The organism is Alteromonas sp. ASW11-130 (assembly GCF_026183735.1).
Lineage (GTDB): Bacteria > Pseudomonadota > Gammaproteobacteria > Enterobacterales > Alteromonadaceae > Alteromonas.
Map to the genome: position 1 here is coordinate 1 of NZ_JAPFRE010000044.1, position 52,669 is coordinate 52,669.

General features: G+C 43.0%; 40 protein-coding genes and 1 tRNA gene. 26 read left to right on the forward strand and 15 right to left on the reverse strand.

Annotated features, from left to right (window positions below; translation table 11 throughout):
* Nucleotides 1-459, forward strand: a 459-nt coding sequence (locus OPS28_RS14635; protein ID WP_265610210.1) for a flagellin, incomplete at its 5' end; no start/stop codon positions are given.
* Between the two features lie 328 nt (nt 460-787).
* Here the strand turns inward: OPS28_RS14635 and OPS28_RS14640 are convergent.
* Both OPS28_RS14640 and ffh read right to left on the reverse strand, forming a co-directional pair.
* Nucleotides 788-1,594, reverse strand: a complete 807-nt coding sequence (locus tag OPS28_RS14640) for a hypothetical protein (protein ID WP_265610211.1) — start codon at nt 1,592-1,594, stop codon at nt 788-790.
* A gap of 112 nt (nt 1,595-1,706) precedes the next feature.
* Complete coding sequence (ffh, locus tag OPS28_RS14645) at nt 1,707-3,086, reverse strand: signal recognition particle protein (RefSeq protein ID WP_265610212.1); 1,380 nt, start codon at nt 3,084-3,086, stop codon at nt 1,707-1,709.
* A gap of 247 nt (nt 3,087-3,333) precedes the next feature.
* Here ffh and OPS28_RS14650 point away from each other — a divergent pair, with 247 nt between their 5' ends.
* Together OPS28_RS14650 and OPS28_RS14655 are read left to right on the forward strand one after the other, a co-directional pair.
* Nucleotides 3,334-4,125 carry a cytochrome C assembly family protein gene (locus tag OPS28_RS14650; RefSeq protein ID WP_265610213.1) on the forward strand — a complete coding sequence of 264 codons (792 nt, stop codon included), beginning with the start codon at nt 3,334-3,336 and terminating at the stop codon, nt 4,123-4,125.
* A gap of 83 nt (nt 4,126-4,208) precedes the next feature.
* On the forward strand, nt 4,209-5,498 hold the full coding sequence (locus OPS28_RS14655) for an HlyC/CorC family transporter (protein WP_265610214.1): 1,290 nt from the start codon (nt 4,209-4,211) through the stop codon (nt 5,496-5,498).
* 4 nt (nt 5,499-5,502) lie between these two features.
* Here the strand turns inward: OPS28_RS14655 and OPS28_RS14660 are convergent, their stop codons facing one another.
* Nucleotides 5,503-5,682 (reverse strand): hypothetical protein, encoded by a 180-nt coding sequence (locus tag OPS28_RS14660; RefSeq protein ID WP_265610215.1) that lies wholly within the window; start codon nt 5,680-5,682, stop codon nt 5,503-5,505.
* A gap of 186 nt (nt 5,683-5,868) precedes the next feature.
* Nucleotides 5,869-6,384, reverse strand: a complete 516-nt coding sequence (gene sixA, locus OPS28_RS14665; RefSeq protein WP_265610216.1) for a phosphohistidine phosphatase SixA — start codon at nt 6,382-6,384, stop codon at nt 5,869-5,871.
* A 169-nt stretch (nt 6,385-6,553) separates the two neighbouring features.
* Here sixA and OPS28_RS14670 point away from each other — a divergent pair, with 169 nt between their 5' ends.
* The 3 genes from OPS28_RS14670 (at nt 6,554) to OPS28_RS14680 (ending at nt 14,384) form a co-directional block, all read left to right on the forward strand.
* Entirely contained in the window at nt 6,554-9,310 is a 2,757-nt protein-coding gene (locus OPS28_RS14670; RefSeq protein WP_265610217.1) for an insulinase family protein, read from the forward strand.
* A gap of 158 nt (nt 9,311-9,468) precedes the next feature.
* The gene (locus OPS28_RS14675) at nt 9,469-13,953 is read left to right on the forward strand and encodes an EAL domain-containing protein (RefSeq protein ID WP_265610218.1); all 4,485 of its coding nucleotides are present in this window, start codon (nt 9,469-9,471) and stop codon (nt 13,951-13,953) included.
* Between the two features lie 272 nt (nt 13,954-14,225).
* The gene (locus tag OPS28_RS14680; protein WP_265610219.1) at nt 14,226-14,384 is read left to right on the forward strand and encodes a hypothetical protein; all 159 of its coding nucleotides are present in this window, start codon (nt 14,226-14,228) and stop codon (nt 14,382-14,384) included.
* 63 nt (nt 14,385-14,447) lie between these two features.
* Here OPS28_RS14680 and OPS28_RS14685 read toward each other — a convergent pair whose 3' ends face one another.
* From OPS28_RS14685 to fadI, 3 genes are all read right to left on the reverse strand, one after another.
* On the reverse strand, nt 14,448-14,648 hold the full coding sequence (locus tag OPS28_RS14685; protein ID WP_265610220.1) for a hypothetical protein: 201 nt from the start codon (nt 14,646-14,648) through the stop codon (nt 14,448-14,450).
* 163 nt (nt 14,649-14,811) lie between these two features.
* Nucleotides 14,812-16,974 carry a fatty acid oxidation complex subunit alpha FadJ gene (gene fadJ, locus OPS28_RS14690; protein WP_442864007.1) on the reverse strand — a complete coding sequence of 721 codons (2,163 nt, stop codon included), beginning with the start codon at nt 16,972-16,974 and terminating at the stop codon, nt 14,812-14,814.
* A complete protein-coding gene (gene fadI / locus OPS28_RS14695; protein WP_265610221.1) occupies nt 16,974-18,284 on the reverse strand; it encodes an acetyl-CoA C-acyltransferase FadI in 1,311 nt (436 codons plus the stop codon). The genes fadJ and fadI overlap by 1 nt, the downstream gene beginning before the upstream one ends.
* A 282-nt stretch (nt 18,285-18,566) precedes the next feature.
* Between fadI and OPS28_RS14700 the strand changes: the two genes are divergently transcribed.
* The 15 genes from OPS28_RS14700 to OPS28_RS14770 all read left to right on the forward strand — a co-directional run bounded on the left by OPS28_RS14700 (nt 18,567) and on the right by OPS28_RS14770 (nt 36,042).
* Complete coding sequence (locus OPS28_RS14700) at nt 18,567-19,523, forward strand: AAA family ATPase (protein ID WP_265610222.1); 957 nt, start codon at nt 18,567-18,569, stop codon at nt 19,521-19,523.
* An 8-nt stretch (nt 19,524-19,531) separates the two neighbouring features.
* Entirely contained in the window at nt 19,532-20,494 is a 963-nt protein-coding gene (locus tag OPS28_RS14705) for a DUF58 domain-containing protein (RefSeq protein WP_265610223.1), read from the forward strand.
* Nucleotides 20,494-21,015 carry a DUF4381 domain-containing protein gene (locus tag OPS28_RS14710; protein ID WP_265610224.1) on the forward strand — a complete coding sequence of 174 codons (522 nt, stop codon included), beginning with the start codon at nt 20,494-20,496 and terminating at the stop codon, nt 21,013-21,015. Before OPS28_RS14705 ends, OPS28_RS14710 begins: the two co-directional genes overlap by 1 nt.
* Complete coding sequence (locus tag OPS28_RS14715) at nt 21,008-22,030, forward strand: vWA domain-containing protein (protein ID WP_265610225.1); 1,023 nt, start codon at nt 21,008-21,010, stop codon at nt 22,028-22,030. The genes OPS28_RS14710 and OPS28_RS14715 overlap by 8 nt, the downstream gene beginning before the upstream one ends.
* Nucleotides 22,031-22,033: 3 nt before the next feature.
* Nucleotides 22,034-23,917, forward strand: a complete 1,884-nt coding sequence (locus OPS28_RS14720) for a vWA domain-containing protein (protein WP_265610226.1) — start codon at nt 22,034-22,036, stop codon at nt 23,915-23,917.
* A complete protein-coding gene (locus OPS28_RS14725) occupies nt 23,917-25,608 on the forward strand; it encodes a BatD family protein (RefSeq protein ID WP_265610227.1) in 1,692 nt (563 codons plus the stop codon). The genes OPS28_RS14720 and OPS28_RS14725 overlap by 1 nt, the downstream gene beginning before the upstream one ends.
* A gap of 51 nt (nt 25,609-25,659) precedes the next feature.
* Nucleotides 25,660-27,516, forward strand: a complete 1,857-nt coding sequence (locus OPS28_RS14730) for a DUF885 domain-containing protein (RefSeq protein WP_265610228.1) — start codon at nt 25,660-25,662, stop codon at nt 27,514-27,516.
* 80 nt (nt 27,517-27,596) lie between these two features.
* Nucleotides 27,597-28,109, forward strand: a complete 513-nt coding sequence (locus OPS28_RS14735; RefSeq protein WP_265610229.1) for a sigma-70 family RNA polymerase sigma factor — start codon at nt 27,597-27,599, stop codon at nt 28,107-28,109.
* Entirely contained in the window at nt 28,102-28,809 is a 708-nt protein-coding gene (locus OPS28_RS14740) for a DUF3379 family protein (protein ID WP_265610230.1), read from the forward strand. The genes OPS28_RS14735 and OPS28_RS14740 overlap by 8 nt, the downstream gene beginning before the upstream one ends.
* A 70-nt stretch (nt 28,810-28,879) precedes the next feature.
* Nucleotides 28,880-30,391, forward strand: coding sequence for a sodium/proline symporter PutP (gene putP / locus OPS28_RS14745; protein WP_265610231.1), 1,512 nt, complete (start codon nt 28,880-28,882; stop codon nt 30,389-30,391).
* A gap of 191 nt (nt 30,392-30,582) precedes the next feature.
* On the forward strand, nt 30,583-31,497 hold the full coding sequence (cysD, locus tag OPS28_RS14750; RefSeq protein ID WP_265610232.1) for a sulfate adenylyltransferase subunit CysD: 915 nt from the start codon (nt 30,583-30,585) through the stop codon (nt 31,495-31,497).
* Complete coding sequence (cysC, locus tag OPS28_RS14755; RefSeq protein WP_265610233.1) at nt 31,497-32,090, forward strand: adenylyl-sulfate kinase; 594 nt, start codon at nt 31,497-31,499, stop codon at nt 32,088-32,090. Before cysD ends, cysC begins: the two co-directional genes overlap by 1 nt.
* Nucleotides 32,090-32,878 carry a 3'(2'),5'-bisphosphate nucleotidase CysQ gene (cysQ, locus tag OPS28_RS14760; RefSeq protein ID WP_265610234.1) on the forward strand — a complete coding sequence of 263 codons (789 nt, stop codon included), beginning with the start codon at nt 32,090-32,092 and terminating at the stop codon, nt 32,876-32,878. Before cysC ends, cysQ begins: the two co-directional genes overlap by 1 nt.
* 2 nt (nt 32,879-32,880) lie before the next feature.
* Entirely contained in the window at nt 32,881-34,293 is a 1,413-nt protein-coding gene (cysN, locus tag OPS28_RS14765; protein WP_265610235.1) for a sulfate adenylyltransferase subunit CysN, read from the forward strand.
* A gap of 24 nt (nt 34,294-34,317) precedes the next feature.
* Nucleotides 34,318-36,042, forward strand: coding sequence for an SLC13 family permease (locus OPS28_RS14770; RefSeq protein WP_265610236.1), 1,725 nt, complete (start codon nt 34,318-34,320; stop codon nt 36,040-36,042).
* Between the two features lie 97 nt (nt 36,043-36,139).
* Here OPS28_RS14770 and OPS28_RS14775 read toward each other — a convergent pair whose 3' ends face one another.
* The gene (locus tag OPS28_RS14775) at nt 36,140-37,333 is read right to left on the reverse strand and encodes an ABC transporter permease (protein ID WP_265610237.1); all 1,194 of its coding nucleotides are present in this window, start codon (nt 37,331-37,333) and stop codon (nt 36,140-36,142) included.
* Nucleotides 37,324-38,115: an ABC transporter ATP-binding protein gene (locus tag OPS28_RS14780; protein ID WP_265610238.1), complete on the reverse strand. Its 792-nt coding sequence runs from the start codon at nt 38,113-38,115 to the stop codon at nt 37,324-37,326. Before OPS28_RS14780 ends, OPS28_RS14775 begins: the two co-directional genes overlap by 10 nt.
* Before the next feature lie 212 nt (nt 38,116-38,327).
* Between OPS28_RS14780 and OPS28_RS14785 the strand changes: the two genes are divergently transcribed.
* The gene (locus OPS28_RS14785; RefSeq protein WP_265610239.1) at nt 38,328-39,032 is read left to right on the forward strand and encodes a YIP1 family protein; all 705 of its coding nucleotides are present in this window, start codon (nt 38,328-38,330) and stop codon (nt 39,030-39,032) included.
* Here OPS28_RS14785 and OPS28_RS14790 read toward each other — a convergent pair.
* Nucleotides 39,029-39,889, reverse strand: a complete 861-nt coding sequence (locus tag OPS28_RS14790; RefSeq protein ID WP_265610240.1) for a DUF3025 domain-containing protein — start codon at nt 39,887-39,889, stop codon at nt 39,029-39,031. The genes OPS28_RS14785 and OPS28_RS14790 overlap by 4 nt on opposite strands.
* A gap of 70 nt (nt 39,890-39,959) precedes the next feature.
* On the opposite strand from OPS28_RS14790, the gene OPS28_RS14795 reads away from it, so the two are divergent.
* Nucleotides 39,960-41,612: a M28 family metallopeptidase gene (locus OPS28_RS14795; RefSeq protein WP_265610241.1), complete on the forward strand. Its 1,653-nt coding sequence runs from the start codon at nt 39,960-39,962 to the stop codon at nt 41,610-41,612.
* 824 nt (nt 41,613-42,436) lie between these two features.
* Nucleotides 42,437-44,104: an asparagine synthase B gene (gene asnB / locus OPS28_RS14800; protein WP_265610242.1), complete on the forward strand. Its 1,668-nt coding sequence runs from the start codon at nt 42,437-42,439 to the stop codon at nt 44,102-44,104.
* Nucleotides 44,105-44,649: 545 nt separating this feature from the next.
* Here the strand turns inward: asnB and OPS28_RS14805 are convergent.
* Nucleotides 44,650-45,477 (reverse strand): amino acid ABC transporter substrate-binding protein, encoded by an 828-nt coding sequence (locus tag OPS28_RS14805; protein ID WP_265610243.1) that lies wholly within the window; start codon nt 45,475-45,477, stop codon nt 44,650-44,652.
* A 79-nt stretch (nt 45,478-45,556) separates the two neighbouring features.
* Nucleotides 45,557-46,207, reverse strand: a complete 651-nt coding sequence (gene queE, locus OPS28_RS14810; protein WP_265610315.1) for a 7-carboxy-7-deazaguanine synthase QueE — start codon at nt 46,205-46,207, stop codon at nt 45,557-45,559.
* Nucleotides 46,208-46,341: 134 nt separating this feature from the next.
* Between queE and queC the strand changes: the two genes are divergently transcribed.
* A complete protein-coding gene (gene queC, locus OPS28_RS14815) occupies nt 46,342-46,998 on the forward strand; it encodes a 7-cyano-7-deazaguanine synthase QueC (RefSeq protein WP_265610244.1) in 657 nt (218 codons plus the stop codon).
* Between the two features lie 156 nt (nt 46,999-47,154).
* Here queC and OPS28_RS14820 read toward each other — a convergent pair whose 3' ends face one another.
* The 3 genes from OPS28_RS14820 to OPS28_RS14830 all read right to left on the reverse strand — a co-directional run bounded on the left by OPS28_RS14820 (nt 47,155) and on the right by OPS28_RS14830 (nt 51,491).
* Nucleotides 47,155-48,084, reverse strand: coding sequence for a LysR family transcriptional regulator (locus OPS28_RS14820; protein ID WP_265610245.1), 930 nt, complete (start codon nt 48,082-48,084; stop codon nt 47,155-47,157).
* Between the two features lie 84 nt (nt 48,085-48,168).
* Complete coding sequence (gene uvrB / locus OPS28_RS14825; RefSeq protein WP_265610246.1) at nt 48,169-50,184, reverse strand: excinuclease ABC subunit UvrB; 2,016 nt, start codon at nt 50,182-50,184, stop codon at nt 48,169-48,171.
* On the reverse strand, nt 50,181-51,491 hold the full coding sequence (locus OPS28_RS14830; RefSeq protein WP_442864010.1) for an MATE family efflux transporter: 1,311 nt from the start codon (nt 51,489-51,491) through the stop codon (nt 50,181-50,183). Before OPS28_RS14830 ends, uvrB begins: the two co-directional genes overlap by 4 nt.
* Before the next feature lie 1,097 nt (nt 51,492-52,588).
* On the opposite strand from OPS28_RS14830, the gene OPS28_RS14835 reads away from it, so the two are divergent.
* A tRNA-Asn gene (locus OPS28_RS14835) sits at nt 52,589-52,665 on the forward strand.
* The last annotated feature ends 4 nt before the right edge of the window (nt 52,666-52,669 follow it).

Consider the following 52,669-nt stretch of genomic DNA (forward strand, 5'->3'; position numbering starts at 1 on the left):
ATGTCGCGTATTGCCTCTGACACCCAGTTTAACGGTGTAAACGTACTAAACGGAAGTTATTCAGCTGACTTCCAGGTGGGTGCTAACAGTGGTCAGACTATTAAAGTTGAGCTAAATCAAAACGGTGGCTTTGGTGCATCAGGTTTAGGTGTAGGCACATTAGATATCAGCACCTCCGCTGGCGCGGCAGCCGCGCTAACGTCAATTGACGCAGCCATTTCAACCATTGGTGGCGCGCGTGCAGACTTAGGTGCCTTACAGAACCGTTTCCAATCAACGATTCGTAACTTAAGCAACGTAGCAGAAAATGTCTCAGCGGCGCGTTCACGAATTAAAGACACTGACTTTGCGTCGGAAACGGCAGAGCTGACACGTAACCAGATTTTACAGCAAGCCAGCACAACAATCTTGTCGCAGGCGAAGCAGCGCCCACAAGCAGCCTTGTCTCTTCTAGGGTAATAGAAAGCCAGGCTAATAAAAAATAACGTTTGTGGGAGCTAAGCCGGGAGATAGTGAGCTCGGAGTAACGTTAACTTCCACTCTTTTTTTGCTCATTCTCTCCTAACACTGAGCAGTTGCCGGACCTTGTGTCCGGCTTTTTAATTTTATCGTAAACCATCACTATATCGGCTTACTCTGCACCTGTTCGCCTCCCTTCTGAAAAGGCAATATGTATGATGGTTTAGCGTATCTGAAACAAATTCAATGAATGCGGCAACAAATTAAAAAAACTCTGTCTAATGAAAAATAGAAGCGTTGCCCCTCATCCTTACAGAGTGATTTATTGCTATTTAACTTGCCAGAATTGTCGAATAGCAAGATAATCCGGATGATTAACCACGTCTCTTAAAGCCGTATTTATTTTTCTAACCGCTTCTTTTCCCCATGCATTCTTCGTGCAGCCAATAGCCCCTGGCACAGCTCGATTTCCGTACTCTTGCGTGGGTATAAAAACAAGATCGTTTTCACCTTCCGTGAGCGTGAAGTACCTTAACGCTGTTGGGTATTCAAGCGTATAGCCCAAACGTCCAAGCGAAATTTTTTTCATTATCCGTGTAACTGCATCGGTTCCTTCGACAGAATAGAAATGGTTTGTGTCAGCAAAGCTCTCAATAACCTCCTGCAAAGGTGTAGGAAATTTACGCGCCGCGGGTTTACCAAACAAATAATGGCTATTTTTTGCTAATGAACGTAGGGATACTCTACTATTTTTTAACATACCCGCTTTTTTAAAAGCTTTTCGATTTTTGCGAGTCGTAATAACGCCGAGCGGAGGGTGCACAACTGTTACATCGGTATAGTGATACCATGGGCTTATTTCACGTTTAATAACACATGGAAAGCAAAGGTTTTCTTTTTCTTCTATTTCCCGGCGAATTCTCGTATGAGACATCACTACGGTAGAGTGCTGAACCTGTATAAGTTTGCGTGAAAGTTGATCTACTAATACATCACACATACCGAGACGGTAAAAAGAGCCAGAAAGGATATGAAATGGGGGCGCGGGACTTACCGCCCACTGAATAGTGAAAGGCTGCTCGTCAGCCGCGATATCAGCTACGCCAGGGAAAGCAAGGATATACAGAAAAAACATTATGGTAACCCGCTTTATTCTGTTTTTGTCAGTCACCCCTGCCCTCGTAACTCATTTGCTATCGATTATTTATAGTCTAATCAAGACACGACAGAACCGCAAAAAATTACTTTTATCGAGGTGGGAACATCCCGCCTCCCATTCCGCCTGGAGGCATCATGCCTTTCATCTGACGCATCATTTTTTTCATACCACCACCAGACATTTTTTTCATCATTTTCTGCATTTGGGTGAATTGCTTGAGTAAACGATTCACGTCTTGGATCTGCGTACCCGAACCTGCCGCAATCCGACGCTTACGCGAGCCTTTGATTATCTCCGGCTTCGCACGTTCTGCTGGTGTCATGGAATTGATTATTGCTTCCATTTGATTGAATTGTTTATCCCCAGCCTGCTCTTTGATTTTATCCCCCATGGCGCCCATGCCCGGCAATTTATCCATCAGCCCCATCATGCCGCCCATGTTTTTCATCTGCTCTAACTGCTCTTTAAAATCCTGCAAGTCGAAGCCTTTTCCTTTCTGGACTTTCTTCGCTAATTTCTGAGCTTTATCTTTATCGACCTTGCGCTCAACCTCTTCGATAAGGCTGAGTACATCACCCATACCCAATATGCGCGAAGCGATACGTTCAGGGTGGAAAGGCTCTAGCGCATCAACTTTTTCACCCATACCAATAAATTTAATTGGTTTACCAGTGATTTTACGCACAGAAAGAGCTGCTCCTCCGCGAGCATCACCATCAGCTTTTGTCAGAATCACACCCGTTAACGGTAAAGCATCATTAAACGCTTTTGCTGTATTCGCCGCATCCTGACCTGTCATCGCATCAACTACAAACAGGGTTTCGACAGGCTTAACCGAAGCATGAAGTGCTTTAATCTCGTCCATCATATCGGCATCGACGTGAAGACGACCTGCGGTATCGACTAACAACACGTCATAAAAATGTTTACGAGCCGCAGCAATAGCTCCCTCAACAATATCTACCGGATTCTGGCTGGTAGTCGATGGGTGAAAAGCGACCTCAACTTCGTTAGCCAGGGTTTCTAATTGTTTGATTGCGGCGGGACGATAAATATCCGCGCTCACTACCATGACTTTCTTTTTCTCTCTTTCGGTAAGGTATTTCGCTAATTTACCCACACTGGTAGTTTTACCGGCACCTTGCAAGCCTGCCATAAGCACCACTGCCGGTGGTTGCGTAGCAAGGTCAAGCTTTTCATTCGCCTCGCCCATGACCGCTTCAAGCTCGGACTGAACGATTTTAATAAATACTTGGCCAGGTTTGAGACTTTTTGTAACTTCTGTTCCTACTGCACGCTCTTTAACCTGGGCGACAAACTCTTTAACTACCGGCAAAGCGACATCCGCTTCCAGCAGTGCCATGCGCACTTCTCGTAGCGTATCTTTAATATTATCTTCGGTAAGTCGTCCGCGGCCACTGACATTGCGAAGGGTTTGCCCGAGGCGTTCTGATAAATTCTCAAACATAAATTAATATATCTTTTGCTGGTTTGTTGCACATTATACCGATATTTCCCTGAGAGTCTCACCTTGAGATTGAATTCTTAGCACAGGTTCTAGTAATTTATCGATATAAAAACTTATTGTCCTCGTTAAATGTGGTCAAAACCACTTACTATCAAGGTTGTATTTTGTGGTAACTTGCAGTATCAATACGCCCTGCTGATTAGCATTTCCGAAAAGTCGGAACACATTACAGCTACAAAGGAGTGACATGACTACACTTTTTGCTCTTCTCAGCATCGCAATGTATTTAATTTCGATGTTTGTACTAATGGGAAGACTTTTTCACAAAGATGGACCGAATAAGACCGTTGCCTTAAGTCTGGCAGCGGTAGGGACAGTTGTTCACATCCTCTATCTGGCTGACGCCATTATGGGTGTACCAGGGCAAAACATGAGCATTACAAACGTTTTGTCGTTAGTCGCTTGGCTCATTACCGTTTCGATGCTTATCAGTATTACCCTCCTCCCCAACGTGATGTTATTACCAGGTGTCTTAGGATTTGCCGCGCTTAGTGTGACAGCGGTTTTTATCATTCCTGCGGAACACATTATGCACATTGAGTTGCAACCTGGACTGCTAATCCATATTTCTTTATCTTTGTTCGCATATGGCACGTTAGTCATCGCATTTCTTTATGCATTACAAATGTCTTACATCACCCATCGTCTTAAACAAAAAGAAGCCGCATTTATCTATTCCACGATGCCACCTTTAACGTTAGTGGAAGGTATATTATTTAAACTGCTATTGGTTGGAACCTGTTTACTCATTATCGCGCAAATAAGCGGTTTTATATTTCTTGATAACATGTTCAGCAAATTATATGCGCACAAAACCCTGCTTTCTCTCGCTGCAACGGCTATCTATATTTTACTGTTAGTGGGTCAGAGAATGTGGGGGTGGCGAGGGAAACAGGTGATAGGCTTGACCGTATTAGGGTTGGCGCTATTGTCAATGGCCTATTTTGGTAGCCGTTTTGTAAGAGAAATCCTGCTTTAAAACGAATTAACTGAAATTTTCCCTTGAAAGCCCAGCGCCGAATAACTAAAGTTGAACGTCCATTAGGTAAAGGAACCCATTAGTTGGACGCTATATCAACAAGCACGCTATTCATTGTTTTGGCGGTGCTGCTCTTATGCTCTGCATTTTTTTCCAGTTCAGAAACCGGCATGATGTCGTTAAACCGCTATCGGCTCAAACACTTGCAAGGAGAAGGTAATCTTGCAGCGAAGCGTGTTCAGAAGTTACTGGATCGCCCGGATCGCCTAATTGGGTTAATTTTAATAGGAAACAACCTGGTTAATATAGCTGCATCATCAGTAGCAACAATTATTGGTATCAGACTTTTTGGCGACGTGGGTATTGCTATCGCTACATTTGGATTAACCTTAGTAGTGTTAGTATTTGCTGAAGTTACGCCAAAAACGCTAGCCGCGTTGTATCCAGAAAAAATTGCCTTTCCAGCGTCATTGGTGCTGCTGCCTCTGTTAACTCTCCTGTACCCAATTGTATACTGCGTTAACGGCGTAACTAATGGCTTACTCGCATTGTTAAGAATAAGTCCGCTGGGCAGTAGTGATGATTCCTTAAGCAGAGAAGAATTGCGAACCGTAGTGTATGAAGCTGGGACCCTGATCCCTAAAAAGCACCAGGATATGCTTGTCAGCATTTTAGATTTAGAAAGTGTAACAGCTGAAGATATTATGGTACCTCGAGCAGAAATTTTTGCCATTGATATCAACGACGACTGGAATAAAATTCAAAAACTTCTCACTGGTTCTCAGCATACGAGAATTTTATTGTACCGAGACAGTGTCGATGACGCTGTTGGCTTTGTGCACGTGCGTGACGCCTTGCGCCTCCTTTCCAAAGACCAATTTACGAAATCGAGCTTACTTAGAGCCGTTAAAGAGATCTATTACACTCCCGAATCCACCCCATTGCATACCCTGATGTTTAAATTCCAAACCGAAAAAGAACGAATTGCGTTAGTGGTAGACGAATACGGGGATATCATGGGGCTAGTGACCATGGAAGATATCCTGGAAGAAATAGTGGGAGATTTCACCACTAGTATGGTGCCGGATCACAGCAAAGAGGCGCACATTCAGCAGGATGGGAGTGTACTTGTGGATGGCAGTGTCAACATTCGAGATTTAAATAGAGAAATGAATTGGCAACTCCCTATCGAAGGACCAAAAACTTTAAATGGGCTCATTTTGGAGTATCTTGAAGAAATCCCTGAAAACAGAGTGAGTTTGCGTTTAGCTGGATATCCAATCGAGATTGTAGATATTAGCGAAAATAAAATTAAGACGGTAAGAATAATTCCTGAATATTACCTACCCACAACCCAACCAATGCATGATTAGGTAGTTATTTATTTTTTTCTGCGCGTTGCGCGATGACGCGCGCTTTTGTTTCTGCAACCTTACTGGACAACTTTGTTAGTTTATCCAAGATATTGCGTAGCTCTTCGTCATCCTGCAAATCAGCCTCCGCTACGTGGCTCTGCAATGTACTTCTGAGCATGTCTGGTAATGAACGACTTCCCATAATGTGTTACTACTCTTAAATACAAACTAAATACTTCCTTATACTTACCCCCATTGCTGATAAGTATTTGTTATTGCTTGTATCGGATGTTTTTTAAACTTCTGAAGCGAAAGCCACAAAAAATTTATTCAAATTAAGTTATAGCCTGATCTCAAAGAACTTTTCATGTTTATTTATATACTTCGTTTAATAGCCCTGGTAATGCTCCTCAAGTACTCCACAGCGTTTTTCAATCGAGTACCGGATAACTGCAACCGAAGCCGTAGCAAATAGACTAGTGGTGTGAGAACAACATAAGCTGTCTACTAAGTAGCTTACCAACGGCATATGGCTGACGAGTAAAATCGACTTCAGTGGAGAAACGGTTGATTGACTATCCTGCATTCTCACATCTAAAAAGTCATGCGTCATTTCGGCGTCACCATCTGGAATGATATCGTGACAGATTTCCATATTGAACGGTCGAATATCTAACGAAAGCATATCGTACGTTTGACGTGCGCGTCGGTACGGGCTGACCAATGCCAAATCAACCTGACCGTCGGATAGGTAATGTTTTATCAACCACTTGGCTGCGTTCATGGCTTGTACACGCCCTTCTGGCGTGAGTTGACGCGACTTGTCATCAACGCGCAATGATTCGGCTTCGCCATGCCGCATTACAAATAATAAAATGTCGTCGTTGCTACTTTGACCTGACATAAGTTTATGAATAAGATGATACTTCCTGCTTACGATAGCAGACACGATTATCATCGCATAGCGTTATTGTTAAATTCATTTCTTTTTCGATGATGCGTTGATCGGACGGGGAGAGTTGTTGCGTACTTCCCAGTGAATGCAGTATTTTTTTATTTAATAAGAGAGCATTTTGACAACACCTCCAGACAAAGACAGATATCATTTCCTCACGCTTGAAAATGGTTTGAAGGTGATGATTTATCACCAGCCGCAACAGGCAGCCAGCTACGTTTCGATGGCAATCCGTGGTGGCCATTTTTATGATCCCCAAGATTGCCAAGGCCTATCCCACCTGCTTGAGCATATGTTGTTTATGGGTAGCGTCCATTTACCCAACCCAAACCAAGTTAATGAGTATATTGAAAATCACGGCGGTAGCATGAATGCCTGGACAGGGGCCGAATATGCAAATTTTCATTTCAATTGCCGTAGTGAAGCCTTACCTTCAGTGTTACCTGCTTTTGCGGATATGCTTTCTTCGCCGCTGCTTGCTCCAGACTCTATTGAAAGAGAAATCAACACAATAGAATCTGAATTCCAATTTAAATTGAAAGATGATTTACGTCGTCTCTATCAGATCCACAAAGAAACGTGTAACCCAGACCATCCCTTTAGCAAATTTTCTGTAGGTAATGCGGATATCTTTAACCGATTTGAGACAACCGCACTCAAAGCAAAATTGAAGGCGTTTCACCAGCACCATTACTGCGCAAGCAACATGGGATTGTGCATCGTATCCCCGGCCCCCCCCGAGGCGATTAAGGAGCTAGTATCGCATAGTTTTTCGACTTTACCGGCGGGACAACCAGTTTCTGCAGAATGGCCTGCACTCTACACCGCAAAACAAACCGGGGTGCAAATCAATATTGTTCCGCTGCAAGCTGCGAAGCGGATGATCGTAACGTTTGCGTTGCCTGGATTGCATAATGAATACAAAACCAAGCCACTGGATTATTTAAGTCACCTATTGGGAGATGAGGGTGAAGGCAGCCTATTAGCTGTCCTGAAACGTAAAAATTGGGTAATGAACCTAATAGCCGGTAGCGGAATCGAAGGTGATGACTTTAAAGATTTTAACCTCAGCTTTCAATTAACTCCGTTAGGTTTAGAAAATCGTGATGCGATCATCGCCCATTTATTTGCTTATTTAGAATTAATTAAATCTTCATTAAACGAGTCATGGCGCTATCAGGAAAAAGCTAAGTTAAACCGCTTGGCAAATGAGTTTGACGATAATCCAAAACTTTTAAATGCCGCATGCGATTATGCGCAAGCATTATTATTTTTTAACTATGATGCTATACCGCAGTTAAAGTGTCTGAGCGACAAATTTAACCCACAGAAAGTTGAGTATGCACTTAGGTTTTTCAATGTGGAAAACATGCGTGTCAAGGTAATTGACCAAGCACTACCGACGAATAGAACGAGTGAGTACTACCACGCTAAATATAGCGTATCCTCTCTTTCGGACGATTCACGCAACGAATACTTCAAGCACGAAACTGATGATGCGTTAACACTACCTCCACCTAATCCTTATTTAGGTGAAGATTATTCGTTAATCGATGTGGAAAGTAAGTATCTGACGCCGCAGTTGTTAACACCTGATCAGAATAAAAAAATCTGGTTTGCGCAGGATGAACAGTTTGTTACTCCCAAGGGCGATATTTTTATTTCGTTCGATGTCCCCGGCTTTACAGACGAAATCAGATCAGTAGCAGCAAAACGCGTTTGGTTAGCTGCAATAAACGACTATCTTCAGGCAAAATATTATCGTGCTGAAATAGCTGGCCTTCACTATAGAGTGTACGGACACCAAGCGGGGTTCAGCGTTAATACGCGCGGTTTTTCGCAAAACCAAATGAAGCTATGCCAACAAATACTGGAAACTATTCTGAAATTCACACCGCCAAAAGACTCTTTTTCCAGGTTACAACATAGCCAACTTCAGTCTCTACACAATTCGTTGATGAATAAACCCACGAACCGTCTGTTCTCTAGGCTTAGTGTGCTATCACAGAGAAATACCCACGCACCGCTGGCCTTATTCAACGCCGTACAGGAGTTGTCCTATGAAGAAATGGTCGAGATTAAAGATAATGCTTTTTCATCCTATTTCTTAGAGGGCTTGGTGTTCGGTAATTGGCGAAGTGAAGAAGCTAAAGAATTCACGCATTCATTAAATACGTTATTTTCAGAGTCAAACGAATCAGCTATTCCACGAGCGGTCGCACAGCTACCTGTAGGTGCCCCCTCTTATCATGAGGTTATATGTGAACATGATGATGCTGCTATCGTTCTATACTTACAAGCCCCGAGCAGCTCATTGATTGATACCGCTATGTGCATGATTTTAGAACAAATGTTAGCAGCTCCTTTTTTCAATGTACTTAGATCTGAAAAGCAATTGGGTTACGTCGTGGGCACTGGTTATGTTCCCCATAACCAACATCCCGGATTTGCATTTTACATTCAAAGTCCTAGTTTTGGTCCAGAGTATCTATTGTCCGAAGTACGTAGTTTTATCAAACGCCAGTTTGATGAAATTAATTTCTATCGTGCTTACTGGCCGACCATTCAAAAAAATCTGTTAAAACAACTTGAAGAAAAAGATCTCTCGCAATCAATGAAAGCACAGAGGTTATGGTTAGCACTGGGTAATGGTGACAATACATTTTCGCGCAATGCACAATTAGCTCAACAGATCCATTCGCTCACGTTTAATGAGATTAAACAGTATGCGGATGCAGCAGCCAATCGTGAAAAATTTGGTGAATTAATATTGTATGCACCAGGGAAGTTCGAAGGACTAAGCGGAGACTTTACTCACATAGCGGACATAACTGAATTTAAACAAAAAACACCCTATTTTGACAAAGGAAACTAGTTATTCATCAACAAGTGTACAACTATTGAGCAAGCCTGTTCTAAAGAACAGAAATTTCTTGTAGAGCACCCTATATTTCGGCATATTGGTACGCTCGGTTAAAAGGATACGACCGTAAGCAAGCTTAAATTATAAAAACAAGGCGAAAAGCCAAAGGTATGTGGGTGCGCGCGACTTTCAATCGGTTAGTGTTAAGTACAATTTTAGTAGTCTGTCTGCTTGCCACTATGGCGGCTAAGGCGATTTCGATTACTGACATTCATTTTACAGAACTGACCCGCAAGGACGGGCTATCCAGCCTTACGATCGTCGATATAGTTGAAGATAAACATGGATTTTTATGGTTTGCTACAACCAATGGATTAAATAGATATGATGGCTATTCGGTAAAGCAATACCATCCTTCTGATGCAAACCCTAATAGTTTGCCCCCTGGCTTAATAACTCAATTATTCATATCTTCAGCAGGCAATATTTGGATTGGTACGAGGGAAGGTTTAGCTAAATACAATGAATCTTCAGATGATTTCACCAATTACAATTCAACCAATTCGTCGTTAAAACATAATGAGATATTAACGATAGCAGAGTCTTCCGATAACAACCTATTAATCGCTGATAGAAACAACCTCTATGAATACAGCAACGAAACGGAAACGTTATCTCGCTTAGCATTTAATGCAAAATTCCCGGAACAAATATCGGTAATCAGGGACGAGCCTAATAGAATTTGGATAGGCACTTTTGGAAATGGTGCATATATTTACGATAAAAAGAAGAAAGTACTCTATCCCTTAGATAAGGTAAATCCATGGAACATTCATGTAGGTGAAAAATGGATATCTGATCTCAAGGTCATAGCTGGCGAATACTGGCTTATCGCTAACTCATCCATATCGCGGATTAGTGCTGATGGTGAGCATATACAACATATTAATGGGGACAGTCACCCTATTTTTTCGAGTTCTAATATTAATACGGTGTCGCAAGTAAACGAGTCGGTTTGGATTGGTACGCAAAACGGACTGGTGGTTTATTCATTAGAAAACGATGAACTTTTCACCTTGAGTGCTGAAAATGGCGAAATGACAGGATTAACCCATCCTTATGCGCTGAGCATCTACAATGACAGTACTGGCGCGACATGGGTAGGAACTTTTTTAGGGCTTTTTAAATACCACCCTAAATTAAATCTTCAACGCTTCTATACAAACAAAAAAGATTTTCAGCAAGGCAACAGTGTGTGGGGGCTTGAAGAAGATCTAAATGGTCAGTTATGGTTTGTAACCCAAGAAAACGGCATTGCCCGCTTTAATGAACAAGAAGGGACCTATACCTACCATCTAAGCGATACGAATACCTCCTTTTGGGATTTGGCGATAGACAGACATAATCAGTTCTGGATAGCAACGTCAAAGGGGATTTCCCAATATAGCGTGAAAAATGACAGTCTAGTTGAACAATATAATTTCCTCCCCAATGTATTTGTTGACAGTTTTCTATTCGATGGCGAAAAAATCTGGTCATGGATTGAGCAAGAAGGGCTTGTTTCTATCGACACCAATCCACTCGCTAATAGAAATTCACGTGTCTCTATGTACTTAGAGGATGATAGAAAAAGTAGAAAACAGCCTATTTTTATCGATAGTGAAAGTAGGCTATGGCTGTCGTCAGAAAAAGAGATCCATTTATTCGACACGGTCAACAAAACAATTAAGAGAACTATCACGCCCGATGACGGGTTAAATTCCAGGGCAATTGCGGTTTATGACTGGGGCGGCCACTATTGGCTCACCACTATATCAAATGGTGTAGTAAAAGTAGATAAACGCACATTGAAAGTCACAGACAAAGAGTCTGATGAAATCCAGGGAGGAGTGATATATTCATCAATAGGCAGAGATAACTCTATCTGGTACGCCAACACGCAGGGAATTCAAGAAATCATTTTACCCAATCTGGACAAGGGAGAAGTTGTCACGCTTGAACAGTTAAATTACAACGCGCTAAACGAAGATGCTGTACTACTTACTGCTGACAACCGTCTATTTTTTGGTGGCGAAACTGGATTCACGCAACTTACTGAGTCCTACTCGTTTGCGGGTAATAATCAAGGTGGCAAGGCGCGACCGCCTGAAATTCTCGATATCGAAATCTTTGGAAGCGGAACAGATACATCAGGGTCGCAATTAATCTCCTCTCCTATTTATTTGTTGGATGCTGTTTCTATTGCCTACAATGCGTCAATAAATTTAACTTTTGGCCAAATCAATCCTATTCGCTCGACTTTACTTGAATACCGTTGGCGCTTAAACGGTTTTGAGAATGATTGGCAGTCGCCCCGTTCAATAGCGAGTAAATTGCGAATCGCTGCTTATAGTGGCTTAAATTTTGGAAATTATGTATTTGAGGTTCAGGTTAAAGCGCCTGGGCAACAGTGGTCTAATTCTAAAGAACTAAAGATAATGGTAGACAGGCCCCCCTGGCTACATAATGCAGCTTTGGTTTTCTATTTAATTGCCTTGCTATTTACCTCTATTTATATAGTTAGGCAGTGGCAAATTAGAAAGGCTAACCAGCTAAAAGTAAGCGAGTCAGAAGAAAGGCTTAAGCTTACGCTTTGGAGTAGCGGTGATGAGCTTTGGGACTGGGATGTCTATAAAGGCCAAGTATTCCGCTCCAACACGTGGGGCACGCTGGATTTCCCACAAGACAATATACGTGCGCATAGTGCATATGATGCTAACATCCATCCCAGTGATATTATTCGCGTGCAGGAGGCCTTACAGGCTCATTTGAACGACGAAACCGAGTATTACGAACTGACTTACCGCGCGAAAACGTTTAAAAATAAATGGATTTGGATACTTGACCGCGGAAAAGTGGTAAAACGTGACCACAATAATCAACCAGTGCGTATGACGGGTACGCTGAAAAATATCCATCATCTAAAGCAAGCTGAAGAGCAACTTAATTTGTTTAAGCGCTCAATTGAAAATATTTCTGAAGGGGTATTTATCACCGATACAAACTTTAAGTTTATATCGGTCAATACCGCATATTGTAAATACACCGGTGAAACCAGAAATCAGGCATTAGCAAGTTATATGTATTTTCACCAATACCCCGAAGCCTTTACAGAAGAGATCAAGAAAACACTTAAAACAAAAGGAAACTGGTTTGGCGAAGTGGAATCAGTACGCGTTAATGGTGAGCGATACGAAATAGAGCTGAACCTGGATGCGGTTCATGATGAAGATGGTAAAATTAGCCATTTCGTAGGGGTCTTCTCAGATATCACCTCTCGTAAAAGTACAGAAAAAGAGCTTCTGAAGCTGGCAAATACTGACCCGTTGACGGAGTTGCCGAATCGTTCATTCTTTCAAGCTAGCCATCACAACCTGGTGAGACGAACTGAGCCTCATGCACTGCTCTGTTTGGATATGGACAATTTCAAAAAAATTAATGATTCGTTGGGCCATCAGACAGGTGATATTCTAATAAAACAAATTGCCAAACGTCTGCAACGAATCACGGGTAATGATGCCACCTGTTATCGATTAGGTGGAGATGAGTTTAGTGTTTTGATGGAAGACACTTCTGATATCCATACGATCACACATTATGCCCAAAGCGTTCTGGATTCCCTTTCGCGGCCTTTCATTATTAACAAACAAGAGTTTGTGCTAGGGGCTAGCATAGGTATAGCGTTCTATCCAGATGATGGTAATACCCCGCAAGAGATCTTGAAAAATGCCGACACCGCCATGTATTTTGCAAAAAACAACGGTGGCAATAGCTATCAATTTTTCAGCGGTGAAATGAACCAAAATGCAGTACGTCAGTTGCAAATAGAGAACTTAATTCGCCAGGGAATTAAGGATGACTTATTTACCGTCTATTACCAACCAAAAGTGGATATCACCACGGGCAAGTTAGTCAGTATGGAAGCCTTGGTACGCTTCGAACATCCACATAAAGGAATTGTCAGTCCCGGTCAGTTTATTCCATTAGCCGAACAAACGGGTCAAATTATTGACATTGGTGAAATAGTCTTACGTAAGGCTATTGCAGACACCAAACGCTGGGTGACTGCAGGGATCTTCAGTGGCCGGGTTGCTGTCAATATTTCAGCTAAACAATTTGAATTACCGGATTTGGATGATCGTATCAATAGGGTGCTAAACGAAATTGGCTTATCCCCTCTTCACCTTGAATGTGAAATTACCGAAGGTACATTAATGGAAAACCCCGATCAGGGGCTTGAAATGATGGAACGTTTGCGTGAAAGAGGCATCCACTTAGCTTTAGATGATTTTGGTACTGGGTATTCATCTCTAGCCTATTTAAAACGCTTTCCATTAAATACGCTTAAAATTGATAAAGCTTTCATTGACGATATTGCCGAAAGCAGTGTAGACCGGCATATGGCTGCCGCTATCATTAATATAGCGCACAATCTTGGTCTCAAAGTGGTTGCCGAGGGCGTTGAAGAAGAAAAACAACTTACCATCCTACGCCGTTATGAATGCGAAATGATTCAAGGCTACTTATACAGTAAACCGTTAAACGCAGAACGATTTGAAAAGCTATTAAAAGAAAATCAGAAGTTACATCATCTCATCGGTCAACCCTCCGTCTAATAACGGTTGGTAGATATAGCTATCAGCTCAGCGAGTTAATTTTTCCACCCTGGACAAGGCCGTTCTTGGAAGCTTTAGAGAGGGTTAAAAACTACGGTCATAGTATTAATTCAACCTAAAACCTCACCTCTATCATATTATTATCAGCTGAATATTTATTCACAAAGTTGAAATTAATATTGGCACACTTCTGGCTTAAACAATACATACCGACAAATTTAAGTCAGTCGGTGTTTGTTTTGTTCATAATATAAAAATCAGAGGATACAAAGATGTTAAAAGCGTACGCAGTTGCCTTGGCTCTTACCACTACGGCTCCAGTTGCTGATAAACAGGAAGGTGTAAAAAAAGCGCCACAGACTCTTAAAGAAGCACCTGTCGAAACTCAAGCGCGTAAGCCATCGAGACTAGGAAGAGGTGGAACGTTCTAATTCTGGGTCTAAAATTATTTAGAATATACTGACTTTCAAAAAAGAGACTATACGTCTCTTTTTTTATGCCTGTAGGTAAAGGTTATTAAAACCTATAGATTTACGTATCGCTACATGGCGACTGATAGTGAACATAGGCATTAAAAACGGGCCAACGAATAACCCTGCTAACGCCCAACCTTTCGCCTGCATACCAGATTTAAACGCTTCAACGTAAAAAAATAAGCTGCTCACAATAGAAACCAGTAGTAACGCAATCATCATAACCTCTTCGACAATACTGGCGTTAGAAATGAAACCTCAAATAGAGTGGCTCCGCATTTTAGGGAACAGAATTGTACACATTTCAAACATATTTTCTAGGGGAAATAGCGATTTAGCATAAAAAAACCGCGCAATGCGCGGTTTTTAACACTTTTATTACATGCTAGTAAAATGTTTCTTCCTTTTCAGCCATCGTTTGTAACACGTCAGCTGGTGCAAATTTGTTACCGACACTTTCACTGTAGTGCGTCAAACGATTGACAACATGTTGAATTCCTAGCGAATCCATATAACGGAATGGTCCACCTAGGAAGGGCGGAAAACCAATTCCAAATATGGCGCCAATATCACCATCACGAGGGTTCCTGATAACACCCTCTTCTAAACAGCGGGCGGCTTCATTCAACATCATCAATACACAACGCTCTGCCACTTCTTTTTGGCTTAACGATGAAGAGGGCGAAATATTCAGCAGGGAATAAATTGATTCATCCACGTCCTTACCTGGTTTGTCACCGTCATAAGAATAAAATCCTCTGCCGTTCTTCTTACCTTTGCGACCATCTTCAAGTACTTTATCAAAGGCATCAGGGGCTACAAATCTGTCTCCAAATGCCTCAACAAGAATTGGAATAATCTTGGTCCCTACGTCGATGCCAACTTCATCTAGAAGTTTTACAGGCCCAACTGGAAAGCCAAACTTGACCAAAGACTTATCAATATGTTCAATTGGCTCGCCCGCTAATATTAAATACGCCGCTTCGTTCATATAAGGCGCAAGAATACGATTCACATAAAATCCCGCGCCATCTTTTACTACAACCGGAGTCTTGCCCTGTTTGCGAGCAAATTCAACAGTAGTTGAAATCGTTTGATCCGAAGTCTTCTCGTGAGCGATAACTTCAGCCAATGGCATTTTGTCTACTGGAGAAAAATAATGCAGACCAATAATGTTTTCAGGACGCTGCGCTTTTGCTGCAATCTGATTGATTGGAATAGAAGACGTGTTAGATGCAAAAATAGTGTCGGAATTGCAGTTAGTTTCAATGTCCGCGACCATTTGCTGTTTCAAACCTACATCTTCAAACACGGCTTCAATCACCATATCCGAATCTTGCATACCACGGTAGTCTAATGTCCCCGTTAGTAATGACATATGCTTTTGCATTTCAGTCTCACGCATGAACTTACGTTTAACCTTTTTACTTAGTAAGTCATAGCTGTATTTCATTGCATGCGCGATACCTTCAGCACGAATATCTTTGATCCGCGCTGGTACCTTCGCTTTGGTAGCCGTAACATAGGCAATGCCACCACCCATCAAGCCACCACCCAGGATACTGGTTTTACTGACTTTTTTCGGCGCCACCCCTTTAACACCCTCTTCTTTTTTCATTTCTGTAGTAGCAAAGAAAATTTGGCGTAGTTGATAAGATTCGGGGGTCATGACCAGTTGACCAAACGCTTTTGCTTCCGCGGCAAGGCCCGCTTTCATACCGTTTTTCATGCCCTCTTCAATAACATTAATGATTTTCTCAGGGGCCGGATAATTACCTTTGGTTTTAGCAAGGGTTTGTTGACGGGCCTTTTTAAACATGAAGTCACGGCCAAAACCTGTTTTTTCAAGCGCTTTGTTTAGCAAGCCTTTTTGCGGCGCGCTTCGCTCGGGTTTCTTCTTGCTCGCAAATTTAGTCGCTACTTCAAGTAAAACACTGTGAGGTACAACTTCATCTACAATACCATATTTCTTCGCTTGTTTAGCTCTGGCAGCAGAGCCTGTCAGCATCATTTTCATCGCTTGCTGAATGCCAATAAGACGAGGTAACCGTTGGGTGCCCCCACTGCCTGGTAATAAACCTAGCTGAACTTCGGGCAAACCTACCTGAGTGGCCTGTGAGTCAGAGCAAACGCGATAGTGACACGCTAACGCCAACTCTAAACCACCACCTAGCGCCGGACCATGAATAGCCGCTACCACTGTGGGGCGCAATCGTTCAATACGATCAAACACTGCCTGACCACCTTCGGCTAAGGTCTGCGCATCATCCTGAGTCTCACACGCAGCTAACATTGAAATATCTGCACCCGCAACAAACGAGTTTTTCTTGCCACTGGTTAGCACCACACCTTTTATGGAAGAGTCAGCTTCAATCTCATCAAGGACAGCATTGATTTCCTCGCCAAATTCTTTTTTTAGCGTGTTCATTGACTCACCGGGCACATCAATTGTGAGTATGGCGATTCCATTGTCCTGACGCGTTAGCGTAAACGCACTTCGTTTTTCAGTAACGTCGTCAGTCATTGTTTTCGTTTCTTGTTCGGCCATTATTCAGTCTCCACTATCATTGCTGCGCCTAACCCACCAGCCGCACACGCAGTTAGAAGGCCTGTCCCCCCACCGCGACGATTTAATTCATTCAGCATTTGTGTAATCATCCGGGTGCCCGTGGCGGCGAACGGGTGACCATAAGCGATTGAACTTCCCATGACGTTAAACTTATCCATATCGATTTCGCCCGTGGCTTTGCTGCGTCCTAGCTTCTCCTGCGCAAATTTATCGCTAGCAAACATTTTAATGTTAGCCAATGTTTGAGCAGCGAAAGCTTCATGCATTTCAATTAACGTGAGATCGTTAAGCGACATTCCGGCTCTGTCAAGGGCAAGCGGTGTTGCGTAAGATGGCCCCATTAACATGTCCTCCCACACATCTATCGCGGAAAAGGCATAACTCTTAATAAAACCAAGCGGTTTGTAACCTAGCGCCTTCGCTTTGCTTTCTGTCATCATTAATACTGCAGAAGCACCATCAGTCAATGGAGTTGCGTTTGCGGCAGTGACCGAACCATATTTTTTGTCAAATACCGGACGTAACTTTGAGTAGCCTTCCAATTTAGAGTCGAAACGTACGTTATTATCTCGCTCAAATGCGGATTTAAAAGGCTCAGCATAAGCGGTCATCACCTCGTCTTTTAGTTTACCGTCTTCCCAGCTTTGGGCTGCCAGACTATGGGAGCGATGCGCAAGCTTGTCTTGATCTTCACGGCTGATATTGTGACTTTTAGCCATTTGTTCAGCCGTTTGGCCCATCGACAAGCCTGTTGAATACTCGGCAACCGCCGGAGGCACGGGGAGTAAATCTTTAAATCCGAGTTTCTTAAATATATTCCACTTTTGCCCCATGGTTTTGGCTTTTTGTAAATCGACTAAAGCTCTGGCAAGCTTTTTAGATACGCCAATAGGTGAAACAGAGGTCGAATCGGCACCTCCCGCTATACCCACCTCAATATTGCCTGTCAGCATACTCTCAGCAATATTAACCGTGGATTGAAAGCTGGTTGCACAAGCGCGGGAGACACTGTATGCGTCGGTGTGCACATTCATACCGGTACCCAACACAATTTCGCGCGCAATGTTGGGGGCCTCTGGCATTTGTACTACTTGTCCATATACCACTTGATCGACCATATCTGGGGCTACCCCCTGCCTTATTAGTAGTTCATTAACTACCATCTTGCCTAAATCGACGGCTGGCACACCGTGAAAATAAGTAGCCATCTTAGCGAATGGCGTCCGTAAGCCCGCTACGATCGCGATTCGATCGCCTGAACGAGTTGTAACGACTTGTTTAGTTGACATATTGCACCTGAATTAATACCACATTAAGTGGTCTGACCTGTAATTAGCAAGATTTTTACAAACATTGAACAAAATAGCAAATATCTGCTTAAATGCCTCATTAAGAAAATCTTCATTACAAAATTGGTAATGTGTTTTTATCTACGAAATTCGGCCAATTCTCGATTTTTGAAATAAGTGATTACATTTGTTCTATAAAATCATCGGTAGTTGAGCCTTGAAGTTAACTTTTAAGGCCGCATATGAATAGCCATTAAAACAATAACCGGATGTGACTTCGCTATGTCATCAGAGCAGTTCAAGCAATTACACGCTTATTTAGACACGCAAATTATTGGACAAAGTCAGCTTACTCGCAGTTTATTAATCGCACTACTTGCGGATGGCCATCTGCTGGTGGAAGGTCCTCCAGGGCTGGCGAAAACAAGAGCGGTTAATGCATTAGCGAATGGAATGGATGGTGATTTTCATCGGGTTCAGTTTACACCAGATTTATTACCCGCTGACCTTACGGGTACGGATATTTATCGTCCTGAAACTGGCGAATTTGTTTTCCAAAAAGGGCCACTGTTTCACAATTTGGTCCTGGCTGATGAAATAAACCGGGCTCCCGCAAAAGTTCAGTCCGCCTTATTGGAGGCCATGGCAGAACGGCAAATAACCGTAGGCAACAAAACGTACCCTTTGTCGCCCTTATTTTTAGTCATGGCGACACAGAATCCGTTGGAGCAGGAAGGAACATATCCACTTCCCGAAGCTCAACTTGATCGTTTCCTAATGCATGTAGAAATTGGATACCCTGACGCAGAAACGGAATTAAGCGTACTGCAATTAACCCGTCAGGAAGAATTGCAAACGCCTTCTGAACCACCAGCGGTTCTATCCCAAGACGCTATTTTTGCAGCAAGAAAAGCATCTTTGGCGCTACATATGGCACCAGAATTAGAAAAATATATTGTTCAATTAATTATGGCTACGCGCGCACCGGAAAAATATGATGACAAAATGGCATCGTGGATTGAATTTGGTGCCAGCCCTAGAGCCACTATTGCGCTAGACCGTTGCGCAAGGGCTCACGCTTGGCTTGCGGGTAGAGAATTCGTCGGCCCAGACGATATTCAAGCGGTTATGCATAATGTATTGAGACATCGGATAATCATGTCTTATCAAGCCGAAGCTGAAGGCATTACGGTTAAAGACGTACTAGATAACATTCTTAAGTTGGTGGCGGTCCCCTGAACCTGATTATGCAGCAAGTAAAATCAATTTTATCCCAGTTGCAGTCTGATGGAATCCATTTGAGTGTGGCAGAGTTATTGCGCTATCAGCAATTAACCCGGCTAATTGATTTGAGCCCGCGTAGAACGCTACAAGCGAGGCTTTCAGGCCAATATCTTTCACGCGACAAAGGGCGGGGAATGGAGTTTGACGAAGCCAGACACTACCTACCAGGGGATGACATTAGAGCGATCGACTGGCGTGTTACGGCTCGGACGGGGAAAACCCACACTAAGGTCTATCGAGAAGAACGTGAGCGGCCGGTGTTTCTTTGCTGTGATCTTACTTCATCCATGCAGTTTGGCACGCAATTGATGTTAAAGTCGGTTCAGGCTGCGCATCTAGCATCTTTACTTTCGTGGTCAGCGGTGGCTAGAGGAGATAAAATCGGGGCGTTACTATTCGACGATGTGTCACATCGTGAATGCAAACCAATGTCACGTAAGCGTGCTGTGCTTTCTGTTTGTCACGAACTCATCAGTATGCAACAACATGCGCTTCAGCAAGCCACGTCGAATTCATTGCACATTAACGCGTTAGAACAAGCTAGTCTGCGTCTTCGACGGGTGGTGAAGCCTGGTAGTTTGATCTATCTTATTTCAGATTTCTCCAAGCTGTCAGAGTTGGCTCAATCCCATTTAATTTCCGTCGCTCGACATTGTGAAATTCATGCAGTTCATATTTATGATCCAATTGAACTAAGTCTTCCACCCATAAAAAGCAAGCAAACAGTAAAGGTAACTGACGGTGAGCAAGAGCAAACCTGGATGCTGGGGGACGCTAAGATAAATGAGCAGTATCACAGTTGGCGCACACTCGAAAACGAACGGCTTAAAAACTTTTTTAAAAAAAGTAAGATTCTTTTCCATTCTGTGAGCTCGGGAACGGCTTTGGATAAGCAGTTGCTTCAATTCAGCATGAGGACTGCATAATGCAAGCGCAAACTCTTTCCAATCCCCTTGAAAATCTTCAGGACATTCATGTTCCCGAATCAGTCAGTGCCTGGCCCTTAGCGTGGGGGTGGTGGATAGTAATCGGTATAACAATCCTCGGTTTGATAGTGGCGGCAGTCTGGTTCTACAAAAGGTATCAATTTTCATGCGCTAAACGTCAGGCTATAAAAGAGATTTATACCTTGCAGGCCAATCAAGCCGACTGGGCTCAGAAGCAAAACGCTATTTTAAAGCGCACCGCATCTTACTACTTTGATAAGCACACTGTGGCTTCACTTTACGGTCAACGATGGCAACAATTCTTGGTGGGATGTTTAGCTAAGAGAAAAAAGGGACAAATTACTCAAGAAATTAACCAACTTCAAAAAGCTTTGTATCAACCTCAGCCCCCAAGTACCGACCAGTTTGAGTCATGTCAGAAAGCCTGCTTGTACTGGTTAAAACACGCTCGTTTTGCGAAAAAAACGCCAACCGTAGAAGTGGAGGCATCAAATGCTTGAGTTCGCCTGGTGGTGGATCTTATTCGCACTCCCTCTACCTTTATTGATTCGCTGGCTGACACCCGCGGTAACCGAGACCGATTCAGCTGCATTAAAGGTACCCAGCTTGATGCCGCACGTTACTGCGCCTGAAAAATTGAAGCAGAATCATCGCTTCATATTATTGGTTAGCAGTCTAATCTGGATAACATTAATCATTGCAGCTGCACAGCCTAGATGGTTGGGCGAGCCCGTCAGTATTCCATCGAAAGGTCGCGAACTGATGTTGGCTGTGGATTTATCTGGCAGTATGAAGATAGATGATATGCAACTAAACGGGCAACAGGTTAATCGGCTTACCATGATAAAGGCTGTTCTCAACAACTTTATCCAACGTCGCGTCGGTGATCGTCTGGGCTTAATTTTATTTGCAGATACAGCTTACATGCAGGCGCCCCTTACCTATGATCGCGAAACGGTTGCCAGTTTGCTTAACGAAGCGGTTATTGGTTTGATAGGAGAGCAGACAGCAATAGGCGACGCAATAGGTCTGGCAGTAAAGCGGTTTGATGAAAAAGAAGATACCAACCGGGTCATTATCCTGCTAACTGACGGTCAGAATACTGCTGGCAATATTACCCCTGCACAAGCTAAAGAACTGGCAGTGGCTAGCAACACAACCGTTTACACCATCGGCGTTGGCGCCGACGAAATGCTAATTCAAAATTTTTTCGGCAGCCGAAGAGTAAATCCTTCGCAAGATTTGGACGAGACCATGTTACGTGATTTAGCTGAATCAACTGGGGGGCAATATTTTCGCGCAAGAGACGCCCAAGAACTCAATAATATTTACGCCATATTGGATGAACTAGAACCTGTTGAAGGTGACGAGCGAAAAATGCGCCCGTTAACGGCACTGTATTATTATCCACTGGCATTAGCATTGGTGTTAAGTGTACTGACAGCCTTAGTAGTGCTAGGCCGTAATTATTGGCGGCAACGCCGGGTTAATTTTAAAGAAATGACAGAGAATTAAATAATGGCATTTTTTGAACATTTCCATTTTTTACGTCCTCTCTGGTTATTAGCAATTATTCCATTGGGTTTGCTGTACTGGTTCATTAAACAAAACGTTAGGCTTCAGTCAGGCTGGCAAAGTATTGTATCCAATCATTTATACCGTTTTATGGTTATTGATCACGGTAAACCCTTGCGTCGCCCTCCTTTGTGGTTGATACCCCTAGGCTGGTTACTTGCTATAGTGGCGCTCGCAGGCCCTACTTGGGAAAAACTTCCGCAACCGGTTTTCCAGATCAAAGCAGGTCATGTCATCGTGATGGATATGTCGTTGTCTATGCGTGCAACCGACTTGACGCCCGACCGACTTACCCGAGCAAAATACAAAGCGATTGATTTAATCACTGCAATAGGTGAAGGAGAGATGGGGTTAGTGGCGTACGCGGGGGACGCGTTTGTGATTAGTCCGCTAACTACAGACGCTGCTAACCTAACGGCATTAATACCCAGTCTAAGCCCCGAAATAATGCCCGTACCGGGAAGCGACCCTTTTATGGGAATTAAAGCGGCGTCAGAGTTATTAGCCAATGCTGGTTATCAACGTGGGCACATATACTGGTTTACCGATGAGATTGAGCTTTCCCAAACGAAAGAGCTGCATGATTACATAAATAAACAACCGTATACGGTCAATATACTGGGTATTGGAACCTCAGCAGGCGCGCCTATTAAACAGGTAAATGGTGAATTACTTAAAGAAGCTGATGGTAGCATCGTTATAGCAAAACTGTATGAATCGCCGCTACGTTCAATCGCGAAAACTGGCAAAGGTATATACACCCCCTTGTCAGCTACAGGGGAGGATATTAAAAAGCTTCTAACAGGAAAGGATCGGCCGCAGCAAAAAAATACTGAAGACAATAACGAATCGGCAGGCGATAAATGGCGCGAATTTGGGCCATATCTGGTTTTATTTATACTCCCTTTTGCCGCTTACGGTTTTAGGCGAGGTCTGCTGACCTGTCTTGTACTAGGTTCTCTATTCTCGCTTCCTGAGCCTGTAATGGCCCAAACGCAAGATTCTCAAGAAGTCGTCTCTATGCCATGGTACAAGTCACCGTTTTTAAATAGTAACCAAAGGGGATTGGAAGCTTTTAAGGACGAAGCCTATGAACAAGCCGCTACTGAATTTGATACGCCATCCTGGCAAGGAGCGGCGCATTATAAAGCGGGTAATTACGAGGCTGCACTTGAAGCTTTTTCAAAAGTGAATAATGCTGATGGTTTGTATAATCAAGGGAATAGTTTGGCGCATCTTGGCGAGCTAGACAAGGCGATTGAAAAATATGCCAAGGCGCTTGCCCTAAAACCAGATCATGCTGATGCAGCTAAAAATAAAGCGCTACTTGAAGAACTCAAAAAACAACAAGAACAACAGCAACAACAGCAACAGCAACAGCAACAGCAAGAAAGTAATTCCGACGAGCAACAGGACCAGCAAAATCAGCAAAATCAGCAAGCTGAGTCAGACGAGTCCTCAGATCAGGAACAAACTCAAAATAATACAAAACAACAATCGCAAACTGATGCGCAGCAAAGCGATGAAATGGAACAAACGGAGTCGCAGCAAGAACGACATCAGCAATCCGGCCAGGAGAATCAGCAGTCTCAAGCTACCCCAAAACAGGCTGAAGAAACCAAGGATGTATTAGAAAATACAGAAAACACTGAACAGGCAGCCCAAACAGAACAGCCACAGAACCTTAGTGACGAAGATCAACAACGACTTGAAACTATTAAACGACGTATTCCAGACGATCCCGCTTATCTGTTAAAGCGAAAGATGCAACTGGAAGCCCAAAGAAGGCAACGAGATAGAATGCCCGCGAATCGGAGAGAATGGTAATGAAATGGTTGTACGCTACGCTATTATGCGTCGCTTTCTCTTTTAATGTTTTCGCTGAAGTGGAAAAAGTTGAAGCTTCGGTAGATAAAAACCCGGTTATGATTGATGAGGCTATCGTGTTGTCGGTCACCGCTTATGGGGATCCGAAGCGAGAGGCTTTTGATAGTTCGCCGTTATTAAAAGATTTTGTGGTAGGCCGAACTTCTGTCAGTAGTAAAACATCAATCATAAATTTTGACACCACGCGCACCACCACTTGGTCGACCACTCTTTTTCCTCGGGGCAAAGGCAAGTTCACCATTCCAGCGTTTACTATTGAAGGTAAGCAAACGAAACCAATAAGCATTGAAGTGGTTGATGTAAAGCAGGACGCAAACCAACCTGCCAGAGATTATTATGTCACCACAGAAGTCGACGCCCATTCGGTCTATCTTCACCAACAAATCCGCTATACGGTTAAACTGTTCTTAGCAACCAATATTGAGCGCGGCAGCTTAGATGCTCCCAAGTTAGCCAAAGCACAAATTAAGCAACTCGGTGAAGATAAGCAATACACCGATATCGTTAATGGTCGTCGCTATCAGGTTATCGAACGTACCTTTGCTGTTATTCCTCAACAGTCTGGGGATTTCACCATTCGGGGGCCTGTTTTTTCGGGTGAAGTAATGGCCTCTAACTCAAGCCAGCGTTTTGGTTTTTTCAACCGGACTCACGAAGTTAATCGTATCGGACCCGATATAGATATCACAGTGAAGTCAAAACCAGAGAACGTTAGTTATCATTGGCTGCCCAGTGAATTTGTCAGACTTGACGAAGAATGGCAATCCGAAGAGTTCGTTGTTGGAGAACCGGTAACCAGAACCGTAAGCTTAACCGCAGTTGGGTTAGTGGAAGAGCAATTACCTGAGTTACCCCAGCACTATCCCCCTCATTTCAAGCTCTATCCTGATCAGGCCGTAACTGCCACAGTGGATAAGAATAATACTCTCATAGCCCAGCGAAAAGAATCCATCGCCATAATCCCTACCCAGGCGGGAGAATTCGTTTTGCCCGAAGTAACTATTCCTTGGTTCAACGTGCTAACCGAACAGACCGAATATGCGACGCTTCCCGCACGTACGATTACAATTAAGTCTGCGCCTGCCAGCTCACAAGCAACCTCCCCTGCCTTACCCGCGTCAGAGACGAAAGCTGAAACAGCGGATTGGCGCGCGGAAGAGCCAAAAAGTTCGCCAGGAAGCACACTTAATTATTCCATTGTCTGGATGCTTGTGGCATTACTTTTTATCGCTTTAACAGGCTGGATGTACACGTGGACCAGATATAGAAAATTGAAAGCGGCTTATGAAACAAACAGAAACCAAGTCCCATCTTCTGAGACTAAAAATAATGAGCTCGCTTATAAGCAATTAATAAATGATATCGAGTCAGGTCATTCTACACACATTTATCAGTCATTAATGAATTGGATAAACACGTTTGCCCCTAAGCGTGTAAATGCTCCAGCTGAGTGGAGTGCCACCCAGGTACTGCAACCCCATGTCGACAATCTATTTGCAAGCGAGTATGGTAATCACGCATCTACGTGGGACAGTAAAGCATTTAAAAAACAAATAAGCACGCTGCATAAACAATTTAAAAATAGCGATGATAAGGGTGCCGCTGCATTACCTACACTCTATCCGCAATAGCGCATTTAGTGCTAATAACGATAGACATTTACAGTTTAAACCGGAGAGAAAATGAAGAATCAAATTTGGAAAGTAACCCCCCTCGCTGTGTTGATCTCAGGTCTAATGGCCTGCTCACCTGCCCCGGAAACAAAAACACAAACAACTGTGGCAGAGATGGCAACAGAATCTACACAACAATCAGAATCAGAGCGCTTAAGTGCTTTTTTTGAACGCAGCTTCCAAGAAGACTTAGACCGTTCTCCATTATTCCAAAGCTATCTAGGTATTAAGGGCGAGCAATATGGAGAGTGGAATGATGAAAGTGAGGAATACAAAGACGAAGAGATCGCTATTGCTAAAAACCGACTCGAAGAATTAGATAACTTTGATACAGAAAAACTCTCTGAACAGGAGCAGTTAAGCCTACGCCTATACCGTGATCAGATTGAAAAGCAGCTGGAAAACGATAAATTCAGACATCACTACTACGTGGTTCATCAGTTCAGAGCAGCCCATACGATGGTGCCAAGCTTCTTAATCAATATTCACAGTGTGTCCAATAAGTCTGATGCTCAAGCCTACATCAGTCGACTCGATAAAGTAGATACATTATTTGATCAGGTAATTGATCAAATGAAACTTCGGGAAGAAAAAAAGGTATTTCCTCCTAAGTGGTCTTATGACCAAATGATCCAAGCTTCGGAAAACGTCATCACTGGCGCGCCTTATGATGCAGCTGAGGAGCCTTCCTCTATCTGGGAAGACTTCCAGACCAAAGTAAACGCCCTTGATATTGAAGAAACTGAAAAACAAAGCCTGCTTGAAGAAGGCAAAGCCGCGTTATTAACCTCAGTCAAACCCGCTTATGAAAAGTTAATCGCCGAATTAAAGCATCAACGGGAACTATCGCCTGAGGGTGACGGTGTATGGCGTTTACCTGAAGGCAAGACGTGGTATGACAATCGCCTTGCGTGGTTCACATCAACGGATTTGAACGCGGATGAAGTGCATAACATCGGCCTTGAGAATGTGAAACGTATTCACGAGTCTATGAAAGACATTATGAAACAGGTCGAATTTGAAGGCACACTGCAAGAATTTTTCGAATTCATGCGCAACGATGACCAGTTTTATTATGCCAATACGCCTGAAGGCCGCCAAAAGTACTTGGACGAAGCCAAGAAAGCAGTGGATAAAATGCGTGAAGCAATCCCTGAATATTTTGGCTTAATTCCAGAAGCAGACATGGTGGTTAAACGGGTAGAAGCATTCCGTGAAGAGTCTGCGGGTAAGGCTTTCTACCAAAGCCCTGCTCAAGATGGCAGCCGCCCTGGGATATACTACGCCAACCTATATGATATGAAGTCTATGCCTACCTATCAACTTGAGGCATTGGCCTATCATGAAGGTATCCCAGGTCACCACATGCAGCGAGCCATCGCGCAAGAACTAGACAGCGTACCGCAGTTCCAGAAGTTCCTAAGCTCCACAGCCTATACGGAAGGCTGGGGGTTATATAGTGAAGAACTGGCAAAAGACATGGGGTTCTATAAAGACCCCTACTCTGATTTTGGTCGCTTGGCCATGGAGTTATGGCGGGCTTGCCGTTTGGTTGTAGATACCGGCATCCATTCGAAAAAATGGTCGCGTGAAAAAGCCATCGATTATCTTATCAAAAACACCCCCAATCCTGAGCTAGACGCGGTGAAAGCCATAGAGAGATACATCGCGATGCCCGGTCAAGCTACTGCCTACATGATAGGTAAACTAAAAATTATGGAGCTGCGGGAAAAAGCGATGAACGAATTGGGCGATAAGTTCGATTATAAAGGGTTTCACGACGAAATATTGAAAGACGGTCCAGTCCCCCTTTCTATCCTCGAAGAAAAGATAAATGGATGGATAGAAAAGACAAAACAAGCCTAAGCGCTTCTTAAGCCCAACTTTTCGTTGGGCTTTTTTTTCTTAAGTGAAATGAAACAGGCACGTATCGGGTCTTATTCCCCATGAAGACAAAACAACAACGATATGAAGCGTTGGTTCACGCGTTTCATGCAGATATCTACCGTTACGCAGTATGGTTGATAAAGGATACGTCGGTGGCCGAAGACATCGTGCAAGAAACCTTTTTGCGGGCGTGGAAATCATTAGATGCATTACAGGATGAAGGCGCAGCGAAGTCTTGGCTTATCACTATTTTAAAAAGGGAAAATGCACGACGATTTGAACGTAAACAACTTCCAATGACTGACGTAAACGAAGAATTTTTGTTCGATGAAATTGAACCTGCACAAATATCGATGCAACAGCGGGACATACAACGCTTATTGGCTGGATTAAGCACCGAATATAGAGAGCCGTTGGTGCTACAATTAATTTTTGGTTTAAGTGGTGAAGAAATAGCACAGCAGCTTAATTTAAATAAAAACACGGTGATGACACGCTTGTTCCGAGCCAGAAATCAAATTCGAGAAGCACTAGAGAATCAGTCTAACTTTAGAGGTAAACAAAATGGATGAGTTAGAATTCAGACGTCGTATCTACGCTGATCCAAATACCACTGACGAAGCGGTTATTGCGGCTGCAAAAACAGATACGAAGAAACAAGCTTTTTGGAATGAGGTTAAATCTTTTAATCAAAAGCTCGAAAAAGCAACTGATATTGCGGTGCCGGAGGATTTAGCCCATCGGCTAATATGGCAACAAGGCATAAAGCAGTTTCAACAGAAAAAACAACGTTCACGCCGCTTATTAGCTGTAGCTGCATCTGTAGCCATAATGATAGGTGTGAGTTTCACCCTTTGGAACCAGTGGCTAAACGCAGATTTACAAAACCAATTATTGACCCACGCATCGTATGCAGATCAAGAGGAAGCCCACGCCGACGCTCCCGCGGATTTAACCAATGTGAATGCAAAGCTTGCAGGTTATGGCGCGCAATTTGAAAATAATATGGGAGAGGTTAAAGTGGCCAATCATTGCTATTTAGGGGCTGCGAAAACGTTACATTTGATTTTAAAAACGGCGCAAGGGACCTTGTCTGTTTTCGTCTTTCCCGAGCATGAAAGTCGTTACATACCCAAACAGTTTGCTAATGAGCACGTAAAGGGTTCGCTACTTACTATGAACGATCGTAGCGTTGTAGTAATGGGTGAACGGGATGCTGATTTGACGGCTTGGGAAAGTAAACTAAAGAAAACCCTTACGTTTTCTATTTAAACAACAATCTCATCCATACCATAGAGACTTAGTTCACTTCCTGTTAGCATTAAAAGAAAAAGGAAAATGTATGGCTACAGGTACACTCATTTCATTAGGTCTTTATTTCGTCGCAATGCTTGGCATCGGCTTGTTCGCTTATCGTCAAACAGACACAAACGTAGAAGGTTACATGCTCGGTGGGCGTCAATTGGGCCCAGCCGTCACTGCCCTCTCGGCGGGCGCCTCAGATATGAGCGGGTGGATGCTAATGGGCTTACCCGGAGCGATGTATGTTTCGGGCTTATCCGCCGGCTGGATAGCCATCGGTCTTACCTTAGGCGCGCTCGCTAATTATTTATTAGTTGCCCCTCGTCTGCGGGTTTATACCGAAGTCGCCAATAACTCTATCACCTTACCTGATTATTTTGAAAATCGCTTCGCCGATAATTCGCGGGCACTACGGGTAATAGCCTCTGTAGTTATTGTCATATTCTTCACCCTATACACGTCGTCCGGCGTCGTGGCTGGCGGTAAATTATTCGAATCCTCGTTTAATCTCAGTTACGAAGTAGGACTTTATGTTACTGCAGGCGTTGTCGTTGCCTATACGTTAGTAGGTGGTTTTATGGCAGTCAGCATGACCGATTTCGTACAGGGTTGTATTATGTTTGTTTCGCTAGTGATGGTCCCGGTAGTGGTCATTATGGAATTAGGTGGGATGAACGATGCTATCGTGGCTATTGAAAGTATAGATCCTACTCTGTTACAGCTTTTTGTTAACGCTGTTAATGGCGAACATCTCACTTTAATTGGAATAATTTCACTTATGGCGTGGGGTTTGGGATATTTTGGTCAGCCACATATTATCGTGCGATTCATGGCGATTCGTTCAGTTAAAGACATCCCTACCGCACGAAATATCGGGATGAGCTGGATGATAGTATCCATTACCGGCGCCTTAATGACCGGCCTATTTGGTTTGGCATATGTCACCACCGTGCAACAAACCCAAATAGATCCTGAAACGGTGTTTATTCATTTGTCACAAATACTGTTTCACCCCCTTATAGGCGGCTTTCTACTAGCAGCCATACTCGCCGCCATTATGAGTACGATTTCATCGCAATTATTGGTTACTTCAAGCTCACTTACCAGTGACTTTTATCAGGCGTTTTTACGCAAAGATGCGTCAGATATGGAGTTGGTTGTGGCCGGCCGTATTTCTGTGGTGGTGGTAGCGCTAGTAGCCATTTATCTAGCTTATGATCGCGACTCAACAATCTTAACATTAGTCAGTAATGCGTGGGCTGGATTTGGGGCTGCATTTGGGCCGCTGGTTCTATTTAGCTTGTTCCGACGCGATATGACCCGTAGAGCCGCCTTAGGGGGTATGATTGTAGGTGCGGTTACGGTACTCCTTTGGATTTATTTACCCGTCCAAATAAATGGGCAATCGCTTAGCGCGTGGATGTACGAAATTGTTCCGGGTTTTGTATTATCAAGCCTGGCCATTATCATCTTAAGCAAATCAGGAAAACCTAGAGAGGGCGTAACAGAAACCTTCGATAAATTCCAAGCTGAACTTAAGACCCATTCTTAGAATTGAAGCCGCGAACTATCGCGGCTTTTTTATAAGGGGAGTATACTCGGCCAAGGGTATTTTCCTTTTCATTTATAGGAATAAAACTGCTATTTCAAATAGCCAAATCGCATAGCAAAAATGATCCTAAATATGGTAGGGTTCTATACATATAATTGTTTAGCATATAACTTACTTATTCGGATTCGAAAATGACTGCAACTATTCCATCGATAACGCATCTAAAACAACTCGAAGCCGAAAGTATCCATATCTTTCGTGAAGTCGCCGCTGAGTTTGACAACCCAGTTATGCTGTACTCTGTAGGTAAGGATTCTTCGGTTCTACTTCATTTAGCGCGCAAAGCATTTGCTCCGGGTAAAATCCCATTTCCTTTGATGCATGTGGACACCACATGGAAATTCCAGGAAATGATCGAGTTTCGAGATCGTCAAGCTGAAAAATATGGCTTTGATTTGATTGTTCATATCAACCAAGAGGGTGTTGATGCTGGTATTGGTCCGTTTACTCATGGAAGTGCGAAACACACTGATATCATGAAAACAGCATCGTTAAAGCAGGCTTTAAACAAGTATAAATTTGACGCCGCTTTTGGTGGTGCGCGCCGAGATGAGGAGAAATCTCGTGCTAAGGAGCGAGTCTACTCTTTCCGCGATGATAATCATCGCTGGGACCCCAAAAATCAACGCCCTGAGTTATGGAACATCTATAACTCGCAAATTAATAAGGGCGAAAGCATTCGCGTATTCCCTATGTCGAACTGGACTGAGCTAGATATCTGGCAATATATTTACCTTGAAAATATCGACATTCCTTCACTGTACCTGGCAAAACCACGCCCAGTCGTAGAACGTGACGGTGTTTTAATTATGGTTGATGATGACCGTATGCCCTTAAAAGAGGGTGAAACGCCAGAGATGAAGTCGGTACGCTTCCGCACCTTAGGCTGCTATCCACTGACAGGTGCAGTAGAATCTACTGCATCTACCCTACCCGAAGTCATTCAGGAAATGTTATTAACTAAAACTTCGGAACGTCAGGGGCGGGTCATCGACCACGATAGCGCTGGCTCAATGGAGAAGAAGAAAATGGAAGGATATTTCTAATGGCCACCGATATCGTGTGGCACAAACACGAAGTATCCAAAAAAACACGAAGTGAAGTACTAAAGCAAGCTCCTCGGGTTATTTGGTTAACCGGGTTAAGTGGCTCTGGTAAATCCACATTGGCTAATTTGCTTGAGAAGAAACTTCACGAGCAAAACAAACATACGTATTTGCTTGATGGCGATAATGTCAGACATGGTTTGTGTGGTGATTTAGGATTTGATGACAAGGACCGCGTAGAAAATATTCGTCGAATCAGTGAAGTCGCAAAACTATTTGTCGATTCTGGCACTATTGTAATTACGGCTTTTATTTCCCCTTTTCAAGCTGATCGCGACTTTTGTCGTAACTTACTCGAAAAAGGTGAATTTGTTGAAGTGTTTGTTGATACACCGCTTGAAGTCTGTGAGCAGCGAGATCCAAAAGGGTTGTATAAAAAAGCGCGTAGCGGAGACATCAAACATTTCACAGGCATCGATTCAGCCTACGAAGCCCCCGCTTCTGCTGAAGTCCACTTAACTTATAAAGATGAAAGCGCAGAAGATACCGCTGAGCGCTTGTATTCATTATTGACTGAAAGAGGCCTTGTGTAATGACATTACCCGACCCTCTCGCCCAGCAAATTTTACGTATCGCCAAACTGGCGGGCGATGAAATTATGGGTATATATGAGAAGGACTTTGACATCTATGAAAAGCAAGACACCAGCCCGCTTACAGAAGCTGACTTAGCCGCGCATAATTGTATTGTCAAAGAACTTAAAGAACTTTCAGACCTGCCTATTTTATCAGAAGAGTCTGCTGATATTGACTGGGAAGAACGCCAGACCTGGCAACAATATTGGTTAGTTGACCCACTTGATGGTACTAAAGAATTCATTAAGAAAAATGGAGAATTTACCGTCAACATTGCATTAATCGATAATGGCAAACCAACTATGGGGGTTGTTTACGCCCCGGCTCGAAAAGAAGCTTATGTTGGTATAGTTGGGAAAGGTGCTTGGATTGAGAATACCGCAGGCACTAAATCGATTGAAGCACGTCAACATCAAAACGGCGAAGTATGGAAAGTAGTTGGAAGTCGCTCGCATCAAAGCCCAGAGATCAAAAATCTACTTGACCAACTGGATGATGAAACGGAACTCGTTGCGATGGGTAGTTCATTAAAGCTTTGTTTGGTTGCCAGTGGCGAAGCACATTTGTATCCCCGCCTTGGACCAACTTCTGAGTGGGATACGGGTGCGGCCCATGCAGTTGCATTAGCTGCTGGGGCGAGTGTGACCGTTCTTGACCCCGACAATCCGCTAGACCCGGACGCCGAAGCGTTAACCTATAATCAGAAATCGTCCGTATTAAACCCCTTTTTCTTAGTGAGCGCATAAGCATGAATAGTGAAAATAGTTTGTTGCAAGAAGACGTTCTTGCTTATTTAGACCAACATGAACAAAAAGATTTACTGCGTTTTTTAACCTGCGGCAGTGTAGATGACGGAAAAAGCACGTTAATTGGTCGTTTATTACACGACTCTAAAATGATTTACGAAGATCAGTTAGCGGCGATTACCAAAGACAGTAAAAAAGTGGGCACCACGGGTGACAAAGTCGACTTGGCTTTGCTGGTTGATGGCTTGCAATCAGAACGTGAGCAGGGTATCACCATCGACGTAGCTTACCGTTATTTTTCTACGGATAAACGAAAGTTTATTATCGCAGATACGCCCGGACACGAGCAGTATACTCGCAATATGGTTACAGGTGCCTCTACTTGTGACCTTGCAATCATTCTTGTAGATGCTCGAGGTGGCGTAAAAACACAAACTAGACGGCATTCTTTCTTAGTTAACCTATTGGGTATAAAGCACGTTGTGGTTGCCATTAATAAAATGGATTTAATGGGTTATAGCGAAGAAACCTACAATCAAATTCGTGAAGACTACTTAGAGTTCTCTAAGAACCTAGATATTCCTGATATACGCTTTGTTCCGATTTCTGCCCTAGAAGGTGACAATGTCGTCAATAAGAGTCAGCACACACCATGGTTTGAGGATGAGCCGTTAATGTCACTATTGGAAAGTATCGAAATCAGCGAAGATAACAATCACGATGATTTCCGTTTTCCTGTTCAATATGTTAACCGTCCTAACCTGGATTTCCGTGGCTTCGCAGGTACGGTTGTATCGGGCGAAATTAAACCTGGCGATGAAATTACTGCTTTGCCCTCTGGAAAGACCTCTAAAGTCAAATCGATAATCGACTTCGCTGGTGAACAAGATCACGCATATGTTCCGCAGGCAACGACGTTGACACTGGAAGATGAAATTGATATTTCCCGAGGCGACATGATTGTTAAATCAGACAATTTACCGCTTTCTTCAACGCAGTTTAAGTCTCACTTGGTATGGATGTCAGAAGAGCCGTTAATGCCAAATAAGCAGTATGCGTTCAAATTTGCCACGAAAGTTACGTCTGGTGCGGTAGCTCATATCGATTACCAAATTGACGTTAACACGCTTGAGAAAAAAGATGCGCTGCATTTGAACCTGAACGAAATTGCCGTAGTTGACATGAAATTCACCCAGACTGTTGCCTGCGACCCCTATACAAAAAACAGAGCGACGGGTGCGTTCATAGTAATTGATCGCTTAACCAATGGTACAGTTGGGGCTGGCATGATCATTGATGAGTTGTCGAAGGATCAACAACACGCTTCTACCCATTATTCTGAGTTCGAATTAGAATTTAATGCATTGGTACGTAAACACTTCCCTCACTGGAATGCTATGGATATTAGCAAATAGTAACCATTAAGGAAGTTTACAACTATGGATCTGAGCCAGTTAGTGGTACTGAGTGTCTTTCTCGGTACCATTCTGGCGCTGATTTTTTCTAACCAGCGCCCCTCTACTATTTTTGCCGCAGCTATGCTCGGCTTAATTATTACTCAACAGCTTAAATTTGAGGACATACTGTCTAACCTAACGAACAAAGGCTTAATCACCTTAGTTTTGCTACTGCTGGTCAGTAGCGCTATAGATAAAACTGCCTTGATCAAACGCTTGGGCCGCAAGTTAATTACACACAGTTTTAGTGCGTCGTATTGGCGACTATTCGGGCTAACCTTTTTCTCCTCTGCCTTATTGAACAACACAGCTATCGTTGCAAGTTTGATTGGACCGGTAAAACAAAACCAATTTCACCCTGCCTCACGTTTTCTCATCCCGCTTTCTTACGCGGCGATTCTAGGCGGTACAGTCACCCTGATTGGTACCTCAACAAATCTTATTGTAGATAGTTTTCTACAGGAACACGGCCACCCCGGCTTCGCATTTTGGGATTTCACGTTGTATGGGCTAATCGCGGGCTTGACCTGTGGTTTGCTGATGTTTTTTCTTACACCTCTGTTACCTAATATTCAGAACAAACAAAACAATTTCAGAGAATACCTTTTAGAAGCGGATGTAGAGCCTCATTCTGAACTTGTGGGCAAGTCAGTTGAAGAGAACCATCTACGTAATCTACCTGAATTATTTCTAGCGGAAATTATCCGCGACGGCCAACTTATTTCTCCTGTTACCCCAGACCTTGTTATTAAGGAAGGAGACAAACTTATTTTCTCTGGGAATGTTCAAAAGATTGATAATTTAAGCCATATCCGTGGCCTGACTACATTCGCTGAGGCTGATGGCATTATGCGTGAGAACCTTACTGAGGTGCTCGTAGCCAATCGCGCACAGGTTATTGGACAAACCATCAAAGCATTAGGTTTTAGGGCGTTGTTTGATGCCGCTGTAGTGGCAATTCGGCGCGACGGTGAACAGCTCTCTGGGAAGTTAGGTGAGATAAAACTGAAAGCAGGCGACTTTCTACTATTAGCCACCGGTCCGGACTTTCATTCCCGCCACAATTTATCTAAAAACTTTTTTGTTTTAAGCAATCAAAAAATTGCCCGACCTTTAAACGTAAAACAAGAAGTTATTGCCCTGGGCGGCTTTTTGATCACTGTCGGCTTAGCGGCGATTAACTTAGTACCGCTGGCTATTGGGCTTATGTTCTTTGCGGCGGCCTTAGTTGCTTTTAAAGTGGTAACTAATGGTGAGCTAAAACGCAACTTACCCTTGAATTTAATGGTCGTTATCGTAGGAGCACTGAGCCTAGCGACTGCATTGGAGAATTCTGGTGTTATCGCTAAAAGCACTAACTTCCTATTGCCATATTTATCAGACACAAACTGGTTAGTCGCATTGGCAGTTATTTATGTCACTACATTACTGCTAACCGAATTTGTTACCAACAATGCCGCTGCAGCACTTATGTTTCCTTTTGCTTACGGTGTGGTTGAGATTATTGGCGCTCCGCTTATGCCTTTTGCCTTGGCGGTAGCGTTCGCAGCAAGTGCTAGCTTTATGTCCCCGTATGGCTATCAGACAAACTTGCTGGCTTTTAACGCCGCTGATTACAAGTTCACGCACTTTACTAAAATTGGTCTTCCGATTTCTATTGTGTATAGCTCAATCGTTATCAGCTTACTGAATGTTATGTACTTCTAATAGCAGCGCGCCATCATTCGTCTCTAACAAAAACCTGAGTTAGTTAAAAAAAACCTGCCATTATTGGCAGGTTTTTTAAATTACGAATATTACAGTGCTACCTAAATAACACTTTCTCTTTGTTAAACCAATACACACAAAACGTCAATAATAAGCCTGCAATAATCGCCGTTGAGCCAAAAATTGCTATCAGCTGCATGTAATCCATTGTTCCTTTGATCAATTCTCGTATTGCTAGCGCGACGTTGGTGAGTGGCACCCACGCCCAGCCCCCTTTAAGTTCCACGCCAGGCAACATTGACAAGACTACTGGAACGATAACAATCATAACCAGAGGGGTCATATAACCTTGTGCTTCTTTAAAGGTTCTGGCATATATAGACAAACTTAATAGCACGGCTGCAAAAATAGCCACCACCGGCACCAACATCAAAAACATTAAGATAAAATCAATAATACTGATCGAACCCATAAATTCAGCTACCAGCTCAATCGCCATTCCTCGACTGAGCAAAATGCCCCAGATTGCCATACTCGCCACTGTTACAAGGGCTGAAACGACGCCTGCAAAGCCAATCGTTAAAAATTTTCCAAGAACCAATTTATGCCGTTCAATAGGTGAGATAAGAAGTGTTTCTAACGTGCCTCGCTCCTTTTCGCCTGCGCCTAAATCAGTGGCAGGAATCATCGCACCCTGAAGACACAAAATAAAAATAAAGTACGGAATAAAGCCTCCGATTTTATGCCCTATACTTTCACGTTTATCGGCGATGTCGACCTTTTCCAGCACGATAGGTTCTATTAGCGCCACCTGCTGGGATTCACTCAGTGCCAGTTGGTTAAATGCTAATTGCTGATTTCGGCTTGCTATATCTTTCACTATTGAGTTGAGACGGCTTTCGACCATATTTAAATTAGCGTCATTCAGATAAACCTGTATGTTAATTTGCCCGGATTGAAGTGGGTTAACTCCATAGTTGTCAGGAATAACAATAACGAAATCCGCACGCCCGGAATTTATCCATTCTTTAAAATCAGTTTCATCAGGTATTGAAATTAACTTAAACCCATTTTCGTCATTTAACTGTTGATTTATTTCGGGAGCGAATTCAGCTCCTACAATTGAATAGGTAAGTGTTTTTGTCTGCGCCTCTTGAAGAGCTTTACCCGAAAACCATGCGACACCACCTATGATTAAGGGGAACACAATCATGGGTAGAGCAATCATGAAAAATAACGTTTTTTTGTCGCGTACAAGTTCTTTAACTTCTTTTAGAAAGACTAGCCACATAGTTGAACATCCTGTCTGAGCGTATGTAAAAATGCTTGATGCATAGATTGCGGAGCCAAAGCGCGGAACGCCGAGATGGAGTCATCAAACTCGGTTACTCCCTGATTAATAACGGTGACGCGATCACACAACTCATCCACTTCTGCAAGGTGATGCGTGGAAAAAATAACAGGCACGCCGTTATTTTTTAGCCCTCTTATGAAATTTAATACCGTTTGTGTCGCCATGATATCCAAGCCCGTGGTGGGTTCATCCAAAATAACCACCTTAGGATCGTGAACTACTGTTCTGGCAATAGCTATACGTTGCTTCATCCCCGTAGAATAGTTTGCGCAGCGTCGGTCTAAAAAGCTATGTAAGTCCAACGTATTGGCTAATTGATCAATTTTTTGCTTTATAGCGTGTGGACGCATACCGTGAAGTTGGGCAAAGTAAGTAATATTTTCCCGACCCGTTAACTTGCCATACAAACCTGTCGCTCCAGAGAGGTAACCAATTTTTTTTCGCGCTAAGAGGGGGTCTTTGACTACGTTCACCCCTTCGAGAAGAATCTCGCCAGTATCTGGTTTCAGTGCCGTGGAGAGCATTCTTAATGTAGTGGTTTTGCCCGCACCATTTGGGCCTAGCAGCCCTAAAACTTGTCCCTTTTCACAATAAAAAGACACATCTTTAACAGAATGAAAAAACTTGCCTTTTAGACGCGGATCCCTTTTTTCCTGATCACTGAGTTTTTTTGGGTTTTCCACCTTAAATTTTTTTGCCAGATCTGAAATTGATATCATACGTTCGATCTTATCCTTATGATTCATAGTGAGATATTTATTGCAAGGAAGACTATCTTTTTCCGAAATTCCGCCATAGTGTCTAGAATATAGCGTTTTATATCGTTATGGGAAAAAAGTAGTTAAAACTGCTCCAAAGCCATTTTTGTGCATGTACTAATGGTTCAGAAGTCAGTATTCTGGTGAGATTAAACATCTATAAGGAGCATTGGATGCAAACTGTAAGTAATCCCATTCAGGCCTGTAACGACATATTTTTCCGTCCTAATGGCGTATTTCGTGCCTTAGCAGAAAACAATAATTGGTCTTGGCTACCCTTCTTTATTGTGATTATCGTCACTATTTTACCGCAATACGCCTACTTTCACTCTGTGGATTTCAACTGGTATACAGAGTTATTAGTTGACGCACAATATGCGGATCGCAGTCCTGCTGAACAACAGCAATTTCGCCAGCAACTAACGCCTTCCGCTACCATCAGCTTCGCGTCTGTCGCAATATTTTTTGGTTATATCATTATTAATGCGATTATTGCATTGTATTTAAATCTGGCCACACGGTCAGCGGCAGAAAATGAACAGGGGTTCACCGATTGGTATGGTATGACCTGGTGGCTGGGTATGCCCGTCGTGGTAAGTAGTTTATTCGCCCTAGGGTTAATTCTTATGGCGGATGGTCACCAAATTACACCCACCGTACTAGCTCCACTATCAATAGCCTATCTTTTTAATATTGATATGAGTTCGCCTTGGTTTGCCTTCGCTCAATCAATCAAACTTGATGCTTTTTGGGCGATATATTTAATGGCTGTCGGTGTGAGTCAATGGACCCGCTTTTCAACCAAAAAATCAGCAACTATAGCCGCAGCGCCGTACGCTATTATCTGGGCTATCTGGTTAGTGATGATTGCACTTTAAACCAATATGTAATCAGGCCATTCATTTTGACGGCGCAATGGCCTGAAATACTCCGTATTGCTATAAAATTTTTCCGACTGGCTCGCATACCAATTAGGTACGCCTAAAACCGGTAGAGGCTTTAACGGATGTTTAATATCGAAATTATTTAATGCGTTTATTTTTCGCAATAACGCACTATCCAATTCTCTATTTCTTTGCTGGAACGATAGCTCAGCAAACTCCTCACAAACTTCCACAGCTAACCATTTAGCAGTTAGCCCAATAAAGGGCGCCAGCATCATTTCCAACATCGCATGACCAAATACTACTGGCAAAACGGTCCTCCCCCACTCTTCTCTTTTATCGATAAATGCATGGTTCCACTGATGATTGGCGAGCAAAGAAAGCAGTTCGTTTCCTTTAATTATGTTACCGGATGGTATCGCTAGAATGATTCCGCACTCGTCGAAATGAGTGATATGATTGCGCCTTCTTGTACGCGGATTTATCCCATAAGAGCTAATATCTTGTTGGTGAAGCTCACTTAATAATCGCTTGGTTCGTGGGAATTGGAGCCAGATAAGCGCGTTAAAGAAGTCATGCCAACTGTTTTCTCTGGTAGGAACCTGGTTACTTTGACAAACAATTTCTTCATAATAGCGCTCGTCATCCTCAAATAGCTGATTGGCCTTGAATAACGGTACGTTTGTAAAGGCATCTACGTGCTTTTGCGCGATTAAATTTAACTCCTCAGCGTTTGGAAAATGTGAAAAGTCGAAGAGTTTAAGTTGCGCTCTAAGCTCCTTTAACGGAACAAGATTCATACAATTTTCTACTGTGTTCTGCCAATATCTGTTTTTATCGTTTAATTTCATAGGTACTGGTTGGTAATAAAAAGTCTTTTCTCTATACTGGGCTGGATTGTAGAGCAAACAGAGATAAAAAATGAAAAAAATTCTTTTGCCTTTTTTAGTCACATCAACGCTTGGGCTAATGGCATGCGCAGACACTGATGAGTCAGTTTCAGCAACCAATGAGATGAGTACCCCCTCTAACTTTGAAAGTGTGTACAACTCTATTGATGCAGAACAAATTCGCGCACCACTTAAAACACTGGCTTCTGACGAATTCGAAGGCCGTCTACCCACCACCGTGGGCGAGCAAAAGACGTTGGATTTCTTAACGAAAGAATTTAAAAAAGCGGGCTTAGAGCCTGGTAATGGTGACAGCTTTTTACAAGAAGTTGCATTAATGGAAATCACCGCTGATCCCAATATGCAATTACAAATTGGTGAAAATCAATTTGAATATAAAAAAGATATGGTTGCATCTTCAAAGCGCGAACGAGCAGAAATCAACCTGAACGAATCGGAATTAGTTTTTGTAGGATATGGCGTCAACGCACCAGAATACGATTGGAACGATTACGAAGGTTTAGATGTAGAAGGTAAGACAGTTGTTATTCTTGTAAATGATCCCGGGTTTGAGAACCCTGATAGTGGTAAGTTTCAGGGTACGACGATGACATATTATGGTCGGTGGAGTTATAAATACGAGGAAGCTAGCCGTCAAGGTGCAGCGGCCGCACTAATTGTCCATGAAACCGCACCAGCTTCATATGGATGGTCTGTAGTAGCGAATAGCTGGAGTGGACCGCAGTATGGCTTAGTCAGCAAAGATGGGGGTGCTAGCAGAGTATCTGTTGAAGGCTGGTTGACCTTAGCGGCGGCGAAAAAAGTGTTCAGTGACGCTGGCCTTGATTTTGAGAAAGAAAAAGCCAATGCCATGCAAGGGCCTTATTCAAAGCCAATGGATATCAAGGCATCCATTACCGTTAAGAACGCGTTTGAGAAGTCTAAAAGTTATAACTTTATTGCCACCCTGCCTGGCTCAGCACTACCTGACGAGCATATTATCTACACCGCGCATTGGGATCACCTTGGAAAAGATGAAACATTGGAAGGTGACCAGATTTATAATGGCGCCCATGACAACGCCACGGGTACCGCCGCAACTATCGTCATGGCAAATGCATTTGCTCAACTGAATACAGCCCCGAAGCGTTCAATCACTTTTCTCATTGTCACCGCAGAAGAGCAAGGACTGTTAGGTTCAAAATATTATGCGGATAATCCTGTTATTCCAATCAATAAAACGGTGGCCAACATTAATTTGGACGCGATGAATGTATTGGGTAAAACAAAGGATGTCGCTGTCGTAGGGATGGGTAAATCTCAAATGGAAGGCTATCTTGAAAAAGCGGCAACGCGTCAAGGTCGTCATCTGACTCAGGAAGATCGTCCTGAAGCCGGATACTACTACCGTTCTGATCACTTCAGCTTTGCTAAACAAGGCGTCCCAGCATTGTATGCCGAGGGTGGAACGGAACCTTTTGATGAAGAAACAGCAACGTATCGTAAACGTATGAACGTAATTGTTACGGGATGCTATCATCAGGTATGCGACCAATACCGAGAAAATTGGGACTTGTCCGGCATAGCACAAGATACGCAAATGTTATTTGAAGTTGGCTATGATGTGGCTAATGCCAATGAATGGCCTGCGTGGAATAAAGAGAGCGAGTTCCAACGTAAATAGACTTCTTTATCTATTTTGTTATTAAAGCCAGATTTTATACAATCTGGCTTTTTTATTTTACCTCGCCGTAACTGCTGAACTTATATAGCCCGGGTTCTGCTCGAAGCACGATGGGCGAACCAAATGACAACTGCGTGATAAAATTTGAATATAGCGGCGTTAATAGAATAGTGTCGCGTAATGTAGTTGCATCGTCTTTCTACTATTGGGCACAACTTTTGAAACGTTCTATTGCCCAACCTATACTCGATTAAGCCTCACAATACCCTCTGCGAATTACCTTTTCAAAAGTAGATATATCCCCGCAAGAGTAAGCGCGCATTAAAGCCAGATTTTATACAATCTGGCTTTTTTATTTTACCTCGCCGTAACTGCTGAACTTATATAGCCCGGGTTCTGCTCGAAGCACGATGGGCGAACCAAATGACAACTGTGTGATAAAATTTGAATATAGCGGCGTTAATAGAATAGTGTCGCGTAATGTAGTTGCATCGTCTTTCTACTATTGGGACAACTTTTGAAACGTTCTATTGCCCAACCTATACTCGATTAAGCCTCACAATACCCTCTGCGAATTACCTTTTCAAAAGTAGATATATCCCCGCAAGAGTAAGCGCGCATTATTGTGCATCGTCACCATTTTTCGCTTGCTTTTTTCGCCCACAATGGCACAGTCAAGAGAAGGAGAATTGAGCTGGCCTCAATCCATAATAAATTCGCTACCTGCATAAAACAAAAAAGTGGTAAGCGACTAATAATCTCTCCTCTTACGCGACAGAAACGACAAACCTTCAATTAATTACTGATAAGAGGGATCCCTTATTATGTGTGGTATTTTCGCTATTTTGGATATAAAAACCGACGTGGATGAGTTACGTACTCAGGCACTTGATTTAGCCAAGTTGCTGCGTCATCGCGGCCCAGACTGGTCGGGTATCTGGAATAATTATAATACCATCTTATGTCATGAGCGCCTCGCAATAGTAGATGTGGATAATGGGGCGCAACCCCTTATTAGCCAAAATGAACAGCACATTTTGGCTGTGAACGGCGAAATATATAATCATAAAACCTTAGAAGATAAGCTTACTCAACCTTATTCATTTACAACACGCTCTGATTGTGAAGTTATTCTGCCCTTGTTTATAGAACACGGTGTGTCATTTATCGATTCACTTGAAGGGATGTTTTCGTTTGTATTGTATGATCAAATTGAGGATGCCTATCTTATCGCACGGGATCACATGGGTATTATTCCGCTTTATACAGGATATGATGTTCACGGTAATTTCTATGTATCGTCTGAAATGAAAGCCCTGGCACCCATCTGTAAAACCATCAGCGAATTTCCTCCTGGCCACTATTTATGGAGTAAAGATGGCAAAATTACGCGCTACTATCACCGCGACTGGATGGAATTCGATGCAGTAAAGGACAACAAAAGCGATTTGCCAGCATTGAAACAGGCTTTCGAAAAAGCCGTTAAATCGCATCTAATGTCAGATGTGCCGTATGGCGTTTTATTATCGGGTGGCTTGGACTCATCCCTCGTATCGGCCATTGCCGCGCAATACGCGGCTAATCGCGTTGAAGACGAAGATAAATCAGAAGCCTGGTGGCCACGCTTGCACAGTTTTTCAGTGGGTTTAAAAAATGCACCTGATTTAATTGCCGCTCGGAAAGTGGCAGAAAAAATTGGTACCGTTCACCACGAAATTAATTTCACCGTTCAGGAGGGTCTAGACGCTATCAGAGACGTAATTTATCACCTAGAAACCTATGACACCACGACTATTCGAGCTGCTACGCCAATGTATTTAATGAGTCGTAAAATTAAAGCCATGGGCATTAAAATGGTATTGTCCGGTGAGGGCGCAGATGAAATTTTTGGTGGCTATCTGTATTTCCACAAAGCCCCCAATGCAGAAGAATTCCACCAGGAAACGGTGCGCAAGTTAGCTCGTCTACACATGTTCGACTGCGCTCGAGCAAACAAGGCTACTTCAGCCTGGGGCGTGGAAGCGCGCGTCCCCTTTTTAGATAAAAACTTTATTGATGTCGCCATGCGGCTGAATCCTGAAGATAAAATGTGCTCACCTGAAAAGATGGAAAAATGGATTCTACGCAAAGCCTTTGATGACCAAGATGTGCTTCCGGCGGACGTGTTGTGGCGGCAAAAAGAGCAGTTTGGTGATGGCGTCGGTTATTCTTGGATCGACTCTATCCGCGACTTTGTGGACACTGAAGTGACGGATCAGCAATTAGCAGCTGCAGAGTTCAGGTTCCCGGTGAATACACCCGACACCAAAGAAGGTTATTATTATCGCACTATTTTCGAGAGCTACTTCCCGCAGGAAAGTGCGGCGAAATGTGTACCGGGCGGTAAATCAATTGCATGCAGTACCGTTGAAGCTTTAGAGTGGGATGAAAGCTTTAAAGCCAACGCTGACCCGTCTGGCCGCTCAATGAAAGGCGTCCACAAACAAAACTGACACCGAATATGCTCATTTACGAGCATGGGTAATCAGTTCAAAAAACGATGAATATAGCTAATGCTGGAACGTTGGCGAAGGAATGCCATGTTCTCTTCTATTCCCGGCAGTTTGAATAGACGCGTTCCTCTTTCTCTCTTCAAGTGTAGTTTTTCAACGTTAGAACTGCTTTAACCTCGCATAATACGCCTCACTTAAACCTCCTTTATGCATGTATCAAGAGTGGAAAAACGCTTCTGCGGTGTGAAAGGCATATCTTCATGATCGATATCAGGAACGGCTGGTGCGTACGATGGAAAGGTTGAACCAACATTCCGAGGGCACAGGACCTAATGCGTTCTTAACTTTCGCTCAACTCGCCTGTAGCGAACGAACATACGCCCCTTAGGGGTTAAGTAGAGGTAATGTTCAGGCAATATTGCTCGCCCCCTAGTTTTCCAGTGCAGTAGTAAAGAGATATTTGCACATATAACTATCCCTTTTCACCCTCGCTAGGCATAACCCTTTATTTTTCTGACGTGTAGGAAAATATCGGATAATACACGTTAGTTAGATTTTTTCACCACTTCAGGAAAATACCACAACTTCTCATCCTCAATAGGTGTTTTTTCTGGCAATAAAGGATTGTCTAAATGAAATACTTTGCGCTTTTCCATGTTTACTTGTTTAAGCGCTTCTTCATGAGATGACATAAAAAGCGCGTCGAACGAACCATCTTCAACCGCGCGTTGAAGTCCAGTTTCAATCAGTCGGGCTAACGTCGTATTACCCCGGTTCACAAAAAAATACATCGCCGCGGGATAATGAATAGCTAACTTTTCTTCCAGAATAAGTTCGTTGGCGATAGAGGGTATAGTGGCTTCTTGATAGCCCTCAATGACGGAACGAGGAAAATAACCCGCTCGGTTTGTCACCACAGCCTGAAACGCACGGTTACGCTCTCTTACCGTTACTACATTGAAGCCATTTGCTTGTAATATTTTTGTGTCAGGCCAATCCTCTCCTTGCACAGGATGCAAATTAATAAGGTCTTGTAATGAGGTAATACCGGCAAAGCGAGCTTGTGAGCCTTTGTTGATAAGAAAGATTCGCCATCCAATTAGCCCCTTGCTGATTGGGATACGGATAGGCAACAAGTCTTTTTCCCGCTGAATGTCAGTCATGCTCCACATCACATTTATTTCGCGGTTTTCTTTTAGCTGCCGAAGGGCTTTACCCTGTAATAAAATCCGTTCAGACGGCAGCAGACTGTATTTCACTCCTGTCTTTTCCAGTGCTAATGTAAGAAGAGCCAAAGGGTATTCGTCTCGAAGATCCCCTTCTTCAATAGGACGAGGGTACGTGAGCGACCAGGTTGCCGAAAATACAGCCACAGGTATGAACCATAAAATTGTACTTAAAAATACCTTTATTATCATTGTGTTAATCAAATTCATGGACGTCATCATCGCATTATTCAATTCCAATGTATTTGTGCGTCTGTAAAGATAAACGCCAGTTTCGCTGGATACAAGTTTTGATTGCTAAATCAGTCGCTCGCTGCTGCTGACTTATCGGTTGTAAACAAATATGTTCTGGTTGCTTGTCACCTAGCCGTTGCAATAATAAATCCAGTTCATCAACATGTTTTTGCATGGCTACAGGATGTTTGATTTCATTGGCGCGAAGCAACGCTGAATCAAGAATAGGCAACCCTCCTTTCATATCTACTTTGGGCGATACCGTGACCCACGTTGCTTCTACGCATTTAATCTCATAGGTTCCACTCGTTTCGATCTGAGTTGTAAATCCTTGCTCATGCAGCAATCGGGTTAATGGGATTAAATCGTACATGCATGGCTCACCTCCGGTGATCACTACATGTTTTGCCCGATAGCCGCGTTGTATAAATAATTCGAGCAGCTCATGTTCATTTGCATTAAAGAAATGTTCTGATTCATTCTGTTTTTCTAATACGGCGCTTGATGACGTGAGAAATGCGTCGTCCAAGGTCCAAGTATGTTTGGTGTCACACCATGGGCAGCCCACCGGACAGCCCTGTAAGCGCACGAAGATTGAAGGTAAGCCGGTATACACCCCTTCCCCTTGAATGGTTTCAAACATCTCATTTATTTTTAACGGCTCTGCTGACAACCTGAACGCTCCTAAATAGCCAAATCAGTTTTATCTATTTCAATAGTTGGGATTTTAGCAAGAATCACCTAAAATTCGGCTACAATTTCTCACTATTAATTAATATGTCTGAAAAAGTTATCGTAATCTACTCAGGCGGCATGGATTCATTTACTGTGCTCAATCACGTTATCCGCGAAGGTAAAAAGCCTATCGCACTGTCTTTTAACTACGGCCAAAGGCATAAAAAAGAACTGGATTATGCAAAACGGGCGTGTGAAATGCTATCTGTACCTCATAAAGTTGTGGATATCAGTGCAATTAACAGCCTGGTGGGTGGCTCTGCGTTAACCGACGACATTGCGGTACCCGAAGGTCATTACGAAGAGCCCAGCATGCAACAAACCGTTGTTCCCAACCGTAATATGATTCTTATATCACTAGCAGTCGGGTACGCGGTCAGCCAACAGGCGAATGCAGTTTACTATGGAGCACATTCTGGTGATCACGCTATATATCCTGATTGCCGTCCTGAGTTTGTGCAAAAAATGAAAGACGTGTGCGCTATAGCAAATTATGAAAAAGTGGATGTTGTTACCCCCTATTTACAGGATAGTAAAACCGCTATTTTAGCTGACGGATTGAAAATGGGGCTTGATTATAGCTACACATGGACTTGCTATAATGGTAGAGCAAAAGCATGTGGTAGGTGCGGTGCCTGCGAAGAGCGTCTCGAAGCGTTTAAAGATAACAACGCTATTGATCCGTTGAAATATGAATGATGGGAATGGGCGTTTACACACGCCCATTCTAGATACTCATCCACCTATCCAACTTCAATTATAAATTGCAAAACCTGAGTGTTCTTTCAATTCACTCGGACTAGATGAACTTTTTCGCCTCTGCGCTGATTCAACATCCATGCAGCGCGGTATTTATCACTTTTGGCTTTCCGCTATAAAGTAAGAAAGCTCTTTAATACAATGACGTAATACTGGATTAAGACGGGTGTTTTTACCGTTCATAACAAACAGTTCATGGCTAAAATTGAACAAGCTTCCTCGCGCAAGGGGCACCAGTCCCAGGCTTGCCCCTTGCTCTTTTGCCATATAGTCGGGCAACAAACCTACATATTCACCGGTCATAATGGCTGACATGACGGCATCATAGGAGTCAGAAAAAGTTTGAATAGCCAAACGGCGATCATCTTCAATGTAATTAGCAGAAGATAAACCCGAGATACCGATGGCGGGATAGTCTTCGATTTTCACTTTATCAGGTAGTGAATCAATATCACGATATTTAGCAAGTTCATGAGAAGGTGCACAATAAAGTCTGCCATGGCATTCCAAACCAATTGGATGAAATGTCACAGATTCAGGTTTCACCATATCGTAGGTAGAAACAACCAAATGACATTCCCCAGACAGGGCAACATGCTCTACCTCATTATACAATCGCGTTTGAATATTAACGTGAATATCATCAAACTTTTTCATGGTGCTTTTAACAGCTTTACTGACTGCAAGATGCATCGATAGCGGTAAGCCAGCCATTAGCACTAGCGTAATATGACCTGAGTAATCGTCATGTAGCGATTTAAGATTGAAAACGAAATTATCAAAAGCATTAAATATGCGTTTTGTCTCCTGAAAAACCACTTCGCCTTCTTTGGTCATCTGAAAGCCGCCGCGCCCGCGATGGCAAAGAACTAAATCTAACCGTTCTTCGAGTTTTTTAATCGCTGCGCTAATGTTAGGACGCTGCATACGTAATACAGGTTCCGCCGCTGTAAATCCGTTACAACTGGCAACTGCATAAAACACGCGAAGCAGCTTAATATCTGACTCTTGTAATCGATTTAACATAGTTGCACCGTTTCTTATAGGTATAGTTATGGATACTTATACCCCATATTAGGCGAGTGTTTATCGGATTACAATGCAATTTTTTTAAGAGAGCGCAACAACTTGCTTTCTTAGTGTTTCGATTTCATCCCTAAGCGAGGCTGCCTTTTCAAATTCAAGCTCTCTTGCACTTTCGAACATTTGTTTTTCAAGTGCACCGATTCTTTCCATTAGCTCCGTTGCACTAGCGTAAGACTGCGCTTTTTGTTTCTCAGCTACTTTACGAAGTCGAACTTTGCCGGCGGCTGGATGAGCTGAATCGCCCACATCCATTATATCGGTAATGGGCTTAACCAGTCTTTGTGGCGTAAGGTTATGTTTTTCGTTATGGGCTTGCTGTCTTTCGCGCCGACGATCTGTTTCATCAATCGCTCTTTTCATCGAATCTGTAATTCTATCCGCATACATAATAGCTTTGCCGTTGATGTGGCGGGCGGCTCTACCGATGGTTTGGATCAGAGAACGTTCTGCTCTTAAAAAACCTTCTTTATCAGCGTCTAAAATGGCGACTAACGAGACTTCCGGCATATCGAGTCCTTCTCGGAGTAAGTTGATACCAACTAGCACATCAAACTTACCCAGCCGCAAGTCACGAATAATTTCGATACGCTCCACCGTATCAATGTCGGAGTGGAGATAGCGAACACGGACGCCATGTTCATTCAAATATTCACTAAGATCTTCTGCCATCCGTTTAGTCAACGTAGTAATCAACACCCTTTCGTCAACTTTTACGCGATGCTGGATCTCAGAAAGTACATCATCAACCTGTGTGGCAACAGGACGTATTTCTATTTCCGGATCCAATAAACCCGTTGGACGAACTACCTGTTCAACAACATCGCCACCACATTTTTCCAATTCATACTTACCAGGCGTGGCTGACACATAAATCGTTTGCGGCGATATATGTTCGAATTCTTCAAACTTTAATGGTCTGTTATCTAACGCAGACGGTAACCTAAATCCATACTCTACCAGTGTTTCCTTGCGAGAACGGTCACCTTTATACATAGCGCCAATTTGCGAAACCGTTACATGCGACTCGTCAATGAACAATAATCCATCTGCGGGGAAGTAATCTATTAGCGTCGGTGGTGGCTCGCCAGGTGCTCGTCCTGAAAGATAGCGAGAATAATTTTCGATGCCGGAGCAATACCCCAGTTCTAACATCATTTCTATATCAAACTGTGTACGCTGCGATATCCTCTGCTCTTCTAATAACTTGTTTACAGACTTGAGCTGTTCTTTACGATCTTTTAACTCTTCTTTAATGCGGTCAATAGCATTTAGGATTTTCTCACGCGGCGTCACATAGTGTGTCTTTGGGAAAACCGTCGTTCTTACTACTGATTTATCAACGGCTCCGGTTAAAGGATCAAACAAGCTGATTTTTTCAATTTCTTCGTCAAAAAGCTCTACTCGCACCGCTTGCTTTTCCGAGTCCGCCGGGAAGATATCAATTACGTCCCCCCTGACCCTGAATGTGCCGCGTTCAAACGCCAAATCATTTCGTTTATACTGTAGTTCTGCTAGCCGACGTAAGATATCTCGTTGATTGACAATGTCGCCCTGGCGTAGATGCAACAGCATCTTCATGTATGACTCTGGGTCACCCAACCCATAAATCGCAGAGACACTTGCCACAATAACGACATCGCGACGTTCCATTAATGCTTTTGTAGCAGATAGACGCATTTGCTCAATATGGTCATTAATTGAGGCATCTTTTTCGATAAAAGTATCGGTACTAGGAACATACGCTTCGGGTTGATAGTAATCATAATAAGAAACAAAATATTCCACCGCATTATTAGGGAAAAATTCCTTCATTTCCCCATACAGCTGAGCTGCGAGTGTCTTATTATGCGCCAGGATAAGCGTGGGCCGTTGAACATTCTGAATAACGTTTGCCATGGTAAATGTTTTACCCGACCCCGTTACCCCAAGCAGAGTTTGGGTCGCCAAACCACTTTCCAGCCCGTCGGTTAATTCGCCTATTGCTTTTGGCTGATCGCCGGCTGGTTTGTAATGTGATACCAGCTCAAAACCTTTACTCATAACCCTTTCATTTCCTCGTAATCATGGTGATGATCGTTTATCTCCCGGGAAAACCAATAGTACGAAAGCGTTCCCATCAATAAATTTGCGACTACCGTTCCCCAAAAAAGTCCTTCTAAACCATACAGAACACTGCCTAGATAAGAAATGGGTACGAAGAAGACAAACAGACGGATGACACTGAGTACAAGCGCCGTCATAGGCTTATGCATCGCATTGAAGGACGAATTAGTTAGTATGATGACGCCTTGTAAACCATAGCCCAATGGTACGATAGCCAAAAATAATGTAATTAAACTGGCCACTTCGGCTTCTTTAGCAAAAATATCTGCGATAAATCCGGACATTGCCCACAATAGAGCAAAAATAAATAACTGCCATAACATAATAAATTTAAGGGTCATCTTATAGGCGTGTTCAACCCGTCTGATCTTGTCCGCCCCCACATTCTGACTAATAAACGGCGGGAGTGTCATTGAAAGCGAAAGAATAATGATACTGGCAATGGATTCCAGGCGATGCCCTACTCCCCAAGCTGCAACTGCTTCAGCTCCATAGGTTGCTACTACGGCAGTCATGACGCCGCCAGCAATCGGCGTCATCATGTTTGCACCTGCTGCAGGAAATCCAATACGCATCACGTCGCGGCTGTTTTCGAGTAATTCGGAAACTGAGAGTAACCTGGGTAGCATTAACTGACGCTTCACTGCTAATAAATAGATTATCCAGGTTGCACCTACTGACCACGCAATTAATGTAGCCACCGCTGCTCCCTGGATCCCCATAGCTGGTATGGGGCCCCAGCCAAAAATTAATAATGGATCTAACGCCGCATTTAAGAAACCACCTGACGCCATTATAATACTGGGAGTGCGTGTATCTCCACAGGCACGTAGCACACTATTTCCGACCATAGGTAACGCTAAAAACAGGCTGGATATGTACCAAATACACATATAGTCTGAGATATAAGGCAATAATTCGGATGTCGCATTTAGTAAGGTAAACACTGGCTCAATAGTTAACAAACCTACTACAGCAAGTAACCCTACAAGTATCACTGACACCATCATCGCTCCGGTGGCATGAAAACGAGCCTCTTCAGACTCTCCCCTCCCGTGCAGTTTGCCAATAACAGCAGAGGTGCCTATCCCCAGTCCGATATTCAAACTTATTACGGTAAAGGTTACGGGAAAGGTAAAGCTTATCGCTGCAAGCTGCTCTGTGCCTAACAAGCTTACAAAAAATGTGTCAATTAAACTAAAACTCATCATCATGACCATGCCTATAATCATCGGAACGGTCATACGATATAACGTGGATTGAATATCACCTTCGGTCAGATTGTTAGAACGAGCTGCGTTAGTGGTCACTTTTCACTTATTTCTCATATGAATTATAAAAAAGCAGGGACACGGCCCCATATAAATGAGTCGATCGTAGATCATTGCAGATAGGTATAGTTAGTCTACGGACAAAATAAAATAACTGCTAACATTTTTACTTAATTAACATTAAATGCCCCTCACAAGGGGTTTTAACGAAATCGCAGCAAACGTTACATTTTTAATAAATAGATATAATAATATTCTTTACGGGCCGGTAACACTTAGTGTGTTTCCTTCTAACATCTCGTGTTTTAACTCTTATGCGACAAACTGTGTATGAGCACGGCTCTATACTTAGCTCAATCTGGTTACAGTTTTAATCAAACGGATTAAATGCATATTAATTCGCCATGTAAATTTTACACGCTTAATAAAAATCAACCATTCACTCATCAACCACTTTGGTAATTAACACACAAGCCCATAGCAGTAAAACATTAAATTCAGCCAGATCATTTTAAATACCATAAAACGATCTAAGTTATTGAATAAATTTACTTTAATTTATTACTATTTTGTAATGTATGATGATCCGAAAGACAGATCGCTACACATCCTAGATCTATATTCTTCCTTATTAACATAGTTATCCACAGAAATAGTGGATAACTACGCAAACCCCAATGGTGACGGGATTTTTTACACGATCGTAGTTTGATCGTGTGAGTGGTGACTAACCTTAAGACGTATCAAATCAGGTTACACTATTATCAAAAACTGGACATATAGACAGTGGTCAATAACTTTTTAATAGCCTTTTTGAATTCTTTAAGTGCATTTTGTTATAAAAAAAAACTTGCATTAATTTAACTCTAAGCACGAGTCCGTCTTCCAATTTTCAATGGCTCACTTCGCCGTTTTTCGTGTACATAACTTATCTTTTCATCGCCTTAATGTGGAATTGAATAATAAACCACCTAAAAGTAGGCTTTTACAAAATAGATGGTAAAAATATGCGGAATGTTATTGACAGCAGCATGCGACCTCATTAATATTCGCCTCCGTTGAAAAGCAGGTCCCCCTTAGCTCAGTTGGTTAGAGCGACGGACTGTTAATCCGCAGGTCCCCCGTTCGAGTCGGGGAGGGGGAGCCAACAT

Bases quoted from the DNA above. Each gene is read 5' to 3' on its own strand.
- OPS28_RS14640 (WP_265610211.1), bottom strand. From the start codon at position 1,594: ATGTTTTTTCTGTATATCCTTGCTTTCCCTGGCGTAGCTGATATCGCG.
- ffh (WP_265610212.1), bottom strand. From the start codon at position 3,086: ATGTTTGAGAATTTATCAGAACGCCTCGGGCAAACCCTTCGCAATGTC.
- OPS28_RS14650 (WP_265610213.1), top strand. From the start codon at position 3,334: ATGACTACACTTTTTGCTCTTCTCAGCATCGCAATGTATTTAATTTCG.
- OPS28_RS14660 (WP_265610215.1), bottom strand. From the start codon at position 5,682: ATGGGAAGTCGTTCATTACCAGACATGCTCAGAAGTACATTGCAGAGC.
- sixA (WP_265610216.1), bottom strand. From the start codon at position 6,384: ATGTCAGGTCAAAGTAGCAACGACGACATTTTATTATTTGTAATGCGG.
- OPS28_RS14675 (WP_265610218.1), top strand. From the start codon at position 9,469: ATGTGGGTGCGCGCGACTTTCAATCGGTTAGTGTTAAGTACAATTTTA.
- OPS28_RS14680 (WP_265610219.1), top strand. From the start codon at position 14,226: ATGTTAAAAGCGTACGCAGTTGCCTTGGCTCTTACCACTACGGCTCCA.
- OPS28_RS14685 (WP_265610220.1), bottom strand. From the start codon at position 14,648: ATGATGATTGCGTTACTACTGGTTTCTATTGTGAGCAGCTTATTTTTT.
- fadJ (WP_442864007.1), bottom strand. From the start codon at position 16,974: ATGGCCGAACAAGAAACGAAAACAATGACTGACGACGTTACTGAAAAA.
- fadI (WP_265610221.1), bottom strand. From the start codon at position 18,284: ATGTCAACTAAACAAGTCGTTACAACTCGTTCAGGCGATCGAATCGCG.
- OPS28_RS14700 (WP_265610222.1), top strand. From the start codon at position 18,567: ATGTCATCAGAGCAGTTCAAGCAATTACACGCTTATTTAGACACGCAA.
- OPS28_RS14705 (WP_265610223.1), top strand. From the start codon at position 19,532: ATGCAGCAAGTAAAATCAATTTTATCCCAGTTGCAGTCTGATGGAATC.
- OPS28_RS14710 (WP_265610224.1), top strand. From the start codon at position 20,494: ATGCAAGCGCAAACTCTTTCCAATCCCCTTGAAAATCTTCAGGACATT.
- OPS28_RS14715 (WP_265610225.1), top strand. From the start codon at position 21,008: ATGCTTGAGTTCGCCTGGTGGTGGATCTTATTCGCACTCCCTCTACCT.
- OPS28_RS14720 (WP_265610226.1), top strand. From the start codon at position 22,034: ATGGCATTTTTTGAACATTTCCATTTTTTACGTCCTCTCTGGTTATTA.
- OPS28_RS14725 (WP_265610227.1), top strand. From the start codon at position 23,917: ATGAAATGGTTGTACGCTACGCTATTATGCGTCGCTTTCTCTTTTAAT.
- OPS28_RS14730 (WP_265610228.1), top strand. From the start codon at position 25,660: ATGAAGAATCAAATTTGGAAAGTAACCCCCCTCGCTGTGTTGATCTCA.
- OPS28_RS14735 (WP_265610229.1), top strand. From the start codon at position 27,597: ATGAAGACAAAACAACAACGATATGAAGCGTTGGTTCACGCGTTTCAT.
- OPS28_RS14740 (WP_265610230.1), top strand. From the start codon at position 28,102: ATGGATGAGTTAGAATTCAGACGTCGTATCTACGCTGATCCAAATACC.
- putP (WP_265610231.1), top strand. From the start codon at position 28,880: ATGGCTACAGGTACACTCATTTCATTAGGTCTTTATTTCGTCGCAATG.
- cysD (WP_265610232.1), top strand. From the start codon at position 30,583: ATGACTGCAACTATTCCATCGATAACGCATCTAAAACAACTCGAAGCC.
- cysC (WP_265610233.1), top strand. From the start codon at position 31,497: ATGGCCACCGATATCGTGTGGCACAAACACGAAGTATCCAAAAAAACA.
- cysQ (WP_265610234.1), top strand. From the start codon at position 32,090: ATGACATTACCCGACCCTCTCGCCCAGCAAATTTTACGTATCGCCAAA.
- cysN (WP_265610235.1), top strand. From the start codon at position 32,881: ATGAATAGTGAAAATAGTTTGTTGCAAGAAGACGTTCTTGCTTATTTA.
- OPS28_RS14770 (WP_265610236.1), top strand. From the start codon at position 34,318: ATGGATCTGAGCCAGTTAGTGGTACTGAGTGTCTTTCTCGGTACCATT.
- OPS28_RS14775 (WP_265610237.1), bottom strand. From the start codon at position 37,333: ATGTGGCTAGTCTTTCTAAAAGAAGTTAAAGAACTTGTACGCGACAAA.
- OPS28_RS14780 (WP_265610238.1), bottom strand. From the start codon at position 38,115: ATGATATCAATTTCAGATCTGGCAAAAAAATTTAAGGTGGAAAACCCA.
- OPS28_RS14785 (WP_265610239.1), top strand. From the start codon at position 38,328: ATGCAAACTGTAAGTAATCCCATTCAGGCCTGTAACGACATATTTTTC.
- OPS28_RS14790 (WP_265610240.1), bottom strand. From the start codon at position 39,889: ATGAAATTAAACGATAAAAACAGATATTGGCAGAACACAGTAGAAAAT.
- OPS28_RS14795 (WP_265610241.1), top strand. From the start codon at position 39,960: ATGAAAAAAATTCTTTTGCCTTTTTTAGTCACATCAACGCTTGGGCTA.
- asnB (WP_265610242.1), top strand. From the start codon at position 42,437: ATGTGTGGTATTTTCGCTATTTTGGATATAAAAACCGACGTGGATGAG.
- queE (WP_265610315.1), bottom strand. From the start codon at position 46,207: ATGTTTGAAACCATTCAAGGGGAAGGGGTGTATACCGGCTTACCTTCA.
- queC (WP_265610244.1), top strand. From the start codon at position 46,342: ATGTCTGAAAAAGTTATCGTAATCTACTCAGGCGGCATGGATTCATTT.
- OPS28_RS14820 (WP_265610245.1), bottom strand. From the start codon at position 48,084: ATGTTAAATCGATTACAAGAGTCAGATATTAAGCTGCTTCGCGTGTTT.
- uvrB (WP_265610246.1), bottom strand. From the start codon at position 50,184: ATGAGTAAAGGTTTTGAGCTGGTATCACATTACAAACCAGCCGGCGAT.
- OPS28_RS14830 (WP_442864010.1), bottom strand. From the start codon at position 51,491: ATGACCGTTCCGATGATTATAGGCATGGTCATGATGATGAGTTTTAGT.